General features: G+C 45.3%; 57 protein-coding genes, 2 tRNA genes and 1 pseudogene (1 of these 60 cut by a window edge). 27 read left to right on the top strand and 33 right to left on the bottom strand.

Translation table 11 applies throughout. The features are described 5' to 3' along the window. Positions 1-1250, bottom strand: the 5' portion of a protein-coding gene (locus H6F44_RS08080) for a tetratricopeptide repeat protein (RefSeq protein WP_190350447.1). Its footprint begins 124 nt before the window's first position; 1250 of the gene's 1374 nt are visible here — the first part of the coding sequence; its start codon is at positions 1248-1250; its stop codon lies off the left edge, out of view. Between the two features lie 321 nt (positions 1251-1571). Here H6F44_RS08080 and H6F44_RS08075 point away from each other — a divergent pair, with 321 nt between their 5' ends. Then, positions 1572-1712 carry a hypothetical protein gene (locus H6F44_RS08075; protein ID WP_190350446.1) on the top strand — a complete coding sequence of 47 codons (141 nt, stop codon included), beginning with the start codon at positions 1572-1574 and terminating at the stop codon, positions 1710-1712. 172 nt (positions 1713-1884) lie between these two features. On the opposite strand, the gene guaD is transcribed toward H6F44_RS08075, so the two are convergent. Then, entirely contained in the window at positions 1885-3222 is a 1338-nt protein-coding gene (guaD, locus tag H6F44_RS08070; protein WP_190350445.1) for a guanine deaminase, read from the bottom strand. 75 nt (positions 3223-3297) lie between these two features. Then, positions 3298-3921, bottom strand: coding sequence for a ribonuclease D (locus H6F44_RS08065; RefSeq protein WP_190350444.1), 624 nt, complete (start codon positions 3919-3921; stop codon positions 3298-3300). Between the two features lie 353 nt (positions 3922-4274). Here H6F44_RS08065 and H6F44_RS08060 point away from each other — a divergent pair, with 353 nt between their 5' ends. From H6F44_RS08060 to tnpB, 7 genes are all read left to right on the top strand, one after another. Then, a complete protein-coding gene (locus H6F44_RS08060; protein ID WP_190350443.1) occupies positions 4275-5747 on the top strand; it encodes a hypothetical protein in 1473 nt (490 codons plus the stop codon). Positions 5748-6345: 598 nt separating this feature from the next. After that, complete coding sequence (locus tag H6F44_RS08055; RefSeq protein ID WP_190350442.1) at positions 6346-10518, top strand: P-loop NTPase fold protein; 4173 nt, start codon at positions 6346-6348, stop codon at positions 10516-10518. 132 nt (positions 10519-10650) lie between these two features. Continuing rightward, a tRNA-Ser gene (locus H6F44_RS08050) sits at positions 10651-10737 on the top strand. 115 nt (positions 10738-10852) lie between these two features. After that, a complete protein-coding gene (locus H6F44_RS08045) occupies positions 10853-11908 on the top strand; it encodes a YheT family hydrolase (RefSeq protein ID WP_242016488.1) in 1056 nt (351 codons plus the stop codon). A gap of 128 nt (positions 11909-12036) precedes the next feature. Then, positions 12037-12732, top strand: coding sequence for a class I SAM-dependent methyltransferase (locus H6F44_RS08040; RefSeq protein ID WP_190350441.1), 696 nt, complete (start codon positions 12037-12039; stop codon positions 12730-12732). Between the two features lie 53 nt (positions 12733-12785). After that, positions 12786-13085 carry a small RNA NsiR4-regulated ssr1528 family protein gene (locus tag H6F44_RS08035; RefSeq protein ID WP_190350440.1) on the top strand — a complete coding sequence of 100 codons (300 nt, stop codon included), beginning with the start codon at positions 12786-12788 and terminating at the stop codon, positions 13083-13085. 194 nt (positions 13086-13279) lie between these two features. Continuing rightward, the gene (tnpB, locus tag H6F44_RS08030) at positions 13280-14473 is read left to right on the top strand and encodes an IS200/IS605 family element RNA-guided endonuclease TnpB (RefSeq protein ID WP_190350439.1); all 1194 of its coding nucleotides are present in this window, start codon (positions 13280-13282) and stop codon (positions 14471-14473) included. Positions 14474-14631: 158 nt separating this feature from the next. On the opposite strand, the gene tgt is transcribed toward tnpB, so the two are convergent. The 5 genes from tgt to H6F44_RS08005 form a co-directional block, all read right to left on the bottom strand. Then, the gene (gene tgt, locus H6F44_RS08025) at positions 14632-15732 is read right to left on the bottom strand and encodes a tRNA guanosine(34) transglycosylase Tgt (protein WP_190350438.1); all 1101 of its coding nucleotides are present in this window, start codon (positions 15730-15732) and stop codon (positions 14632-14634) included. Between the two features lie 191 nt (positions 15733-15923). Continuing rightward, positions 15924-16238: a hypothetical protein gene (locus H6F44_RS08020; RefSeq protein ID WP_190350437.1), complete on the bottom strand. Its 315-nt coding sequence runs from the start codon at positions 16236-16238 to the stop codon at positions 15924-15926. Continuing rightward, a complete protein-coding gene (locus H6F44_RS08015) occupies positions 16235-16621 on the bottom strand; it encodes a hypothetical protein (RefSeq protein WP_190350436.1) in 387 nt (128 codons plus the stop codon). Before H6F44_RS08015 ends, H6F44_RS08020 begins: the two co-directional genes overlap by 4 nt. Positions 16622-16878: 257 nt before the next feature. After that, on the bottom strand, positions 16879-17739 hold the full coding sequence (locus tag H6F44_RS08010; RefSeq protein ID WP_190350435.1) for a DUF72 domain-containing protein: 861 nt from the start codon (positions 17737-17739) through the stop codon (positions 16879-16881). Between the two features lie 114 nt (positions 17740-17853). Further along, positions 17854-18219: a response regulator gene (locus H6F44_RS08005; RefSeq protein ID WP_190350434.1), complete on the bottom strand. Its 366-nt coding sequence runs from the start codon at positions 18217-18219 to the stop codon at positions 17854-17856. 379 nt (positions 18220-18598) lie between these two features. Between H6F44_RS08005 and H6F44_RS08000 the strand changes: the two genes are divergently transcribed. Further along, on the top strand, positions 18599-19600 hold the full coding sequence (locus H6F44_RS08000; RefSeq protein WP_190350433.1) for an ABC transporter ATP-binding protein: 1002 nt from the start codon (positions 18599-18601) through the stop codon (positions 19598-19600). A gap of 15 nt (positions 19601-19615) precedes the next feature. Here the strand turns inward: H6F44_RS08000 and H6F44_RS07995 are convergent, their stop codons facing one another. The 3 genes from H6F44_RS07995 to H6F44_RS07985 form a co-directional block, all read right to left on the bottom strand. Next, entirely contained in the window at positions 19616-21073 is a 1458-nt protein-coding gene (locus tag H6F44_RS07995) for a hypothetical protein (RefSeq protein WP_190350432.1), read from the bottom strand. Between the two features lie 66 nt (positions 21074-21139). After that, positions 21140-21212: transfer RNA gene (locus tag H6F44_RS07990), tRNA-Ala, on the bottom strand. 128 nt (positions 21213-21340) lie between these two features. After that, complete coding sequence (locus tag H6F44_RS07985) at positions 21341-22027, bottom strand: GDSL-type esterase/lipase family protein (protein WP_190350450.1); 687 nt, start codon at positions 22025-22027, stop codon at positions 21341-21343. Positions 22028-22301: 274 nt separating this feature from the next. Between H6F44_RS07985 and H6F44_RS07980 the strand changes: the two genes are divergently transcribed. Next, positions 22302-22667, top strand: a complete 366-nt coding sequence (locus H6F44_RS07980) for a Rieske (2Fe-2S) protein (protein ID WP_190350431.1) — start codon at positions 22302-22304, stop codon at positions 22665-22667. 33 nt (positions 22668-22700) lie between these two features. Here H6F44_RS07980 and H6F44_RS07975 read toward each other — a convergent pair whose 3' ends face one another. Next, on the bottom strand, positions 22701-23954 hold the full coding sequence (locus H6F44_RS07975; protein WP_190350430.1) for a M20 metallopeptidase family protein: 1254 nt from the start codon (positions 23952-23954) through the stop codon (positions 22701-22703). Between the two features lie 364 nt (positions 23955-24318). On the opposite strand from H6F44_RS07975, the gene H6F44_RS07970 reads away from it, so the two are divergent. The 3 genes from H6F44_RS07970 (at position 24319) to H6F44_RS07960 (ending at position 28966) form a co-directional block, all read left to right on the top strand. Beyond that, a complete protein-coding gene (locus H6F44_RS07970) occupies positions 24319-24501 on the top strand; it encodes a hypothetical protein (protein WP_190350429.1) in 183 nt (60 codons plus the stop codon). Between the two features lie 21 nt (positions 24502-24522). Beyond that, positions 24523-26262 (top strand): CocE/NonD family hydrolase, encoded by a 1740-nt coding sequence (locus H6F44_RS07965; RefSeq protein WP_190350428.1) that lies wholly within the window; start codon positions 24523-24525, stop codon positions 26260-26262. 181 nt (positions 26263-26443) lie between these two features. Beyond that, positions 26444-28966 carry a VIT domain-containing protein gene (locus H6F44_RS07960; protein ID WP_242016487.1) on the top strand — a complete coding sequence of 841 codons (2523 nt, stop codon included), beginning with the start codon at positions 26444-26446 and terminating at the stop codon, positions 28964-28966. Between the two features lie 46 nt (positions 28967-29012). Here the strand turns inward: H6F44_RS07960 and H6F44_RS07955 are convergent, their stop codons facing one another. Together H6F44_RS07955 and H6F44_RS07950 are read right to left on the bottom strand one after the other, a co-directional pair. Further along, the gene (locus H6F44_RS07955; RefSeq protein ID WP_322096182.1) at positions 29013-30755 is read right to left on the bottom strand and encodes a glycosyltransferase; all 1743 of its coding nucleotides are present in this window, start codon (positions 30753-30755) and stop codon (positions 29013-29015) included. Positions 30756-31073: 318 nt separating this feature from the next. Continuing rightward, on the bottom strand, positions 31074-31268 hold the full coding sequence (locus H6F44_RS07950; protein WP_190350427.1) for a hypothetical protein: 195 nt from the start codon (positions 31266-31268) through the stop codon (positions 31074-31076). Between the two features lie 202 nt (positions 31269-31470). On the opposite strand from H6F44_RS07950, the gene H6F44_RS07945 reads away from it, so the two are divergent. Continuing rightward, on the top strand, positions 31471-34221 hold the full coding sequence (locus tag H6F44_RS07945) for a phycobilisome rod-core linker polypeptide (RefSeq protein ID WP_190350426.1): 2751 nt from the start codon (positions 31471-31473) through the stop codon (positions 34219-34221). Between the two features lie 224 nt (positions 34222-34445). Here the strand turns inward: H6F44_RS07945 and H6F44_RS07940 are convergent. Beyond that, positions 34446-35090 (bottom strand): annotated as a pseudogene (locus H6F44_RS07940) (Rpn family recombination-promoting nuclease/putative transposase); the annotation flags it as partial. Positions 35091-35283: 193 nt separating this feature from the next. On the opposite strand from H6F44_RS07940, the gene gap reads away from it, so the two are divergent. Together gap and H6F44_RS07930 are read left to right on the top strand one after the other, a co-directional pair. After that, positions 35284-36309, top strand: coding sequence for a type I glyceraldehyde-3-phosphate dehydrogenase (gap, locus tag H6F44_RS07935; protein ID WP_190350424.1), 1026 nt, complete (start codon positions 35284-35286; stop codon positions 36307-36309). A gap of 174 nt (positions 36310-36483) precedes the next feature. Next, positions 36484-37953, top strand: a complete 1470-nt coding sequence (locus tag H6F44_RS07930; RefSeq protein ID WP_190350423.1) for a phosphoglucomutase/phosphomannomutase family protein — start codon at positions 36484-36486, stop codon at positions 37951-37953. Positions 37954-38231: 278 nt separating this feature from the next. On the opposite strand, the gene clpB is transcribed toward H6F44_RS07930, so the two are convergent. Continuing rightward, positions 38232-40850 (bottom strand): ATP-dependent chaperone ClpB, encoded by a 2619-nt coding sequence (gene clpB / locus H6F44_RS07925; RefSeq protein WP_190350422.1) that lies wholly within the window; start codon positions 40848-40850, stop codon positions 38232-38234. Between the two features lie 197 nt (positions 40851-41047). On the opposite strand from clpB, the gene H6F44_RS07920 reads away from it, so the two are divergent. Beyond that, the gene (locus tag H6F44_RS07920; protein WP_190350421.1) at positions 41048-43678 is read left to right on the top strand and encodes a M1 family metallopeptidase; all 2631 of its coding nucleotides are present in this window, start codon (positions 41048-41050) and stop codon (positions 43676-43678) included. Here the strand turns inward: H6F44_RS07920 and H6F44_RS07915 are convergent. Further along, positions 43675-44568, bottom strand: coding sequence for a CoB--CoM heterodisulfide reductase iron-sulfur subunit B family protein (locus H6F44_RS07915; protein WP_190350420.1), 894 nt, complete (start codon positions 44566-44568; stop codon positions 43675-43677). The two genes, H6F44_RS07920 and H6F44_RS07915, sit on opposite strands and share 4 nt — an antisense overlap. A 340-nt stretch (positions 44569-44908) precedes the next feature. Here H6F44_RS07915 and H6F44_RS23110 point away from each other — a divergent pair, with 340 nt between their 5' ends. Further along, complete coding sequence (locus H6F44_RS23110) at positions 44909-46024, top strand: site-specific integrase (protein WP_190350419.1); 1116 nt, start codon at positions 44909-44911, stop codon at positions 46022-46024. On the opposite strand, the gene H6F44_RS07905 is transcribed toward H6F44_RS23110, so the two are convergent. The 9 genes from H6F44_RS07905 to H6F44_RS07865 form a co-directional block, all read right to left on the bottom strand. Then, positions 45960-46163, bottom strand: a complete 204-nt coding sequence (locus tag H6F44_RS07905; protein WP_190350418.1) for a DNA-binding protein — start codon at positions 46161-46163, stop codon at positions 45960-45962. The two genes, H6F44_RS23110 and H6F44_RS07905, sit on opposite strands and share 65 nt — an antisense overlap. Next, a complete protein-coding gene (locus H6F44_RS07900; RefSeq protein ID WP_190350417.1) occupies positions 46160-46402 on the bottom strand; it encodes a hypothetical protein in 243 nt (80 codons plus the stop codon). Before H6F44_RS07900 ends, H6F44_RS07905 begins: the two co-directional genes overlap by 4 nt. Then, positions 46395-47471: a helix-turn-helix domain-containing protein gene (locus H6F44_RS07895; protein WP_190350416.1), complete on the bottom strand. Its 1077-nt coding sequence runs from the start codon at positions 47469-47471 to the stop codon at positions 46395-46397. Before H6F44_RS07895 ends, H6F44_RS07900 begins: the two co-directional genes overlap by 8 nt. A 310-nt stretch (positions 47472-47781) precedes the next feature. Then, positions 47782-48153 (bottom strand): hypothetical protein, encoded by a 372-nt coding sequence (locus H6F44_RS07890; RefSeq protein WP_190350415.1) that lies wholly within the window; start codon positions 48151-48153, stop codon positions 47782-47784. 5 nt (positions 48154-48158) lie between these two features. After that, positions 48159-48515 (bottom strand): hypothetical protein, encoded by a 357-nt coding sequence (locus H6F44_RS07885; RefSeq protein ID WP_190350414.1) that lies wholly within the window; start codon positions 48513-48515, stop codon positions 48159-48161. Continuing rightward, a complete protein-coding gene (locus H6F44_RS07880; RefSeq protein ID WP_190350413.1) occupies positions 48500-48637 on the bottom strand; it encodes a hypothetical protein in 138 nt (45 codons plus the stop codon). The genes H6F44_RS07885 and H6F44_RS07880 overlap by 16 nt, the downstream gene beginning before the upstream one ends. Beyond that, positions 48624-48863: a hypothetical protein gene (locus H6F44_RS07875; protein WP_190350412.1), complete on the bottom strand. Its 240-nt coding sequence runs from the start codon at positions 48861-48863 to the stop codon at positions 48624-48626. The genes H6F44_RS07880 and H6F44_RS07875 overlap by 14 nt, the downstream gene beginning before the upstream one ends. A gap of 45 nt (positions 48864-48908) precedes the next feature. Continuing rightward, the gene (locus H6F44_RS07870; RefSeq protein ID WP_190350411.1) at positions 48909-49184 is read right to left on the bottom strand and encodes a hypothetical protein; all 276 of its coding nucleotides are present in this window, start codon (positions 49182-49184) and stop codon (positions 48909-48911) included. Between the two features lie 82 nt (positions 49185-49266). Beyond that, positions 49267-49461: a hypothetical protein gene (locus tag H6F44_RS07865; RefSeq protein ID WP_190350410.1), complete on the bottom strand. Its 195-nt coding sequence runs from the start codon at positions 49459-49461 to the stop codon at positions 49267-49269. A gap of 73 nt (positions 49462-49534) precedes the next feature. Here H6F44_RS07865 and H6F44_RS07860 point away from each other — a divergent pair, with 73 nt between their 5' ends. After that, complete coding sequence (locus H6F44_RS07860) at positions 49535-49942, top strand: helix-turn-helix transcriptional regulator (protein WP_190350409.1); 408 nt, start codon at positions 49535-49537, stop codon at positions 49940-49942. Positions 49943-49994: 52 nt separating this feature from the next. On the opposite strand, the gene H6F44_RS07855 is transcribed toward H6F44_RS07860, so the two are convergent. After that, positions 49995-50270: a hypothetical protein gene (locus H6F44_RS07855; protein ID WP_190350408.1), complete on the bottom strand. Its 276-nt coding sequence runs from the start codon at positions 50268-50270 to the stop codon at positions 49995-49997. 13 nt (positions 50271-50283) lie between these two features. On the opposite strand from H6F44_RS07855, the gene H6F44_RS07850 reads away from it, so the two are divergent. Further along, positions 50284-50595, top strand: coding sequence for a hypothetical protein (locus H6F44_RS07850; RefSeq protein ID WP_190350407.1), 312 nt, complete (start codon positions 50284-50286; stop codon positions 50593-50595). A gap of 38 nt (positions 50596-50633) precedes the next feature. On the opposite strand, the gene H6F44_RS07845 is transcribed toward H6F44_RS07850, so the two are convergent. The 3 genes from H6F44_RS07845 to H6F44_RS07835 are packed head-to-tail and all read right to left on the bottom strand — an operon-like array spanning position 50634 to position 51676. After that, positions 50634-50894, bottom strand: coding sequence for a hypothetical protein (locus tag H6F44_RS07845; protein WP_190350406.1), 261 nt, complete (start codon positions 50892-50894; stop codon positions 50634-50636). Positions 50895-50950: 56 nt separating this feature from the next. Continuing rightward, positions 50951-51169 carry a hypothetical protein gene (locus tag H6F44_RS07840; protein WP_190350405.1) on the bottom strand — a complete coding sequence of 73 codons (219 nt, stop codon included), beginning with the start codon at positions 51167-51169 and terminating at the stop codon, positions 50951-50953. Between the two features lie 57 nt (positions 51170-51226). Further along, on the bottom strand, positions 51227-51676 hold the full coding sequence (locus H6F44_RS07835; protein WP_190350404.1) for a hypothetical protein: 450 nt from the start codon (positions 51674-51676) through the stop codon (positions 51227-51229). Between the two features lie 184 nt (positions 51677-51860). Between H6F44_RS07835 and H6F44_RS07830 the strand changes: the two genes are divergently transcribed. The 7 genes from H6F44_RS07830 to H6F44_RS07805 all read left to right on the top strand — a co-directional run bounded on the left by H6F44_RS07830 (position 51861) and on the right by H6F44_RS07805 (position 55065). Continuing rightward, the gene (locus tag H6F44_RS07830; protein WP_242016489.1) at positions 51861-52079 is read left to right on the top strand and encodes a helix-turn-helix domain-containing protein; all 219 of its coding nucleotides are present in this window, start codon (positions 51861-51863) and stop codon (positions 52077-52079) included. Continuing rightward, a complete protein-coding gene (locus H6F44_RS07825; protein ID WP_190350402.1) occupies positions 52076-52576 on the top strand; it encodes a hypothetical protein in 501 nt (166 codons plus the stop codon). The genes H6F44_RS07830 and H6F44_RS07825 overlap by 4 nt, the downstream gene beginning before the upstream one ends. Positions 52577-52822: 246 nt before the next feature. Then, positions 52823-53143, top strand: a complete 321-nt coding sequence (locus H6F44_RS07820; RefSeq protein WP_190350401.1) for a hypothetical protein — start codon at positions 52823-52825, stop codon at positions 53141-53143. Then, positions 53140-53262, top strand: coding sequence for a hypothetical protein (locus H6F44_RS23520; RefSeq protein ID WP_277874114.1), 123 nt, complete (start codon positions 53140-53142; stop codon positions 53260-53262). The genes H6F44_RS07820 and H6F44_RS23520 overlap by 4 nt, the downstream gene beginning before the upstream one ends. Further along, positions 53237-53548, top strand: a complete 312-nt coding sequence (locus tag H6F44_RS07815; RefSeq protein WP_190350400.1) for a hypothetical protein — start codon at positions 53237-53239, stop codon at positions 53546-53548. The genes H6F44_RS23520 and H6F44_RS07815 overlap by 26 nt, the downstream gene beginning before the upstream one ends. Positions 53549-53578: 30 nt before the next feature. Further along, entirely contained in the window at positions 53579-54865 is a 1287-nt protein-coding gene (locus H6F44_RS07810; RefSeq protein WP_190350399.1) for a helicase HerA domain-containing protein, read from the top strand. Between the two features lie 5 nt (positions 54866-54870). Then, a complete protein-coding gene (locus H6F44_RS07805; RefSeq protein ID WP_190350398.1) occupies positions 54871-55065 on the top strand; it encodes a hypothetical protein in 195 nt (64 codons plus the stop codon). A 417-nt stretch (positions 55066-55482) separates the two neighbouring features. Here the strand turns inward: H6F44_RS07805 and H6F44_RS07800 are convergent, their stop codons facing one another. The 3 genes from H6F44_RS07800 to H6F44_RS07790 all read right to left on the bottom strand — a co-directional run. Continuing rightward, entirely contained in the window at positions 55483-55755 is a 273-nt protein-coding gene (locus H6F44_RS07800; protein WP_190350397.1) for a hypothetical protein, read from the bottom strand. Continuing rightward, positions 55752-56114, bottom strand: a complete 363-nt coding sequence (locus tag H6F44_RS07795) for a hypothetical protein (protein ID WP_190350396.1) — start codon at positions 56112-56114, stop codon at positions 55752-55754. The genes H6F44_RS07800 and H6F44_RS07795 overlap by 4 nt, the downstream gene beginning before the upstream one ends. Next, positions 56111-56479: hypothetical protein (locus H6F44_RS07790; protein ID WP_190350395.1), on the bottom strand; the 369-nt coding region annotated here is incomplete at its 5' end. The genes H6F44_RS07790 and H6F44_RS07795, both read right to left, overlap by 4 nt.

The following is a 56479-nucleotide window of genomic DNA, read 5'->3' as shown; positions in this document are numbered from 1 at the left end:
GCTTTTTCCGCTTTATCCTGAATCTCATAAAGCCTAGCTTTAAAGCAGTTAGCCATCCCTTTACCCAAGTTCCCTTTAGGAATGCGCTTATCAAATTCGATTGCTTGTACCAAATTCATCTCAGCCATAGCATAGCGCTTCTTTTCAAGGTTAACCCAACCTAAATTACGATGCAATTGATATCGAATATTAATATCGTTTGCATCTACCCTCTGCAATCCCACGTTTAAATACATTTCAGCAGCATCAAGCTCATTTTGAGAGATTTTTACACGCCCTAAATTGTTCAAAACCGCATAATTTCCCAGTTCAAGAGCATGGGTATAGCTTTTTACCGCCTCAGCATTATTACCTAATGACTCTTCTAGTAAGCCGATTCCTACATACACCTTACCGATGTCCGTAGGGTCTTGATCCTCAATTCCTAAAGCATGATTGAAATTATCTCTTGCCTCAGGAAGTTTGCCGTCTTTGTATAGTCTCTCGCCTTCACTGATATAGTGTTTAAAGTAATATTTTGGGAGATTTTCCGAAAAGAAGTATGCGCCAGTGAACAATAGAAATGCAATCACAAAAGTTACTTCACTTTGAAATTTTGGCGAAATACCTAACTTAGCCATTGCCTCCTGAAGCTTTTTCTGCCCTTGACCACCCCCCATACTTGAGAGAACCAAAGCAACCATACCGCTAGGACCCAATAGACCGACTGATTCAAAGAGGCTCATGCCACCAGAAAAGATTATTGGAATAATTTTTGACGCGAAAGATACCGTACCCGTGAGACAAAGAATTGTTAATAGGTTAAACAGCCAATCTAGTTGATCCCAGCCTTGTGGTTTGGCAATTGGTTGAACTACCTCAAAAAACCACCACCAATTAGTTTCGGGAGGATGCAAGATTTTACGCCACTGAGGTAGATGTAGTCCTGTGGCGATCGCTTCACCTAGCCGCATCAATTGTTCATCTAGAACAGAAAGTTTGGTTAGCAATTCTACCGATTTTACATCTTCACTGCTTAATGCTTTTTGAAGGTAATCTCTAGCAATGAGTACCTTCAAAATCATTTCTTGGGATGCTTGGGGAGTTGATTGTAATGCTGAAAGTGCGATCGCGAAATCTTGAAATTTTCTCTCAACTTCAAGATTGTTAGTTAAGTTATCTTGCTGGGAATCGGTTAGATCTTCTGGTGGCTCTTTTGTCACCAAATTTGATGCTGTTTCGCTATCAAGAGATACAGTAGTTTCACTCATAATGGGGCAACGCTGTCAGGGATAATTAATGCGATGTGACAATTTGCTATTAAATATAACTTGCTGTTTGAAATTTACAACAATTTGATTTCAAACTCACCATAGATTCAAATATAAAACCCATTGTGGGGCTTCGCCCTGCGATCCTTTTTGTGGCAGTTTTGATCGAGTATTGCTGTAATAGCTACCAATTATTTTCCAATGCTTTTAGCCGATTCTTTAACACTTTTAGCGATCGCTGCATCTCCCGATTTTTACTTTTAGCTAGACAACCAAAATCTCGGCTTTTATGTGGCAAAATATCTTGCCCTTCCCAAGATTATGGAATCTTACCCAGATCGGGTTAATGATCAGGTGATGGTCAACTTTGGTAGAAGCCAGAGAAGCACTCAAAACCATGATTCTATTGCAGGGGCAATTTATAAGTTGCCCCAACTTTTAGCTGTTTTGTGTAAGCCCTAATGCAGTTAGTCGTATCTTTTAGGATCTTTTTTCTCTTTCTTTTCCGAGGGATCTTTTTTGGGCTTTTTAGCCTCTTTATTGCCCTTTTGTTCTTTTGCCATTATTTACTCCTTTTAATTTCTTTGCTGCTTACTTTTATTATTCTTTTAGTATTGTAAACAATTTGCCATGACTATTGGTTGAATTTTACCAACTCACCCATGATGTAAGTGGCGGCGATCGCCCGATCATCACCCATGATCAGCGTGGCAAATAGTTGATCGGCAACTTCTGGCAGAGTGAGAGGGTGATTAGAATTAAAAAGCTGATTGCGTAATGCCATAATCGCAGTGGAGCGCGGATTTAACACCACAAAATCTGCTTCCTTGCCAGTTTCAAAATTACCGAGTTGATCTTCAAGGCATAAAGCCCTTGCACCGCCTAAAGTGGCAAGAAATAGCGCCTGAAAAGGTGACAACTTTTGCGATCGCAGTTGGGCGACCTGATAGGCAGCGCAAGCAGTACGCAATATTGAAAAACTAGTCCCTGCGCCCACATCAGTGCCTAGACCAACTTTGATCGGGGTTTCTACAGACTTCGCCTTTTCGATTTTAAATAGTCCGCTGCCCAAAAACATATTGGAAGTCGGGCAGAAAGCGATCGCTGATTTTGTCTCTGCTAGCCTTGCAAATTCTTGATCCGTCAGTTGCACCCCGTGAGCAAATATCGACCTTTCGCCCACCAATCCCGCCTGATCATAAACATCTAAATAGCCTTTACTTTCAGGGAAAGCTTCGGCAATATAGGCAACTTCCTTCACATTTTCTGATAGATGCGTATGCAGATAGACATCGGGAAACTCTTGCAGCAAGCGCCCAGCCACGCTCAACTGTTCTGATGAAGAGGTAACTGCAAAACGGGGTGTAACCGCATAGAGCAGGCGATCGCATTTGTGCCATTTCTCAATTAATTGCTTTGTCTCTGTATAGGAAGATGTCGCCGTATCCGTCAAATAATCAGGCGCATGACAATCCATCAGCACCTTACCTGCGATCATGCGTAAATTGCGGCGCTGGGCTGCCTCAAAAAAAGCATCAGTGGATTGCGGAAATACGGTCGTAAATACCAAAGCCGTAGTTGTGCCATTACGAAGCAACTCATCGAGAAATATCTCGGCAATGTCAGCAGCATATTGGCGATCGCTAAATTTGCGCTCGGTGGGAAAAGTGTAAGTACTCAGCCATTCCAACAGTTGCTCACCATAGGAGGCGATCATTTCTGTCTGTGGGAAATGAATATGGGTATCGATAAACCCTGAAACGATCAGGCGATCGCGATAGTCAGCGATGTCAACCTCAGCATATTTCGCCTGTAAATCTGCATAATTGCCAATTTCCTTAACCTTGCCATCCTCAACGATCAATAAACCATCGCCGAAATACCTGATACATTCAGATTCAGGCATATAAAACGGATCGGCGATCGCATCTAAAAAACTGGCTCGAAAACCTTGGAGAGTTGAGTTTGGCATGATATTTGTTTATGGTAACTAGCATCCCTTGATAGCGGCGCAAAGTAACCGCGCCATCAAGATTTGCCTTGGACTTTAATGGGCAAACACATCGGCATAACCCAGCAAGTCCAAATAAACCAAAGTGGGTATATTGGCAAAACAGGCTTTGGCAAGGTCATAACGATTTTCGCGAATTAGCATACCAATCAATTTGTGATAGACTGGTAACAAATACAGCACATCATTCGCCGCATATTTTAGCTGTTCATCTGAAAGCGCTCCCACATTGCCCCAATCCGAACTTTGGGAAGTCTTATCAAGCTCTATTCCCTGCAACTCTTTTACTAATTCCTTCAGCCCATGCTTATCGGTGTAGGTGCGGGCGAGCTTACTCGCGATTTTTGTACAAAAAATTGGGTGTGTGGCAATGCCAAGGTGCGCTTCTAGCATCGCCACATCAAATCTAGCAAAATGAAAAACCTTAGTAACGGCATCGGCTTCTAGTAAATATTTCAGGTTGACCGCTTCCGATATACCCTGTCCAATCTTGACAATGCTAACAATATCTTTGTGGTTACAAATTTGCACCAAACAAAGGCGATCGCGCCGAGGAATTAACCCCATTGTTTCTGTATCAATGGCGATCGCTTCAGAACCTAAATATTCTTGAAGCGTATCAAAGTCGATGTCGTTATCAAAAATTTTGAAAGATGGCATTTTTATCAATCTATGGAGTGGACTTATAGCTATCATCAGTCTTGGTTTGTTAATTTCCCAAGACTCAATTAAAGATTTATTGCCAACTAGGCGAAATAAATCCCAAATCTGGCTGCATACTAAAATACTCTAAAATACTAACAGAGCAGCCTACAGTAGAATATGTTCAACTAACTTACCGTAACTCTCGACTGAGTAGGTTGTTAATCTCACAGATGAAATAACATTAAGTGCTTTGCGCTTAATTAGAATATCCAGAAAAATTGCTGGAGGTGTCGCTCCACAACGCTTCTAATAATCTCTCCGCACTACTCAAAGCCTCAATAGGCCGCAAGTGAGCATTGAAATTAGTTATGAAAAATTTTCACAATCATAATCAATATAATCCTGATCACGGTTTTAGTCATAGCCGTGACGACTCCTCCAGTATTACCGCAGGCAACATTGATAAAGCCCAGCAATGTATTTATAACTTCTTTCTAGAAATCATTAAAACCTACAGTGATGATGAAATTTTAGACCAGTTCAACAAGTTATTTATTCGGTATGAGCCAATTGATAACTCCGCAGCATACTATGCCCTTGGAGAAATTATTTTTTATGATAAAGAAGAAGATTTTAAATATACAATCCTACGCTGTTGCTATATTTTGAATAATAATTGGATTGTCAATAGAAATATCAATGCTTGTCAGCAGTTAGTTGATTTATTTCTATCAAATTTTATTAGCACTCCCACTAAAGTTACTAAGCTTAAAACCCTGAAGCAGTGGCTACAGAAATTTGTCCAAAGTCAAGAATATAACAAACTGCGATCGCTATCAGGAAGACCTACAATTCAGCATAGCTATGATAGTTGGGCGGAACGTTTCTCTACTTACATTCTAGCATCAGAATCAAACGACACCAGTAAATCGATTGAGCAGCGAGTCTATGCAGCAAACCTATCGCGCAAGCTAAAAAAACAATTCAAGTTTGATCTAGCATTATACACAGCCAAGATCGATGCAAGAGGCAGTAATCCTCAACTCAAAAATCCAACTAGCCTAGGTGATGGGGTTTTAAATCTGATTAAAATGGTTCTTAATAAGCAGGGGAATCAAAAATTTCGCAATATCGCTCAAAATCTATATAAACAGATTCGCAATCTTAGTTTTGGCGAATTCAAAGATAAGTTAGTAGATTATTTGGGAATATCTGCAAATAGTTTAGATCCATTCAATCTTAAGGAAATAATTATTTCTAAGCCCGTAAATTTGTTGGAGCGTGACGATAATCAACAGATGCAGATTAGCCTATTAAATATTATCTGCAATCGACTTCTGAAGCATATTTTGTTAGATGAATATCGCCATCCTTCACGATTTCTGAAATTTGCACTCAATGCTCAAAATTTTTTAGGTTTAATCATCATTCTCCTCAAAATTGTTTTGCTATGTCCTGATAGTCGTAGATATTTAGAAGGCTATGTTGCTGAGTTGATCAATTTCTTTAGTGTTTATAGTGAAGAAGAATGCAACGATTTTATTAAGTTTTTGGATGTGCTGAATGTTACTCTCGCTATTTTTGATGATGATACAGATTATTCCTTGATCAAGATGCATAATGCTGAGTCTCTCCATGGGCATCATAATGATTGCGATCGCATTTATAATGAGTATCTTGATCCTCAACCTCAGCCCCATAGACAGCATAATATTCACAATCAAAATTTAGCTGATGTTAACCATGACCCTAATTTTGATAATTACCGAATTTTTTCGCAATCCAAAAATACCCGTCGATTAAATAATTCAAAGGATACTACCTTTCCAGTGAAAAATTAGACGTTGCGGCACAAAGCACCACAATGCTAATTCTTGGTTTTATATATCTGCGATCGCTAGAATTACTAATTGATCCCCCCTAGCCCCCTTACGAAAGCTACGGCGTACACAAAGATCTCTGTCTAGGTTTTAAGGTTTAGATTCTCCTCAGTCCCCCTTTTTAAGAGTCCCCCTTTTTAAGCGACCTTGTACACACAAGTCTCAAACTCCAGTCAAGTCAACTATTAATCGCCCCCTAGCCCCCACAATTCTGGGGGAACAAGAAAATAAAATTCTTTCAAAGTTCCCCATCATTGTGAGATTTAGGGGGCTTCGATATATTTAAATAAAGACGGACTGACTTGTGTATACGCGGTGCGATCGCCATGTAGGGGCATAGCATTCCCACGGAAATTTATAAGTTTCGAGATTGTTTGGAATTTGGAAATGCTTTGCCCTAAACTCGTAACGCAGGGACAATTTATCGGTGAAGGCGAAGAGGGTAAAGCATTTGCCTATCGAAATTTTGGTGATAATTTATGAACATTGCCGCGAATGCTCTACCCCTACAAGTTTTTTGTTGTAAATCATTAATCTGTCTCCAACCCAATAAAATTTCATGGATGCTGAATTTTCGTCAGAAGCGCAACCAATGCAGCAGCAGATGCAACAGGAGGTGCAGGAGTTGTCTTTTGCAGAAGAATCTCCTGTTCAATCTGAGTCAGCCGCCGAGGATAGCGCCGAACCCGTGATTTTTGCGAACCTTGGGAGCGCGGTACTCTCAACCGCATTCTCACCCGATGGACGCAAGATCGTCGCAGGGCTGAATGATGGCACTTTGCAACTATTTGATGCCATTTCTGGCACAGCCATCGGCAAACCTTTCCAAGGGCATGAGGATAGGGTCAGTTCAGTAGCCTTTAGCCCCGATGGCAAGGCGATCGTTTCGGGCAGTGATGACAAGACGCTGCGGTTGTGGGATTTGCAGGGCAACCAAATTGGGCAACCATTCCAAGGGCATAAGGGTGTGGTCAGTTCAGTAGCCTTTAGCCCCGATGGCAAGGCGATCGTTTCGGGCAGTCATGACAAGACGCTGCGGTTGTGGGATTTGCAGGGCAACCAAATCGGCGCTCCTTTTAAAGGGCATGAGGCTAGGGTCTGGTCAGTAGCCTTTAGTCCAGATGGCAAGGTGATCGTTTCGGGTAGTCGTGACAAGACGTTACGGTTATGGGATTTGCAGGGCAACCAAATTCAGAATCCTTTCCGAGGGCATGGGGATATTATCTTGTCAGTAGCCTTTAGCCCCGATGGCAAGGTGATCGTTTCAGGTAGTTGTGACAAGACGTTACGGTTGTGGGATTTGCAGGGCAACCAAATTCAGAATCCTTTCCGAGAGCATGGGGATATTGTCTTGTCAGTAGCCTTTAGCCCCAATGGAAGGGAGATCGTTTCGGGGAGTCAGGACAATACGCTGCGGTTGTGGGATTTGCAGGGTAACCAAATTCGGAATCCTTTCCAAGGGCATAGGGATCGTGTAAGGTCAGTTGCCTTTAGTCCAGATGGTAAGGCGATCATTTCGGGTAGTCAGGACAAGACAATTCGCCTGTGGACTCTAGATGGCAATCCGATCGCTAACTTGGCAGATCGCAGCAGACAGATCGAGATTCCTCAAGGTGTTGCCAACGATTCGTCGCAGGGTAAGGATTGCCTAAACGTTCAGGATGAAATCGAGGCTATGGCAACAGTGCTGATGCTACGCAGTCTCCAACCGCCGATGGCTGTGGCAATCTTGGGTAGTTGGGGCAGTGGCAAATCCTTCGGTATGAATCTAATTCAACAAAGGATCGAGGCAATTCGTAAGCAAGAACTCACAAGACTTCAAGCTTGGGGCGATCCCAACTCTTCTAACGACATCCAAATCCTGTCTCCCCACGTGGGGCATATCTATCAAATTAGTTTCAATGCCTGGACTTATGCTAAGTCTGACCTCTGGGCAAGTCTAATGCAGGAAATTTTCTATGAATTAAATCGCCAAATTACGTTAGAACGGCAGATCGGAACTTTTCTAAGTAACTCTCCAGTCCCTCAAGAGAATAAAAAAGAGCAACCAGAATCTAACTTTTCAGAAAAATCATCATCGACTCGCAATATCGAGCGCTTTATCTATAACCCCTACAAAAATCTAACGAAAACAATTCAGACGCTCATCAAACGTTTACAAACAGCCATTGTAATATTCATCCAACAAATTCTAAACCTCTGGCTCATTCAATTTTTTCTGCACCTCCTTATATTTCCTCTAGCAATTCTTACTTTTACGTTCGTTCTTTTGTTTGTTATCCCATTTGATCGTCTCACAAAAAAATTTTTCGATCTAGCATCAAAAATTAGCAATTTCCTATTTATCAAATGGATCGGCGAACAGTCAGACTACTACTTTTCCAACAACTTAGAAGCATCTTATAAATCTTGGCGTGAAGGGATTGAGTCCGTCCTAGAACATTTGCTATTTCTACTTCTTGAAGGCTTCCCAAAACGTTTAAAATATAGCAAAGAAAATTTAGAAAAAATCAAACAGAGAAAAAATCCTAAACCTGTAACAGATCCTGAAATCGATCCAAAGCAGCAGAAAGAGTTTGAGAACGCCTTGCTAAAAGGAGGCGATTTTTGGCGAGTGCTTTACCTCAACAATGACGAAGAACGCAGGGCTTTTATAGAATCTAACGAGCGCCTCAAAAAACTTAAAGATTGGAAAGACCCCAAATCAAATTCTAACTACTTGTGGAATACCCTTGATAAAAGCAAACAAGAGGAACAACAGCGTTTAAAACAGCAAGAGCAGGAACTCCAGAAAAAAGAACAAGAACTGCAACGCCAACTCAAAAGCGCCGAAGCAGAAGTAAAACAACAACTCGCTAACCGCAAAGCGACAGCACTCTGGACACCCATTATCAAAGCTATTACGCGACTCCTGTTTTCTAAAGAAGAAATTGAAAAATACAAAAATGAAATTGAGAAGTTAGCCGAAGCGGGCAAAACCACCAATGAGACGATCGCCTTAATAAAGAAAGTCGTCACCAGTTGGCAAGGCTTAATTGCCTTGTTCATAATGTCTTTATTGATCGTCCTCACCCTAGATCCCGCAACCCGCACAGCTATTTTCACTGCCACTCAAAACTTGCTGCAACAAACTGGCTTAGCAAGCCTATTTGATCGCCTAATTCCCACTGAAATCAAAAACAACTTCACCGAACTCGGCAATATAATTCGTGACTGGTTCACTAATTTCCCTCAATGGATGGAATCAATCCGCACCAAAATTCCATCAGGTTTACAAATAATCACCGCGATCGCCGCCGCAGTCACCACCCTCATCCCGGTCCTCAAAACCATCAACAATTACCTCAACTCCGTCCAAAAAGAACAAGCAAAAATTCAAAGCGATCGCGAGTTCTTGCTAAAACAAAAGCAAAGCGATTCTGAAAACCTTGTCAAAGAAGTTGCCCAACTCAAGCTCCAAGTCGCAGAACAAAAACAGCGCGTAGGACTCACCGCCAACTATGCTTCGCTCATGGACTTTGTAAGCGATCGGCTCGAAGTTGACGACTATGGCAAACGACTGGGACTCATGCAACAGGTCAAGCAAGATCTTGCCGCCCTCTCTGATCGCCTCACCGATTGGCAACATAACCGCGAAGAATTAAAAAAGTTCTTCCCAAGAGGTCCAGCGAGAGTCGTTCTCTACATTGATGACCTAGATCGTTGCCCACCCGATCGCGTTGTCGAAGTCCTCGAATCAGTCCAACTACTGCTCAACACAAAGCTATTCATAGTCGTATTAGGCATTGACGATCGCTATATTGCCCGCGCCCTAGAACAGGTCTACGAAGGTGTTCTCAAACGCGGCGGCAAACCATCTGGACTTGACTATCTCGAAAAAATCATCCAGATTCCCTACCGAATGCGCCCTATCTCATCCGCAAACATTGACGGCTACCTTCGCGCCCAAACCAAAGTAGCCAAAGCTCCATCAAAACCTGTTGAAAAAGACGACATCACCCCAAAAACAGAAATACAGGAAGAAATACAAGAAGCGATCGCACCTTTAGCCGAGCTAAATGTTCAGACACCTGATGTTATCGAGCCTGAACTATCTGAGATCGACACCCCAGAATCCTTAGAAAATTCACAATCCATCTCCACTCAAACCACACAAGCCTCAACCTCCACCGATGAGACTACATTCCTCGAAACCATCGCCCAAACCATCGAATTTGAAGAATCAGAGTTTCAACTATTAGTCAACTGCTGCAAACACGTAGACATCACCCCCCGCACCGCCAAACGCCTAATCAATATCTACAAGATCCTGCAAATCATCTGGGCAACTCGTAGCCAAAAAACATCAAAAACCCCCACAGATGACGACAAACGTATCGTCATGTCATTTCTCGCCCTCTCAGGTCGCTACCCCACCTATATGCGAAACCTCTTTGAAGAAATTGACGTACTTTTTGAAGAAACTGTACAAGAAGGCAAGCCCCTTGAAATTTATTTAGACAAACTCCTCAAACCCATCAAGCCCACAGCCACACAAAGCGATCGCTATGCCCAAAGAGAATGGCGCAAATTTACCAGCGACATCACACGAATGCTGGAACCTAAAAATGAACCTAATCCACCCAAACTCAAGATAGATCGCAATGTGTTTGACCTCATGCTCTCCTTCTGCTTTGTCGGCGACATTGGCTATGATCCCGATGATGCCGAGTCAACGCGCGAAAAGATCTAAATACCTGCATTGATTTGGTCAGTTTTCAAACCTAAATTACAAAAAAAATCTTCAGGGCTTGCATATGTACCAAGCTTTGGTATGATAAATATCCGCACGACAAATCAAGTAATTTACTTGCAACGTCAGCGAGGAGAGATGGCCGAGTGGTTGAAGGCGCAGCACTGGAAATGCTGTTTAGGGGAAACTTTAACGAGGGTTCGAATCCCTCTCTCTCCGTCAAAACTCGAAGAAGTTTTAAAAAGACGGCGAAGCCGCCCTTTCAAAACTTCTTCGCTAATACACCTAGCCTAAAGAGTGTTTAATATAAAATTGGGTTAAGCATCACAACGTGATGCTTAACCCAATTTTTATAGATGACATGACCTATACCCCGCCTTGGCATTTGCAAAATGGTTTGCTGATGACCCTTTACACGGCTTTGAGGCTGAGCCAAACATGGGAAAACTTTACCCTTGAGCCAGAGCCAAACTATCAAGAGCATATTTTTATTGGCGCAAATGGTGTGCCTATTTTTGGCAAATATGCCATTCCTAAGGTTGACAAAATCAAAGGGACAATTGTTGGTACTTACGGCATTACAGGGGATCTTGATAATCAATGGTTTTTAAAAATTCTGGGACGCAAAGCGATCGCCCTTGGTTATGCAGTGGTGCTATTTGACTGGCGAGCGCATGGCAAAACCGCAGAGCTATCACCAGCGCTGACCTCCGATGGCATCTATGAGGGAGAAGACTATATTTGTATTGCCAAAACTGCTAAAGAATTTGGTTGTCCTGCGCCCTTTTGGTTGACAGGCTATTCCCTTGGTGGACAGTTGGCACTATGGGGCATCAAGGCTGGGGAGGCGATCGCCAATAGTGACATTGCGGGGGGCGCAGTGATCTGTCCTAGCGTGGACTCCACCCGATCGCTGACCTATTTAGTCAAAGATGAATTTGGCAAATATTTAGAAAAGTCCATCGCCCGTGAACTGAAGAAATTGGCGCGTAAAATGGCAAAAAATTATCCTGAAGCCATTGATCAAGCGGCAGTAGAGCGAGCCAATAGTATTTGGGGCTTTGACCATGAACTAACGATTGGCAAATTGGGTTTTGCCTCCGTTGCCGAATATTATGACGCAAGTTGCCCTCTACACTTCATGCCCAATTTGCAGAAACCGACCCTAATTATATATGCCGCCAATGATCCCCTATTTGACCCAACTATTATTCCAGATTTGCAAAAAATTGCTGCCAATAATCCTGCCATTTCTCTATTGCTCACTGAATATGGCGGTCATGTGGGCTATGTGAGCAGCAAGCATTGTCAACATGAATATGGTGATCGCGATCGATGGTGGGCTTGGAATCGTTTTTTTGACTGGATTGAGCAGGTCAGCAACATTTAAAAGGGCAAAGCGTCTAAGGCTATTTCACAAAAGCGTGATCACGCCCTTGGGAATAACCGATAATCACCTATGGTTGTTTATTGAATATAAAAAACTAGATGATCAATTTATAAAAATATTGAGTTTCTATGAATAAAGCTTTTACTGCTCATGTGGATGAATGGACAGAGGCGATCGCGCCAGTACAGCAGCGTTATGATCGCGAATATCGCAATGAGGCGTTTGATTTGCCCTCGGAGGTAGAGTCCATGCCATTGTTTCGAGAATGGGTGAGTCATACGCTCTCTAGCAAAATTGCCTCGCCTTTTTGGGAATTGGCACAGTTTCAAAAAAATCAGCGATGCCTAGATATTGGCTGTGGGGTCAGTTTTTTGATCTATCCTTGGCGCGATTGGGAAGTGTATTTTTATGGTCAGGAAATTAGTTTTGTGGCGAAGGATGCCCTTAACTCTAGGGGTTCGCAGCTTAACTCCAAGCTGTTTAAGGGAGTGCAGCATGGGGCAGCGCACCGCTTAAATTATGAAAATGCGATATTCGATCGCGTCATTGCCACAGGGTTCAGTTGTTATTACCCTCTAGCATATTGGCAGTTGGTCTTGCAGGAGGCAAAGCGGGTCTTGAAACCCAATGGGTTATTCATTTTTGATGCGATCGCCCCTGATTTGGAACTTGCCGAAAATTGGGCGATTTTAGAAACCTACTTAGGGGCTGAAGTTTATCTCACGCCGCTTAATGAAATTATTGATCTAGTACGGTCAATGGGCGGGAAAATCACCGCCCAAAAAGATGGAGCATTGTTTTGTATGTATCGCGTTCAATGGTAATTTGTTGAGAGTGATGCAATGCAACACTCTCAATAAATATTTGGTTTTTATTTATGTCTGAAAATTCTCAAGAAAACGCTCAAACAACGGGCGCTGATGCCATTGATGTGGCGATCGCCCAAGGTATTGATTTTGACGGGACAGCCATTGATCCCAAAAAACTAGATTTATATAATAGCGTCATGGCACTAGAAGCGGGTCGCCAGCGCAGTGGTGTGACAAATACGATGCGATCGCGCATTGTCCGCATCGGCGCAAAGCATATTCCCCAAGATGAACTCAATCAAAAGCTGTTAGACGCAGGTTTTGCCCCTTTAAAAGAAAAGGACATCGCCTATTACTACAATAAATAATCCGCGCAGTTCAAAAAAGAATTAAAAAAGCGGCGCTTTTTTAACTAACGCGAACGGGAAGTCCCGCACTCTATCCGTTTACAAGGATGAGTGGCGGGATGAAAGTGCAGCCCGACAATAAATTGGGCGATTCTCGAATCAATAGAAGTTATCTATGCTATAGTTAGCTTATCAGTATTCGATATTCTTGATAAATGTATAAAGCATACAAGTACAGAATTCATCCCACAAGTGAGCAAGAAACCTTGCTTGCCAAGTCTTTTGGCTGTGCGAGATGGTTCTGGAACTATGCCTTAAACCTATGCCAAGAAACTTACAAAACTACTGGTAAAGGGCTAACTAGAGCGTATATACAAGGCTTACTTCCTGCACTCAAGAAAGAATATGAATGGCTAACTGAGCCATATTCTCAATGTTTGCAAGTAGTAGCTTTGAACTTGTCCACTGCCTATAAAAACTTCTTTGATAAACGGGCTATGTTGCCTAAGTTCAAATCAAAGCATGGTAGGCAGTCAATTAGTTACCCTCAGAACGTCAAGTTTGATGGTGACAAAATTAATCTACCTAAGATCGGCTTAGTCCACTGTCAGCGTCATCGTGACTTTGAAGGAACTATCAAAACTGTCACTGTTTCTCGCAATCCTGACGGTAAGCACTTTGTATCTGTCTTGGTTGACGATGGCAAAGCTAATCCTAAATTAGTATCAGTGGACAAAGCTATTGGTATTGATGTGGGACTAACCCATTTTGCGATTACCAGTGACGGCTCTAAGTTTGATAATCCTAAATTATTTGCCAAACATCAGCGCAACTTAAAGCGCAAACAGCAAAAGCTATCGAAGAAAAAGAAGGATAGTCAGAACCGTAAAAAGGCAAGATTGGCCGTGGCAAAAGTTCACGCCAAAATTGCCAGATGTCGCGAAGATTTTCTGCACAAACTATCCCGCAAGATAGTCAACGAAAACCAAGTTATTGCAGTGGAAAATCTCAACATCAAGGGCCTGGTTAAAAACCATAATTTAGCCAAGGCGATTAGCGATGTTGGCTGGGGTATGTTCTGTACAATGCTCAAATACAAGGCTGAAAGTGAAGGAAGGCAATATATCGAGATTGATCGATGGTTCCCTAGTTCTAAAACTTGCCATGTATGCCTAAATCGAGTTGACAACCTCAATCTTGATGTTAGGGCATGGACTTGTAAGCATTGTGGTACGCATCATGACCGTGATGTAAATGCAGCGATAAACATTAGAAATGAAGCCTTGCGGATTATCTCGTTAGGAACTAGCGAGTCGGCCTGTGGAGGAGATGTAAGTCGATCTGGTAAAACTTCGGTTTTGTTGGACGCTATCCCCGTTGAATCAGGAAGCCAGCCCTGTACCGCCTAAGCGGTCTGCGTCTGGTAGTTCACTTCTTTAATTCATGTTACGCACAATGCCGATGATAAATCTCTTGCTGCTTAGCCAATCAGGGCAACACAGGTATAGTTAGCGAAAGCAATCCTTAACGGTGCGATCGCTACATTGTTTTAGGAAACATCGATCTATCAGGACAAATAGTGAGCAAATTTTGTTGCAAAGTCACCATCAATAATTGCTTGGCGCATTTTTTGGGTGAAACGGATTAGCTCCGTAATGTTATGAATGGATAGAAGCGTATAGCCCAGAATTTCCTGCGATCGCACTAGATGACTGAGGTAGGCCCTCGAAAAATTTTGACAGGCATAGCAAGGGCATTCGGCATCAAGGGGCGTAAAATCGCGTTTGAATTTTTGATTTTTAAGATTCCAACGTTCGCCACGCACCAAAGCCACACTATGACGGGCAAGGCGGGTGGGAATCACGCAATCAAATAGATCCATGCCTGCGGCAACAGCCTGAGCCATTTCTTTATAAGTACCAACTCCCATCAAATAGCGCGGCTTTTGGGGGGGCAATAGGGGCGTAATCGCTTTGACAATTTTTTCGATCAGTTCAGGGGGTTCACCCACACTGACCCCACCGATCGCATAGCCTGGCAAATCAAACTGAATCAGTTCCCTTGCCGACTTTTGCCGCAAATCTAAATAGACACCCCCTTGGACAATGCCAAACAAAGCTTGAACATCGGCGCGATCGTGGGCTTTAATACAGCGTTCTAGCCAACGGGTGGTGCGTTCTCCAGCTAGTTTAATTTCTTCGTAGGTGGCAGGATAGGGGGCGCATTCATCAAATGCCATAATCACATCTGCACCCAATTGATTTTGAATTGCCATCGACTTTTCGGGCGTGAGGTTGATCATGTCACCATCACGGGGCGATCGGAACAGCACCCCCTCTTCACTAATGGAACGAATTTCACTGAGGCTAAATACTTGAAACCCGCCCGAATCGGTAAGGATTGGACCTTGCCAATTCATAAATTTATGCAGCCCCCCTGCGGCTGCCACAATATCTTCCCCTGGTTGCAGATGCAGGTGATAAGTATTTGCTAAGACCATTTCGGCTTGGCAGTCTTGAAGTTGAGCAGGAGTAACGGTTTTGACGTTTGCCAATGTGCCGACGGGCATAAATCTGGGTGTATGCACGACTCCATGGGGTGTCTGGAATACCCCTACCCGCGCATCAGTATGTTGGCATTCGGCTTCGACAGTAAAATTAAAGCTCAAGTTAGAAGTGGAATTAGAATTAAGAGTAAAGTTATTCAGGGCTAAGGTTCTCCGTATCAAGCATCTGAAAAGCACTCACGGCGCTGATTATGGCAAATTTTATCACATTATTCCTTTACAGCGCTTGGCACTTACTTAAAACTCAGCAATATTTTTGAAAGTCCCAAGGTAGAAAAACGCTATAAGTTTGTTTAGGCTGCTACAGGAATCAGGTGCTCATGAACATTTACTAAAACATCTAAATACCACCACCATTTTTGTGGTGAAATATTATTCTTTTTGCGATGCTCATACAAGTTAACAAAATGAGAAATTTCTTGACAAAAAACTACTGCATTGGCAATTAGTTTTCGATCTGCTTCAAATAAAATTTTTTGCTCTTCTGAACTGAATGCTGATTCTAAAGTAGCAATTTGATCTCTAATTGCTAAAACTTCTAATAATTCTGCGCCACTCACATCTGGATAATCTAAGCTAAAGTGATAATTTTTTAACGTCTTGTTCATTTTAGTAACTCCTCTAATATCCCAATGAATACAAAATTTGGATTACTTAAATAGTTATCAGGATCTTCAGGAGGAAAAGCCGTTTCTAGGATTCCGTCTATTCCAATCATTACTAACCATAGCTTCTCTTCGATTATTGATGTAATAGTTGGGTAAGCTGTTGATCCATACAAATAGATGTAAACTTTGGCTTTAGAATCTGTAATAACTTGATGAATTAGTTCTTGATATTGGATTATTGTAGAATTTTCAGGTAAATGTCCTAAACGAATTCTTTTTGCTAAATGAGGGATTGCTTTTTCAGGTTTCCACTGTATATGGTTTTGACACCTAATAATAGCTTTGATGCTTCGTTCTAAATAAGCTGCTTGCCTTTCTTTCATCAGCGTCTGTTAATCATATATTTAACTCTTGTCTTGTACGACATCAAATTCGACAAGGGCAACTATAAACATTTATTTGATGAATTTACCATAACATTTTTCAAGGCTTATCCGCGAACTTAGCTTATTTGTCCTCCAACTTAGCTAGATATAGAATCTTAAAAAAAACAGATTAAGATCCCCGATTTTTTTAATCAGGCAAAGGTGAATGACATATTTGCAAGAAATTCGTAAATCCGAGAACTTATAGGTTTATTTCAAGACCAGAGTGTAAGCTGCTGCGGTGGTGGAGTTAGACTTTGCCAAGGTAAAGGGGGAATTGCTAGATTTGCTTTTTCCAAGATTTCTTGAAAATTCTTTGCATTGTGGGGCGATCGCTCCTCAATTGGGCAATGCACAAAAAAATATACCTCCGTACCCTTAGCCAACCACTCTTGCAAATAGCCTGTCCATTCTTGCCAAAATTTAAAATTGAGATCCGCTTGAGGATGGCTGACAAAACGGACAATACTAAAGGGGGCGGTTACGACTGGCTGGAGAGGTAAATTAGGCTTGCGGCGCTGCTGTGTAATTGGCGGTGAGGCTGCATCATAGATCGGGCGCGAGTCGAGCAGGACACGACCGATGCCTAGACTGCTAAGCAAACCATTGAGCCGATCGCTGTGGATTAATTCAAACCAATCGCGATGGCGGATTTCGAGGGCAAGGCGATGGGGGGAATTACTGGCGATCGCTGTTAGAAATTGGGAGAGATCATCAAAATTCTGGGGACTATAGCTAGGTGGCAACTGCATAAAAATTACACCGAGGCGATCGCCTAAAGCTGCCATGAGTTTCAAGAAATTTTGTCCCTGCTCTAGAAAGGGAAGTAGCAATCCGTTGTGGCTAAGTTGCTTGGGATATTTTGGGCAAAATCTGAAATTATTGGGTGTGCTGGCAGCCCAACGTTCAAGGGTTTGGCGATCGGGGATCACGTAAAAGGTGGAGTTGACCTCAACAGTTAGTAGGCGATCGCTGTAGAGATTGAGATATTCCGTTGATCGACTTCCCCTAGGATAAAAGTCGCCGCTCCATCCCTGAAAAGCCCACACGGCACAGCCAAGATAAAAATTTGTCATTTTGTGTCAGATCTTTGCGCTGACTTATAAACCTAAAAGATTCTGAAAGCAATGCGAGGCAAGGCTTTTAGAATCTTTTGTCAATAAAAGCGGCGTTTGCATCGCTTTCATCGATCAATTATTTAGTAATTGCTTAATAGTTTTGATTAATTCGGGCGGGTGGTAGGGCTTGGTTAAATAGGCATCAGCTCCCTGCTTCATACCCCAATATTTATCAAATTCCTCACTTTTGGTGGTACACATAATCACAGGGACATCTTTAGTAGAGGCATTACTTTTGATCCAGCGACACAGTTCATAGCCGTTCATTTTGGGCATGACCACATCCGTAACCACAAGATCGGGCGTAAAAGACTTGAGCTTTTCCACAGCCTCAGCGCCATCGTTAGCCTCGATCGCTTCCATGCCATGTTGTTTTAGTTGTGCTGAGACCATTTCCAACACCATCGAACTATCGTCCACCACAAGGACTTTAACCATAATTGCCTTCCTGCTTTTCCAGTTTTACGCTAGTGTTTACTATCAATTGCAACTAAATTTTTAAACCTGACAGAAATTTACATTTCTCCATAGTCGAAATGCCAAAATACCATAGGCTAAGGGATATTGCGATATCAACACCAATTGCGTCAAATTATCGTTTTATTTTAGTTTAAATAGATCTTATTGATTTAACTTTAGCTCTTGGGATGGGGTTTAGATCACCCTCAATACCCAAATTTACTTATTTTATCGATAGCTGGGTCAGGGCTAAACAATTGATGCGATCGGTTGAAGACAATCTCACTAGCTGTTCATGCTGCTGACTTGTTGACAGTATATCAGAATGCTTTTTGATTAGGTTGGTAATGTAGGTGCTATGGCAATAGTTAATGTCTCAGGCTTGAGCAAGGTTTATAATATCGCGGTCAAAGAAGATGGGCTAGTGGCAACGCTTAAGCATTTTTGGCATCGTCAGTATCGCCCGATCGCCGCCGTTAAAGATATCTCCTTTGAGATTGAGTCGGGGGAAATGGTGGGTTTTTTGGGCGCAAATGGGGCAGGTAAAACCACCACCTTAAAAATGTTAACGGGGTTAGTTTACCCATCTTCAGGCAAGATCCAAGTCGCAGGATATATCCCATTTCGGCGGGATCAAGGCTTTTTGCAGAAAATTACGCTGGTGATGGGACAAAAGCAGCAATTGATCTGGGATTTACCAGCGATCGATTCTTTACGCATGAATGCGGCTGTCTATGATATTCCTGAAAACGTCTTTAAGCATCGCCTTGGGGAATTAACGGAGATGTTATCCCTTGAGGGCAAGCTCAGTCAGGCAATGCGGAAATTATCTTTAGGGGAGCGGATGAAGGCGGAGCTATTGGCGGCTCTGCTGCATCAGCCACAGGTTTTATTTTTAGATGAGCCGACCTTGGGCTTAGATGTAAATGCTCAGGCGAGTGTGCGTAAGTTTTTAAAGGAATATAACGATCGCTATGGGGCGACTATTTTGCTGACCAGTCATTACATGACGGACATTACGGCGCTATGCAAGCGGGTATTGCTGATCCATCAAGGGGGATTGATCTATGATGGCAGTCTCGATAGTTTGCATGATAGCTTTGCACCCTATCGGGAGGTCAGGGTGGAGCTAGGAGCAAATTATAATGTTGATGCAGAATTGTCAGGCTTTCTTGGTAAATATGGTCAAATTCTGCATATTGATGGTCAATCGGTTTGCTTTTTGGTGCAGCGTGAAGATTTAACCCGCACGGTGTCACAAATTTTGGCGGAGTTAGAGGTATTAGATCTAGCGGTGAGTGAGCCAGCGATCGAGGAAGTGATTGGGCGTGTGTTTAGTGCAGGGACAGTCAATAATTAAGATTGCCGCGCAACCCTAATCGATATATTTGGCTATTTCTGTAAGGGGGATCGCTTGATCCTGTGCCGTTGGATCAGGAATATCGACAACGATTAAATAGCCTTCAATTTTGCCCCTGCCAACGGTATTAAGGGCATCTAATATTTTCGGCATATCCGCCTTTAGCAAATTGCCGCGTTGATCGTAAAGCTCGATCGCCGATAGGCAGCCCAAGGTGGGGTTCCAGTCAAAATTTTGAGGATTAACAACGGCGGGTTTGCTGCCAAAAAAGTCGAGCGCTGCCCCACTGCCATGAATCCGAAACAGCGATCGCCCCATATTTCCTGCCCAATAAGCCTGTTGCAGTGGGGCATAGCTGCGCCAAGATGGGGGCAATAGCATTTGATAATCCTTGAGACTGCCTGTAAATTTGCCTTTTTGTGATGGCAAGAAACTATTTACCCCATCCTCAAAGGGCAGAAATAGATTTACTAGGGAAAACTGTCCATAGGCATGGAACACCTCATCATCGGGCTGGCGGGAGATGCCCTCCATACGATACAAGCCTTGGGGCGTGCGTCCGTTGGTAAAGTTCCAATCAAGGTTATGCAGTGACTGAAGTAATAATGGCGCTGACCATAGTTGCTTAGCTGCGTTCTTGACAAATTTGCCATTGCCATCCTTTAGGACAGTGGTACATAAAACATCGCGGTTAGGGCGACAAAATACGTATAGATGCGGCTGATTGGGGGCGACCTGCCATGTTAATAAATCTTGCAAATTGGGGGTATTGGCGGGAGGCGTACTTTGGAGATTTTGGATCGTGGTGCGGAGGTGCGGGTCTTGTGACCATTGGGGAAAGCGTTGCTTAACCTTGGCAATCAGGGTTTGGACTAGTTTTTGATTAGACTTTTGGCTAGGCTTCGGATTGACTAATGGATCGGCGGGTTGGGGATCATTGGCATTTGTTTCTAAGGGATAAATTTCTAAGGGATAACTGGCAGACTTGGAAAGCGCCAGTAAAGAAATTGCCACCCACTGGGGATCATTGCTGAGGTTGATGGTATTGACAAAATTTTGTTTGAGCTTGCCATAGACCGCAGGCTTTAGGGTATAAAGCTGAGTACTAACCTGCATAGCAGTGTCAACGATCGCTTTTTGGGGATCGCTGAGGTTGGGCGCTGTGGTTAGCCGCAGCACATTGTCTAACGCGGTAAAGACATAGGGCTGACTGGGGGTAAGTACACCGATCGCCCATAATGACTCTTGCCAATGGGTGAGGTGGCGATCGCTAATGGGATATTTTGCCAAATCGAAGCGATGGGCGGCAGCCTTTTGTTGTTGATCTAGCACCTGCAACTGACGGGCGTTTTCTGTTGCCTTGGGCTGATAGGTGCGAATTGGTGGGGCTTGTGCCTTAGTGACGGGCGGTGCAGGGGCGATCGCTAACCATACAGCGATCGCGGCTAGAGAGCCAGACATAAGTTGAGGCATGGTGTATCAAAACAAATGTATGATTTGCGGCGCTACGCGCCGCAAATCATACAAATCATATGTAAATGGAGCTAAGCGGATTCGAACCGCTGGCCCTCTCAATGCCATTGAGATGCGCTACCAACTGCGCTATAGCCCCTTTGCAAACAAATCAAACTTAACCGCTTAATTTATAGGCTTTACTATGATTGCCTATAAGTAGCAATTTGTCAAACTAAAAAAAATTTCTATACATCAAGCCCCACGAGACTGTAATTGTCAGTTCCATTACTGCAACTGCATCATCGGTTGCCATTGGCAGATATCTTCGTAAATGGAACGATAGCCATCGGAATTGGGATGTAAGCCGTCGTCGCAGAGGCGATCGCTGCACCAATCAGCACCGCGACTTTGCCAGAGATCAAATAAATCTAGGTAGGGAATATCGCGGGATTGGCAAGCAGACTTGGTGAATTCTTTATAGCGAAATTGATCATCATGGTTGAAATAGAAGCAATCGAGAAATGGCATTTTCGATTCATCCACAGGAACCATACCCACAAATATCACGGGGCAGAGACGTTGGGCTTTGTCCAATAGATTCGCCATCTCTAGGGTAAAGCGATCGAAGGTGGTCATGCTTTTGCTGTCACGCTTGCCCAACCTCGGCGAGTCATTCACGCCAACCGCCAAAATCAATAGGTCTGGCACACGATTACGTAGTTCACCGCGCCATAGAAATTCCTGCTCTAGCCTTTGATTGACCTGTGCCGTAGTATCTCCTCTCACGCCCAAGTTATAGAGAATATGTCCATTGGCAGATCCCATCCAGCGCCGCCGCAATAGCTCTGCCCAACCGCCATGCAGAGGGTCGCCATAGCCATAGACGAGGCTATCGCCAAAGGCAGTGATTTTGAGGGGATGCCCTGACTGTTTAGTAACTGGAGAAGTTTTGAGAAGATTTAAGATGGTCATTAAAAAAATAGAATAAAACTGTAATGTAAAACTGTAATGCCTCAGATTCCTGATTTTTAGTGACTGCCAGCATTTATCGGCGATCGCCAAGAAAAATTGGTAATTTTGATCCTTACCTTTTGGCATTCGGCTCAGCTTAGCTTAACCGAGTACTTTTACTTAATATGTCTTTAGCTTGATTTTGATGTCAATGATCTGCTTTAGCCGATGCAAACATTTTCGATCCTGTATTATTTGGTAGTCATTGATTATGTTTAATGAGGATTTTTGCAAAATGGCTAAGGTCAAAATTGCTGCTACAGCCGATGTGAGCGCTGATAAAGTGTTGAAAACTAGCGCTAACGGTCAATCGCTAATCGTTGCCAAGGTGGGCGATAAATATTGCGCGATCGCCAATAAATGCCCTCACTTCGGACTGCCCCTTGCTAAGGGCAAGTTTGAGAATGGCGTGATTACCTGCCCATTTCATGGTTCTAAGTTTGAAGTTTGCACTGGCAAAAGTACCGAATGGGTGGATTCCTTTGTGGGTATCCCTATGCCAGATTTCGCTAAAAAGGCGATCGCGATGGGCAAGGCTCCCACTGATGTCAAGAGCTTTACGGTCTCCCAAGAAGGCTCAGATTTGTTTGTAGAAGTATAAAGATTAAGAGCGGCTTTGCCGCTCCTAATGACTTTATGCCAAAAATTTCTCCACACAACGCACGAATATCTCCACCCCTGTGGCGAGGGCAGTCTCATCAAAATCAAAACGGGGATGGTGATGGGGATAGGCTAAGCCCTTGTCGGGATTGGCAGAACCAAGGAAAAAATAACATCCTGGCACAGCTTCTAAAAAGAAGGAGACATCTTCGCCGCCCATAGTGCGGCATTCAGGCACGATACCTGCGGGTGTTTCGATGACGGTGGCGGCAACGGAACGCACTAAATCAGCGATCGCAGGATCGTTAATCACCGCAGGATAGAGCTTAGTATATTGCAATTCATAGGTTGCCCCATGAGCCGCGCAGACACCAGCGATCGCCTCTTCCAATCGAGAGGCTAATTTTGCACCGACTTCAGGTTCAAAATAACGCACCGTACCACTGAGCCGCGCCGAATTGGCAATAATATTCGTGGCAGAACCCGCATGAAATTCACCAATACTAATTACCGCCGATTCGAGGGGGCTAATATTGCGGGAGACAATGGTATGAATGGCATTGACTACCTGCGCCGCCACTAAAATAGAATCAATGGTTTGATGGGGCAGTGCGCCATGTCCGCCCCTACCGATAATTTGGCAATGAAAAAGTTCCGTTGCTGCCATCAATGCCCCACTACGCACACCCACCGTGCCGAGGGGCATATTATTCCATAGATGTAAACCGATCAGTGCGTCAACCTGCGGGTTTTCTAGTACCCCTGCGGCGATCATCGGCTTTGCGCCCCCAGGTCCTTCTTCGGCGGGTTGAAAAATTATTTTGACAGTGCCATTAAAATCAGCGCGATGTTCCCAGAGATATTTGGCAGTGCCGAGGGCGATCGCGGTATGTCCGTCATGGCCGCAGGCGTGCATCATCCGCTCGATTTGCGATTTGTAACTAACGATATTTTCTTCTTGAATGGGCAGCGCGTCCATGTCCGCACGGATCGCCAAGACCTTACCCCTGCATCTGCCATTAACCGCGCCATTAACCGCCCCATTAATTGCTTTTGTCCCCGTAATCATCGCGACTATGCCCGTTTCGGCGATGCCTGTTTGGTGCGGGATGCCCCATGCGGTGAGTTTTTCGGCGATCGCGCTGGCGGTGCGATGTTCTTTAAAGCCGATTTCGGGAAACTGGTGAAAGCTACGCCGCCATTGCACTAGGCTAGGTTGCAGCTCACGGATATCTTCGCGAATTTGAAAATCCGTATGGGTGGGGGAAATGGTAGTGGCAAAGGTCATAGGTTTGTTTGCTTGGCAATTGCGGTAAGATGGATGCTGAGATTGGTTGAGATTAGAACTATTTCTAATATAACAATCTCCACAGGGTCGCTAGATGCCGCCCTCAGCAACCAGCCTCCTCTCTGATTAAATTGCATTGTATTCACAAGTTATTATCTATAGCACGAGTTACTAATGATCCCCCTCAATCCCCCTTGTAAAGTGGGAAGAAGAAAATTCTCCCCCCTTTACAAGGGGGGCTGGGGGGGATCGAAGCCTTGAATCGTAGACAGAATTATGTGGACAACGTAGCGTTAAGAGAGAGGGGGAATTAAAACTAATTTATTGTTCCCTTCTTTAATCCCAATTCCTCAAATTTAACCCTATGTCCACCCCTGAATCCTTAAAAACTAGATTCGTCGCGATCGCTTCTAAACGAGAACTTCTATTGCAACTATCCCTCAAAGAAAACTTAGGAAGCTTGCGGATTGATGTCATTCAAGCTTTAGAAGAACTTGATGATTTATTTATTGATTTGCGGAAGACCTTTCCCGATTGGCAAGAATAAACACAAGAATAAACAGTTTTCATGGCTCCAAAATTAACCGCCTTCCATACCCATGTGACAGTACAGCGTCAGGTCAAAATCCCGATGCGCGATGGCATTGAGCTAACCGCCGACATCTATCGCCCCAAGGGAGTTGATACTGCTCTGCCCGTATTGCTGATGCGTCTGCCCTATGGTCGGGCGATCGCCTCAAGCTGCACCTACGCCCATCCTAGTTGGTATGCCCACCAAGGTTACATCGTGGTTATTCAAGATGTGCGCGGTTGTGGCACAGCCGCAGGGGAATTCTATCCATTTGTCAATGAATATAACGATGGCTTTGATACGGTGGAATGGTGCGCGAAGGAACTAGAGGGCAGCAATGGTAAGGTGGGAATGTATGGATTTTCCTATCAGGGCGTAACCCAGTTTCAGGCAGCCGTCAAGCAACCACAGGGACTAATTACAATTTGCCCAGCGATGGCAACCGTAGATTTCTATCATGGTTGGTTCTATTTTGGTGGCGCTGTTTGCCTTGACTTTGACCTGACTTGGGCATTGCAATTGGCACAGAATCGCGCTTGGTATCTCAAACGTGAACCCCAAGCCACAGCATTATTTGCCGCGCAAAAAGATGTTGCCAAATGGCTGGAATCTGCTCCCCTCAATGCCATTGAAATTTTTAAGGGTCAAGACTTTGGCAAATTTGGGCAGTTCTTTTTTGATTGGATTGGCAACCAAACTGCCAATGCTGAATATTGGCAAAAGCTCAATCCCCTTAGTTATTTTGATCGCTACGATATCCCCGCCCTGCACATTGCTGGCTGGGCAGATCTATTCATCGAAGCCACGATCAATAGTTATCTCCATGCAAAAAGCGCCACCGCCAAGCCCCAGCACTTGATCGTTGCGCCTTGGCAACATTTACCTTGGTTGCCGCAGGTCGGCGAATTGGACTTTGGGGAAGCCGCCATTTCCCAAATTGATCGCCTGCAAATAGATTGGTTCGACTTTTGGCTAAAGGACATCGACAACGGCATCAGCGATCGCGCCCCTGTCCAGATGTTCCTCATGGGTAAAAATCAATGGCTAGAAGCATCCACATTTCCCGCACCAAACCAGCCAGACCTGCAATTCCAAAATTTTTATTTGGATTCTCACAAGCAATTAATCACTCAATTACGAATTACGAATTACGAATTACGAATTACGAATTACGAATTACGAATTACGAATTACGAATTACCAATCCCCGATACCTACGTCTACGATCCCCGCAATCCTAATCCTGCGACTGCTTATGGATTTTACGATCAGCGCAAGGTGCATCAACGTTGGGATGTATTGGTATATCAAAGCCAAGTTTTAGAAGCGGATTTGGCGATCGCGGGTATTCCTGAATTTATACTTTATGCCGCCAGTACCGCTCCCGATACAGATTGGGTAATCAAGCTTTTAGATATCTATCCCGATGGTAGACAAATGCTGGTATCGATGGGGGTATTACGGGCTAAATTTCGTAATTCATGGATCAGCCCCGCATGGCTGGAGTCCGATCAGGTCTATGAATACAACATCAAATTGCGTCCCACTTGTCAAAACTTTGCCAAAGGACATCGGTTAGGCGTGGCGATCGCTAGTGCTGCCTTTCCACTGATCGAGCGCCATAGTAATACGCAAAGGTCGCCGTCAACAGCGAGGGTGACAGATTTTGTTGAAGCCACCCAACAGATTTTTTATGGTGCAGAGTTTCCTTCCCATTTAAAGTTACCGATGATTTAGGTTGCGAGTTGTTGTTACCAAAAATGCAACTAGATGATCGCCCTTCAAGATTGATGTCAGACTGAAGGCTAGGAAATTATACCAACCCCAAGCAGTGGCGTAGCCGTTTCTTCAGTTAAAAATCTGCATTGGATTTGGTATGAGGAGTAGTTGCAAATTTGCAAATTGAGGATCGATAGCTATGAAATTCATTAAGCCCGTTTATATTGCGATTCCTATGGCGATCGCCGTTGCAGGATTAGTCGCCCACCGCACCCTTGCCCAGTCTAATCCATCAGATGTACCTAATAACTTCACAAATAGCCCTATGGTCATTTCTAGCAGCACCGTCCCCAATGGCATCATCGAACCCGTCAGCGATCGCCGCGCTTCCCCCCCCAAAGAACGCCCCACAGGTGGACTCTATGCCCAAGATCCTAAGCGCCGTGAAGCTTTTACCCTGACTAATACCGATGTTAAGGGCAAAATTTCGGGAAATATTGCAAGGGTGGAAGTGACCCAAACCTTTCAAAATCCCTATGACAAGCCCCTAGAAGCGATTTATGTATTTCCACTGCCCGATCAGGCGGCGGTGGATGATATGGAAATTCAGATCGGCGATCGCATTATCAAGGGGGACATCAAAAAGCGGGAAGAAGCTAAAGAAATCTATGAACGCGCCCGCCAGCAAGGACGCACCGCAGGCTTGCTAGAGCAGGAGCGAGACAATATTTTTACCCAGTCTCTTGCCAATATTAAGCCGGGGGAACAGATTAAAGTCACAATTCGCTACACCGAAAGCCTGAAGTTTGAGAAAGGGGATTATGAATTTGTCTTCCCGATGGTCGTGGGACCCCGCTATATTCCGGGATCGGCGATCGATCCGCAGGGAGATACCATGCAGGTTCCCGATGCTTCGCGCATTAATCCGCCTGTGGTCAAGCCATCAACGCGATCGGGCAATGATATTAAGGTAAGTTTGCAGATTGAGGCAGGTATTCCCATTCGCAATCTTTATTCCACTTCCCACCGTCTCAATGTGCGTAATCAAGGGGAGGCGATCGCCCTGCAACTCGCCGCAGGGGATAACATTCCCAATAAGGATTTAATCCTGCGCTATCAGGTCAGTGGCGATCGCACCCAACCCACAGTACTGACCACGGAAACTGATCAGGGCGCACATTTTGCTAGTTATGTAATTCCTGCGGTGACCTATCGCGCCGATGAAATTGTGCCGAAGGATGTGGTCTTTTTGATGGATACTTCGGGTTCTCAAAGTGGCGATCCCATTGTTAAATCGAAGGAACTCATGCGCCGCTTCATCAATGGACTGAATCCCAATGATACCTTCACAATCATTGACTTTGCTAGCACCACCCGTCAGTTGTCTAGCACCCCTTTAGCGAATACCGCCAGCAACCGTCAAAAGGCGCTCTCTTACATCAATAACCTTGATGCTAATGGCGGTACTGAATTGATGAATGGGATCAATGCTGTGAACAAATTTCCTGCGGCGCGGGATGGCAGACTGCGATCGGTGGTGCTGATTACCGATGGTTATATTGGCAATGACAATGAAGTGATCGCTGCCGTGCAGAAAAACCTTAAACCAGGAAATCGCCTCTATAGTTTTGGGGTTGGCAGTTCTGTCAATCGCTATATTTTAGAACGCCTCGCCGAAGTTGGGCGCGGCACGGTGCAGGTGGTGCGTCAGGATGAATCGACTACGGAAGTCGCCGAAAAATTCTTCCGTCAGATCAATAACCCTGTGCTGACGAATATTCAGGTGCAATGGCAAGGTGAAGGCGCGGCTCCTGAAATTTACCCTCAAATTATTCCTGACCTATTTGCCGAGCAGCCTTTGGTTCTCTTTGGCAGAAAAAGCGATCGCTCCAATGGCAAGCTAAAAATTACAGGTATTGCCGCAGGGGGCGAGCGCTATGAGCAGACCCTCGATGTGAATTTTGGCAAAAGTAATTCTAACCTTGGTATTGCCCAACTTTGGGGACGCGCCAAGATCAAGAGCCTGATGAATCAAATGTTTGGCGGCGAAGTCAAATCTCTGGTTGATGCTGTCACCCAAACTGCCCTCAACTATCGCCTGCTGTCGCAATATACCGCTTTCGTGGCAGTCAGCGAAGAGGTGCGCGTCAACCCTGATGGCGGCAAAATTACGGTACAAGTGCCTGTGGAACTGCCAGAGGGCGTGAGCTATGAAGGCATTTTTGGGGCTAATACCGCCGATAAAGCCGTGAGTTATGCTGCGCCGCCTACGGGAGGCATAATGCCTCTCTCTCCCGCAACATCGGGAGCCGTCACCCGTTCTGCAATTAGAACCAGAGGCTCGTCCCGCTTAGAAGAATCTGCCGATGCCAATATTGCTGCCGAGTCTGCGCCGCAGCGCCCAATATCAATGCCCAAACCCACCAATGCTCAATCTCGAATTCAAATTGTCAGCATTACAGGGCTAACTGGTGATCTAACTACCGCAGAGCAGGCGATCGCCCAGCAATTGCGATCGCTGCAACTGCCATCAGGCATCTCTGGCAAGGTGGTCTTTGAAATCACGGTGCAAAATGGCAGACTGGTCAAGGTTATTTTTGATGATGTGGATTCCACCTTGCAGGATCAAAATGCGATCGAAATGCTGAAGCGATCGCTGCAAAATGTAGTCTTGCCATCCAGCTTTAAAGGCACAATGCGCCTAACTTTGAATGTGCAGTAACACCAATTAAAAAACAAAAGTGGTAGCGCCTCGCGCTACCACTTTTTTAATCGCGAGATTGCCACGACTGCCAAAAGGTCAAGCCACCCACATAGCCATAGCTAATGGCATAGAGCGCCATAAACGGCACGGTCATATACATGCCTTTATAGAGAGCGATCGCGCAGCAAATGGCGCTATAAGCACATAGCCCAATTTCAATGACAGCATTGAGATCAAGGGGAATCTTGTAGGCTTTGTTTTGCCAGCGATCGCTTTTATTTTTGATCGCAAATTTAGGGGTGCGGCGAAAATTTGCCCCAGTATTAAATAAACCCGCAAATACAGCACGGGTATTGCTCCATGACAAACCAGGTCCGAGCATTACCAAGCAAATAATCCGTCCTAAACGACGAAACCAAGATTGGGGATAGATGCGGCGCTGGGCATTAAGGTATAAAAATGGGGGGCCAAAGGTTGCCGATAGCATCAGGGTTGACCAAAAGCCACCCAAGGAGTTTTGCCAAGTGATCGAGCTAGAGGGAGGATTTACCAAACTGTTAACAATATTGGGAGCAATACTATTGGCGATCGCCCCTGAAACTGCACTAGTTTGAGTCATGCCCATTGTCAACAACAAAGGCATTGAGGTCAAAATCAAAAGCAACATCAAGGGATAGCTAGCATAGCCCGTCATGTGAAAGGTGGCTTGGATTTTTGCGCCCAACCTGATTTTTGCACCCCAAATCTGACGCAAGAGCTTCTTGGCACATTGGATGCCCCCCTTAGCCCAACGGAACTGCTGCAACTTAAAGGCAGCGATCGCCACAGGCAACTCCGCAGGCGCGACAATATCATTGTCATAAATAATTTGCCAACCCTTGAGTTGAGCGCGATAGCTCAAATCCATATCTTCGGCAAGGGTGTCGGCGTGCCAGCCGCCTGCATCAATGATTGCCTGTCGATTCCAGATCCCCGCCGTGCCATTAAAATTAAGGAAATAGCCATTATTTGCCCTCGCTTGTTGCTCAATGGCAAAGTGACCATCTAAACCCGTTGCTTGCAACTTAGTTAATAGGGAATATTCAGAATTAATATGTCCCCAACGGGTTTGCACCACTGCCACCTTACCGTGGGGATTTTCCACATAGTGGCGCATTGCATCTTTGAGCCAATGGCTAGAGGGGATAAAATCAGCATCAAAAATCGCGATATAGTTAGCCGCCACCATCGGCATCGCTGCCTGCAAAGCACCCGCCTTAAATCCTGAGCGATTTACCCGATGGATATATTCAATCCATAGCCCTTGGGATTGATAGGTGGCGACAGTTTCCCGCAAAATTTCTTGCGTATCATCCGTGGAGTCATCTAGCACTTGGATTTGCATCCGATCGCGAGGGTAGTCTAATGCACAAACCGCATCGACTAAACGCTGCGATACATAACGCTCATTAAAAATTGGCAATTGGATCGTCACAATCGGCCAATAGTCAATATGATCAATATGATCAATATTTGGGGCGACATTTGGGGCGACATTTGGGGCGATCGCATAGTTGGCAGACTGATGCTGCGGCAAATCTAGGCGAAATTGCTCAAAATTGCCAAAGCTGTGATCATCAAAATTATTAACAGTGATCGCCCTTAAATTGCGAGATGTGGCGATCGCGGCTTGAGCAGTCTGATATTCGCGAGCAACCCGCGATTTGCGGACAAAGGCAATTTGCTTGCGCCGAGATGGTGGCCGTCCATGAACAGCCGTCAGCCAATAGGCATTTAGTCCATAAAACGTGAGACACACTGCCGCCACAGTATTAATAGCAGCGAGGATCGATATTAGTATCAGAATGACCGTTGACTCCTTCTTACCACACCAAGCACTAATCTGAAAATTAACCCATAATCAAGCACAAAATGACTTAGCCATTTGTACTTTTAAAACCCCTACTGGGTTTGAGTTTTCATCCACAAAAGTATGACAACACTTTCATGAATTGGCATTACACCCTAAGGGCGATTCCTAAAAATATAGTTTTGGATAGTTTTAGCCGCTTACATGAGGACAAATCAAAACCCAACAAGCCATTGACGACACAGATAGCCGCCAAGCGCCTTAGGTCGTTATGTCCTAACCAAAATGGCGATCGCTAACAAATATATTTTCTAATAAGCAAATATTACCATCGACAAGGGAAAAGCCCCAGAAATGAGTGAGAACAAACCCAAAAATCAAAGGAATGGGGTGCATCGCAACGCTCTTTTGCTCTTTAGTTTTTTTAATTGGAGTGGCGATCGCCACAGATACCAAAAACAGGGCTTGCACCCTTTTATTCCGAAAATATCGGATCTGGCAAATATATGATCAGATTACTTTACAAAACTTATCGTTAGTTTAAGGGGGAATTGCCTGTAAATGCGGCATTTTCTGATGAGATAGAGTTAGATTTATGAGTTGGAAAACCCTATACTGGGTAGATATTATTTCGACTTTTTTACATACCCTTTAAAGATCATAAGGCAGACCCATGAGCGTAACAGCGTCAAGTGGTGCAGTAAATGCCCGCCCTCGTCTATATCAGACCGCTATATCTTCCACAATTTCGCAGATTGAGCAGCAGGATCGTTTCGCTACCCGTAGCGAACTAGAGGATCTATCAACTTATTTTCAATCTGGTCAAAAGCGTATTGAAATCGCGGCGATCATTACCCAAAACTCTGAAAATATCGTTTCTAAAGCTGCCAGCCGTATTTTTACAGGTGGTTCGGCGATGGCTTTCTTGGAAAGACCAAAGAGCGATGAAGAGCTAGAGGTAGATCGCGCTGGTCGCATCGTAGACATCAAGCGCGGCATGGAGTTGGGTACAACTATTTATGCTGAAGCCACTGGTGAAGGTGGTTTCTTAGGCGCAATTAAAAACTTTTTTGCCAATACTGGCATTACGGGCGTAATCGATGCCCCACCGCCCAATTTCCGCCCCATCAATATTTCTCGTTATGGCGCTGACCGCATGAAGAAGTCCCTGCGTGACTTGTCATGGTTTTTGCGCTATGCCACCTATGCGATCGTGGCAGGTGATCCCAATATTTTGGCGCAGAACGTGCGCGGCTTGCGGGAAATTATTGAAGCAGCTTGCTCCACCGATGCCACGATTGTGGCTTTGCAAACCATGAAGCAGGCGGCAGTGGGCTACTTCTTGAATGATCCTGTGGCAATTGACATCATCAAGCAATATATGGATGTGGCGATCGCTGAATTCAAAGCACCCACCCCTTCGCCCAAAGTGCGTCAGCGTAATTCTGAAGATCTGCAAGGTCTAGAATTACCTCAGATTTATTTCAACACCGCCGAGCGTCGTCAGAAATTCGTAATGAAGACGGGCTTATCCACTAGCGAAAAGAATGAAGTCATCAGGGCTGCTTATCGTCAAATTTTTGAGCGCGACATTACCAAAGCCTATAGCCAGAGCGTCTCTGACCTCGACTCCAAGGTAAAAAATGGCGAAATCTCCATGCGCGAGTATGTACGCCGTTTAGGTAAATCGCCTTTGTACCGCGACCAATTCTTTCTGCCCTTCATCAACTCCCGCGCCGTTGAGTTGGCATTCAAGCATTTCTTAGGTCGCTCCCCTGAAAGCCGCGAAGAAGTTGCCAAGTACTTTGCGATCGTCTCTAAGGGTGGTTTAAATGCCCTTGTTGATGCATTGGTAAATTCCCGCGAGTACAGCGACTATTTCGGTGAAGAAACCGTGCCTTACCTGCGCGGTTTGGGACAAGAGGCGCAAACCGCTCGTAACTGGGGCGCACAGTTCGACCTGTTCAACTACTCGGCTCCTTTCCGTAAAGTTCCTCAGTTCATCACCCTGTTCGCTGCCTACAATCAGCCTCTGCCCGATCAGCACGTTTACGGCGCTGGCAACGATCCCCTCGAAATCCAGTTTGGCGCGATCTTCCCTAAAGAAACCCGCAACCCCAATGCCTCACCGGCCCCCTTTGGTAAAGACACTCGCCGCATCTTGATCCGCAATGGCGCTGGCATCACCAACCAATTGGGCAATCCTAGTGCCACAGGCTCCATCGATCCCATGGCTCCCAAGGTCTTCAAGCTCGATCAAACCCAACGCGATAGTGTCAAAATTACTAAGGGTAAATCGACTAAGGTTAAAGGTGTAAGCATTACAAACTCCGAAACCTCAACCCAAGCTGTAATCCGCGCGATTTACTTGCAGATCATTGGCTTTATTCCTTACTCTGGTCAACGTCTGTCGGCGGCAGAAACCAGACTCGAAAATGGTCAAATCTCAGTCCGCGAGTTTGTGAGAATTTTGACCAAATCGCCAATTTTCCGCGATCGCTACTGGAGCAAGCTCTATGTTTGTAAGGCGATCGAATATACCCATCGCCGCCTCTTGGGTCGCCCCACCTATGGCCGCCAAGAAATGAATGCTTACTTCGATATCGCCTCGAAGAAGGGCTTCTATGCGGTGGTGGATGCGATCATGGACACCAAGGAATACGAGCAAGCCTTTGGTGAGGATACGGTTCCCTATGAGCGTTATTTGACCCCTGCGGGTGTATCTTTGCGGAATAACCGTATGGGTACATTGACCGAAGAAAAAGGCACTAAGGTGGTGGTTGAGACTACGCCTAAGTTTGTGGAACTAGGTCAAGTTACCGAAGAGCGTTCGGCTGTATCAATTCGCGATCGCATTAACCAAGGTGTTGACAAGAAGCGCGAACAACGCAAGATCTTCAAGCTCACCAATACCGATCCTGTGGAAACCGCCGCTTTGGTACGCGCCGCCTACCGTCAAGTATTCGAGCGTGATATGGATGCCTATGTTGCCTCCGAGCAGTTTAGCCAGTATGCCTCCAAGCTGAAGAATCGCGAAATTACCGTTAAGGAATTCATTTTGGCGATCGGTACTTCCGATCTTTACATCAAGGAATTCTATGCACCATTCCCCAACACCAAGGTGATCGAACTCGGCACTAAGCATTTCCTCGGACGTGCGCCCATCGATCAAGCAGAAATCCGTAAATACAATGTGATTTTGGCTTCTAGCGGCATTAAGGCGATGGTGACAGAGATGGTGAATAGCATGGAGTTCGGTGAAGCCTTTGGTGAAGATGTGGTTCCTTACAACCGCTTTGAAACCTTCCCTGCGGCAAACTATCCCAATACTCAGGAGCTATACAACCGCCTGACTAAGCAAGATAAGTCGATTGTTGTGCCAAGCTTTGCACCCACTCAATCGAAGATGCCAACAATGGTTTAGCTTTTAGCTTTTAGCTTTTAGCCTTTAGCTTTTAGCTTTTCTAAATAAAAGAACAATGCAGTCCGCGTAGTGGGCTGCATTATCTTTTTGGAAGTATAGCTGTAGTCAGTTATGTTAGGACAAACCCAAAACCCAAAAGAGAGTTGCGGCGCTTCGCGCCGCAACTCTCTTTTGGGTTTTAACTTGCTTGGCTATGGCTATAGATGATAGTTTCTATAATCGGGGGTCATGTTGGCTTTTTTGGCAAGTTCAAATGCTTGGCTAATCTCTGGCACGGTCTGCATCACTAATGGTATTGAGTCTAACTTTTGTGCTGACTTCATGAAGTAGATCCACTTGTCGGTCAAAGTTTCCAACTCTGCTAATTCTTTCCGAAATTTTGGTAATTCGACGAATACTAGCTCAATGTCATAAATTGGATAGTCAGTAAGATAGATTTTATCTTTAAGCATGAAATGCGAGATGCTCTGCTCTAGTTCAGGAAACACTTCAAAGTCAGCGATCGTAAGGACAATCACAGGTTCTAGATCGGTATAGTCATTGTCAATAATTAACTGCCCAGGATCAGCCTTCGCCGCATTGTATAAAATGCGATTTTCAAACCCTTCCACATTCAACACCTGCATCTCAATAATCACTGAGGAAGTGCGATCGCTTGTGTCTTTGATCGTTGCTTTTACATCTACATAGCTATCCTTAATGCCGCGTATTTTGGGAGCAAGGTAGGGATCGATAATTTCTAGATCTTGAATTGTAGGTTTGCCGTCATAAAGCAGCGCATTGAGAAAGCTAATCAAGATATTATGACTTTGTTGTGAGCCAAATATCTTCTTGAAGGCATAGTCAATTTTGGGATTGATAAATTGCATACATTTTATAAAATTAATTCATGAATTGGTCTTAAGATACTGTGAGGCAAAAAATTTTGCAAATATGGTCTTTTTGCCATTGCAAATTGGTAACGCTTTTGAATTCTAATAGATAGATTAAGATAAACTGTGACTTTAAAAACTTGGGTTAGCATAATCGCGAAGCACTATAGATAAGCTAAACAAGCGAAATATGGCTAAGCTCAGAATTGGTATCAATGGATTTGGCAGAATCGGTAGATTAGTGGTGAGGGTTGCGGCGAAGCATCCTGAAATAGAGATTGTGGGCATTAACGATTTAGTCCCTGCGGATAATCTCGCCTATCTACTTAAATATGATTCCACTCATGGTATTTACCAAGGCGCGATCGCTGCTAAACCTGATGGCATCGAAATCGATGGTCTATTTGTACCTTGCTCGGCAATTCGCAACCCTGCGGAATTACCTTGGGGCAGCCTCGGAGCCGATTATATAGTGGAGTCGACGGGCTTATTCACGGACTATGCGGGGGCAATCAACCATGTCAATGCGGGGGCTAAGCGGGTGATTATTTCTGCACCCACTAAAGACCCCGATCGTGTGCCAACCCTACTAATGGGGGTCAATCACACTAAATTTAACCCTGCAACGGATTTGATCGTTTCCAATGCCAGTTGCACTACCAATTGCCTCGCACCGATCGCTAAGGTTCTCAATGACAGTTTTGGCATTGCCGAAGGGCTGATGACCACAGTTCATGCCATGACCGCCACCCAACCAACGGTTGATGGACCTAGCAAAAAGGATTGGCGTGGTGGACGTGGTGCTAGTCAAAATATTATTCCTTCTTCTACTGGTGCAGCAAAGGCAGTGGCTCTGGTTTTACCCGAACTCAAGGGCAAACTAACGGGCATGGCTTTTCGTGTGCCAACCCCCGATGTATCCGTAGTGGATTTGACCTTCAAAACCGTCAATGCCACCAGTTACCAAGAAATTTGTGCGGCGATGAAGGCGGCTTCTGAGGGTAGCCTTCAAGGTATTCTGGGCTATACCGATGAGGAGGTTGCCTCCATGGATTTTAAAGGCGATTCGCGATCGAGCATTTTTGATGCAGGTGCGGGTATTGAACTAAATTCCAACTTCTTTAAGGTCGTGTCATGGTACGACAATGAATGGGGTTATTCCTGTCGGGTGATAGACCTCATGCTATCAATGGCGAAAGCCGAAGGGATTTTGTGATTTACAGCACTTTGTGGTTGGGTCACAATCAATAGAAGACCTTGAAGTTGCTGCGCTGCGGCATCTTTAGGGTCTTTTAGAGTCTTTTCGTGCCGCCCACTAATTTTTGAATGGGAAGGGAGTAGGCAAGGAAAGCACTGTAAACTTGATACCGTTAGATATTTTCAAGGGCTTATGCAAGGCAAGTATATTTTACAAAATCCGATTCGCTTTGGTACTGACGGTTGGCGCGGCATCATCGCCGATGACTTTACCTATGATCGCTTAGCGGCAGTCGCTCCGATCGCTGCCCATATATTGCAAGAGACCTTCGGTAATGGCAGCAATCAGATCATCGTAGGTTATGATCGCCGATTTATGTCTGCGGATTTTGCCAAACGGGTGGCTGAGTCAGTGACAGCGATCGGGTTTGATGTGCTGCTTGCCGATGGCTTTGCCCCCACTCCCGCCTTTAGTTGGGCTGCTTACGATCGCCAAGCCCTTGGTGCATTAGTTATCACTGCGAGCCACAACCCTGCCAACTATTCAGGGCTGAAGATTAAGGGTGCATTTGGTGGCTCTGTTGCTCCTGAACTCACCGCCAAAGTAGAAGCAATTTTAGAAAGCGGTGATTTTAATTATGAAGCTCCCCAAAAAGGTACGATTACCCTCTTTGACCCTTGGCAGAGCTATTGTCAAGTTTTGCGGGGCAAGGTTGATATTGACATCATTAAGGAAGCGATCGCCACGGGAGAATTGACGGTATTTGTAGATGTGATGCATGGAGCCGCCGCCACAGGACTCGCCAAAATCCTCGAAATTACGGATCTCACTAACCTTCATGAAATTAATAGCGAGAGCGATCCACTATTTGGGGGCGGCGCACCCGAACCATTACCGCGCTATATTTCCGAGTTATTGGATCAGGTCAAAGCCCACCATCATCAATATCCAGACAAGACTGCCGTGGGCTTTGTATTTGATGGCGATGCCGATCGCATTGCGGCTGTTGACAGCACAGGCAATTTCCTAAGTTCCCAAATCCTCATTCCCATTCTCTTAGAACACCTCGCCAAATATCGCAACTTTAAAGGCGAATTAATTAAAACCATTAGCGGCTCTGACCTAATGCCCAAAGTCGCGCAACTATTCGACTTACCCGTTTACGAGACCCCTGTGGGCTACAAATATATTGCTGAGCGAATGCTGTCGGGCGTGCCATGTCTCTTGGGCGGTGAAGAATCTGGTGGCATTGGCTATGGTAATCATATTCCTGAACGAGATGCGTTATTGTCAGCGCTCTATGTATTGGAGGCGATCGCCAAATCGGGACAGGATCTTAGTCAAATTTATCGCCATCTTCAACAGCAAACTAACTTCTTTTCTCATTACGATCGCATCGATAAGAAACTGTCAGGTATGGCGGCGAGAGAAAAACTGATTGCGACTTTGCAACAATTTTCCTTGACCGAAATTGCTGGTCGCAAAGTCATCGAATCCACGGCTCCCGATGGCTTTAAGTTCCGCTTGGCAGATGGTAGTTGGTTGCTAGTGAGGTTTAGTGGCACTGAGCCACTATTGCGACTGTATTGTGAGGCGAGTACGCCCGAACTTGTACATAAAACCCTTAACTGGATATCTGACTGGGCAGAGCAGTTCAACTAGAGTCTTATGGCGCTTTGCGCTGTAAGAGCCTGTTTGAGAAGTCTAGACATTCGCTAAAAATGTCGATTGATCCCCCCTTTCCCCCTTACAAAGCTACGGTGTACACACAAGTCTCTCTGACTACGTTTTCAGGTTTTGATCCCCCCCCAGCCCCCCTTGAAAAAAGGGGGGAGAATTTTCTTCTTCCCCCTTTGCAAGGGGGATTGAGGGGGGTTAGAGCTTTTCAAACAGCCTCTAAGATTAAATGCTCATTTGAAAAAATTGTTAACGCAATATAGTTAAATCGTAATTAAATCTGACGATAAGCGCTTGAAGGCTAAGCGTTCATTCTCGATATCCACAAAAATAGTATCGCCCTCAGCAAAGTCGCCGCGCAGAATGCTCTTAGCAATTTGGGTTTCCAATTGACGTTGAATGATCCGCTTTAGGGGTCTTGCACCATATACAGGGTCATAGCCAACTTCAGCAATGAAGTCCAAAGCCGCGTCAGCCAGTTTCAGGCTCATACGGCGTTCATCAAGGCGTTTTTCGAGACGTTGCACTTGTAATTTAACGATGCGGCGCAATTCCTCACGGCGCAGGGCATGGAAGATCACGATTTCATCAATGCGGTTTAGGAACTCAGGACGGAAGCTAGAGCGCATCGATTCCATGACGCGATCGCGCATTTCTTCGTATTTAGAATCATCCCCTGCAATATCGAGAATGAACTGCGAGCCAACGTTACTGGTCATGATGATGATCGAGTTCTTGAAGTCAACGGTACGCCCTTGGGAATCGGTCACGCGCCCATCATCAAGGATTTGCAACATGATGTTAAACACATCGGGATGTGCTTTCTCGATTTCATCAAAGAGAATCACCGCGTAGGGACGGCGGCGCACGGCTTCGGTAAGTTGTCCACCTTCCTCATAGCCGACATACCCTGGGGGCGCACCAACTAGGCGCGAGACGCTATGCTTCTCCATGTACTCAGACATATCGATCCGCACCATTGACTCCTCGGTATCAAAGAGATAAGCGGCGAGGGCCTTGGCGAGTTCGGTTTTGCCAACGCCCGTGGGTCCTAGGAAAATGAAACTAGCGATGGGGCGATTGGGATCGGCAAGCCCTGCACGGGATCTTTGGATGGCATCGGCGATCGCCGTGACCGCTTCTTCTTGACCAACCACGCGATCGTGTAGCACATCTTCGAGTTGCAGGAGCTTCTCTTTTTCTGATTCCACTAGCTTACTGACAGGAATGCCCGACCATTTGGAAATGATTTCGGCAATGTCCTCTTCGGTGACTTCTTGACGCAGCAGCGATCGCCCAGAGGTTTTTGCCTCTTCCAGATTCACCTCGGCAATTTCCAACTTACGCTGCAAATCAGTGAGCTTGCCGTACTTCAATTCCGCCGCCTTGCTCAGATCATAGTCCCGTTCTGCCTGTTGAATTTCCACATTCACATGGGCGATATCATCCTTGATTTTGCCAAGGTTATCGATTACTTGCTTCTCAGCTTCCCACCTTGCTTTGAGGGTGGTTTGTTCTTCCTTCAGATCGCCTAGTTCCTTATTCAACTTCTCTAGACGCTCAATGGATTCGCGATCGTTTTCTTTCTTCAAAGATAGACATTCCATTTCCATCTGAATGATCTTGCGATTAATTTCATCAAGTTCTTCTGGCTGGGAAGTGATTTCCATCTTCAACTTAGCTGCCGCCTCGTCAACCAAGTCGATCGCCTTATCGGGTAAAAAGCGATCGCTGATGTAGCGATTGGATAGGGTTGCCGCCGCCACCAGTGCTGTATCGGAGATGGTGACATTGTGGTGCGATTCGTAGCGATCGCGCAAACCTCTAAGAATGGAAATTGTATCTTCCACATTAGGTTGATCGATGTAAACCTGTTGGAAGCGGCGCTCTAGGGCGGCATCTTTCTCAATATATTTGCGGTATTCATCCAGAGTGGTCGCACCGATACAGCGCAGCTCGCCCCGCGCCAGCATAGGCTTGAGCAAGTTACCCGCATCCATTGCCCCTTGGGTAGCCCCCGCACCCACGACTGTATGAATTTCATCAATAAACAGAATAATGTTGCCATTGGATTCCGTTACTTCCTTGAGAACTGCTTTTAAGCGCTCTTCAAATTCACCGCGATATTTTGCCCCTGCGATCAAGGCTCCCATATCAATGGCAATTAGCTTGCGGTCTTTCAAGGATTCAGGCACATCACCGCTAATGATCCGTTGGGCTAATCCTTCGGCGATCGCCGTTTTACCCACCCCTGGTTCACCAATGAGAACGGGATTATTTTTAGTACGGCGGGATAAAATTTGGATCGTGCGGCGAATCTCGTCATCGCGTCCAATTACAGGGTCAAGCTTGCCAGCATGGGCGAGTTCCGTGAGATCGCGACCATATTTGGTAAGCGCTTCATATTTATTTTCAGGATTTTGGTCGGTCACTTTTTGATTGCCTCGCACTTGTTGAATAATATTACGTAGTTTCCCTTCATCGAGTCCCATTTCTTGATAGAGCGGCTTGCCAAAGCGATCATCTTTGCAATAGGGCAGTAGCATATGCTCAATGGAAATAAATTCGTCGCCAAAATTTTTCTTTTCCTTTTCGGCGCGATCAAATAGCACCTCTAGGTTGCGCCCCAGATAAACTGATGTATTGGAGCTAGAGACCTTGGGCTGACGGTTGATAAATTCGTCAATGCGATCGCGCAATTTTTGAATATTAATCCCCGCCTTGCTAAAAATGCTACTTGCTAAACCCTCTTCTTCTAGCAATGCCTTAAGTAAATGTTCAGGTTCGATCTGTTGTTGCTGCGCCGCTTTGACCACATCAGGGGTCTTGGCGATCGCCGCCCATGCTTTTTCGGTAAATTGATTGGGGTTGGTTGGTTGCATCGCCGCCTCCTGTGGTCTAAAGTATCTGTGAATATCTTAGACTGTCTCCCTTATAAACGGGATCGGTTCTACAGGGCTAAAGGGTGCGTGTTTCCGTACTAACAGGATTTCCAACAATTTTGTCAGTCAATCAGGCACAACAGTCAAAAACAGAAATATCATAAAATTAATCAAAAAGTAAACTCAGAGTAGGTTCTATGACGCGCAAATCTTGGGAAAGCACCTTGGAATTAGGATTTTGGGATGGAGAAAGCGACAAGGCGAAAAAGCATAAATCCTTTCAGTTGCCAGGGGCTAAGCCTCACTACAATCCTGATCGCCCTGGTCAAGTAGAGCATATTGCCCTTGATTTGGTATTAGATATTCCTAACACCTCAATTACAGGCACTTGCAAAATTCGGTTGCGTCCTGTGCGAAACGGGGTGATGGACTTGACCTTAGATGCGGTAAATTTGCGGATTGACTCAGTATCGGTTAGCGATCGCATTGAAGCAAAGCCCAATCCTAACAATCAATGTAAATTTGACTATGATGGCGAATTTTTAAAAATTTATCTTAATGAAGCCACAAAGGCGAATGTCCCCATTGAGATTGCGATCGCCTATGCTGCGGAACAGCCCCAACGCGGCATTTATTTTGTCAAGCCCACTGAGCATCAGCCACAGAAACCAACTCAAGTCTGGACACAGGGCGAAGATGAGGATTCTCGCTATTGGTTCCCCTGCTTTGATTATCCTGGGCAACTTGCCACTTCCGAAATTGCGATTCGTGTGCCGAAGGAATTGATGGTAATTTCCAATGGTGAATTGGTTGAAGTTAAAGAACATCGCAAGGAGCAAGAAAAGACCTATCACTGGTATCAACGGGAAATTCATCCTAGCTATTTGATGACCTTGGCGATCGGTGACTTTATCGAAGTTAAGGATGAATGGCAGGGTAAACCTGTTACATACTATGTTGACAAGGCGCGTAGTGCCGAAGAAGCGATCCTGACGATGGGCAAGACCCCGAAAATGATTGAGTTCTTTAGCCAAAAATATGGCTATGACTATGCCTTTCCTAAGTATGCACAGGTCTGTGTGGCTGACTTCATTTTTGGTGGCATGGAAAATACTTCCACCACATTACTCACCGATCGCTGTGTCTTAGATGCCCGTGCCGCCCTTGATAACCGCTCTAGTGAGAGCCTTGTTGCCCATGAATTGGCACATCAATGGTTTGGCGACTTGGTGGTGATCAAACATTGGTCACACGCTTGGGTAAAGGAAGGAGCCGCCACCTATGCCGAAGTTCTCTGGACAGATCATGAGTATGGAGCAGAAGAAGCCGCCTATTATCTATTAGGTGAGGCAAGGCGCTATATTTCTGAAGACCGCGATCGCTATCGCCGTCCCATGGTTACTCATGTCTACCGTGAGGCGATCGAACTATACGATCGCCATATCTATGAGAAGGGCGGCTGTGTATATCATATGATTCGCACCGAGCTAGGCGATGAACTATTTTGGAAAGCAATCCATCATTTTGTGAATACCAATGCCCACAAGACCGTGGAAACTATCGATTTACTGAGGGCGATCGAAGAGGTCACTGGCAAAAACTGCATGGCGCTTTTCGATCAATATGTCTTCCGTGGTGGACATCCAGAATATAAGGTGGGCTACAGTTGGGATGGCGATAATAACTTGGCAAAGGTCACAGTTTCCCAAACTCAGGATGAATTATTTGATCTCAAGATTCCCATTGGCTTTGGTTTTGAGGATGCTGCCGATACCCAGACTTTCACAGTGCGGCTATTTGAGAAGGAACAAGCATTTTACTTCCCTCTCAAAAATAAGCCCAAATACATCAGTTTCGACAAAGGCAATAACTATCTCAAGCAAGTCACCCTTGAATATGGAGTTGCGGAACTAAAGGCAGGCTTGCAGTGCGATCCTGATCCCATCGCCCGTATTTACTGCGCGGAAGCACTCGCCAAGAAAGGCGGTTTGGAAGCCGCAAGGATTTTGGGTGAGGCTTTGCTCAATGAAAAGTTCTGGGCGGTGCGAGTCGAGATTGCCGAAAACTTAGCGGCGATTAAGCTGGATCAATCCTTTGAGGCTCTAGCACTGGCAATTAACGATCCTGATGCAAGGGTGAGAGCGGCAGTAATTTCCAGTTTGGCGCAAAATAAAGTCCAAAAGAGTCTCGATCTGATCAAGCCCATCCTGAAAAAAGGCGATCCTAGCTATACCGTTGAAGCAACGGCGGCAAGGCTGACAGGTGAACTGGCATCGGTGCTAAGCTCTGAGAAGGAACCATCGAAGGTGATCAAGCTGCTGCAAACGGTTCTCAAAGAAAGATCGGGCTGGAACGAGGTGGTGCGATCGGGCGCGATCGCGGGGCTTGCCAAAATCAAGGATGCCGATGAAGCTTTAGAAACCGTGATTAAATACACGGAGCCAGATGTGCCACAACCCTTGCGCCTTGCCGCGATCCGTGCCTTGGGTGCGATGGGTAAATCCCAATCTCAGCCCAAAACTGAACAGATTCTCAATCGCCTCAGTGTAATTGCCCAAGAGACTTTCTTTTTGACCCAAATGTCTGTAGTGGCAGCTTTGGGGCAGATCGACAGCGCAGGAGCAATGGGTGTATTGCGATCGCTGTCTGACTCAACTCCCGATGGGCGTGTCCGCCGTGCTGCCGATGAAGCAATTCAACGGGTACAGAAAGCGATTGGCAAGGATGCAGGACTAAAACAATTGCGCGAAGAACTCGATCAATTGCGAAAGGATAACCAAACCCTCAAGAGCCGATTGGAGGCGATCGAAGCCAAGTCCAAGTTTTAAATAATTTTTTGTAAAACCGAGCTGGTGGCAACGATGTGACGATCTAAACCCAGCGCATCAGGGGATAGCCCGATCGCCAAGCCAATTAACTGTGGCAAATGGAGGATCGGGATTCCTAATTTTTGACCAATTACCTGCTCAACTTCAGGCTGGCGAGAGTCGAGATTGAGATGGCACAGTGGGCAAGGGGTGACAATACAATCTGCTCCTGCGGCGATCGCGGCGGTCAGATGTCGCCCTGCCATAGTAAAAGATTCTTTAGTCGCATAACTAGAGATCGGCCAGCCGCAACATTGCGCCCTGCCTGCATAATAAATTGGGGTTGCGCCAAGGGTACGAAATATATTTTCTAAAGATTCAGGCTTGAAAGGATCATCAAAACGGTTAACGGTTTGCGATCGCAGTAGATAGCATCCATAAAAAGCTGCACAGTTAAGATTTGCCAGCGATCGCTTTACCCTAGCCGCCAAATTTGCCAATCCATAGTCCCGAATCAAAATCCAGAGTAAATGTAGGACTTCGGTAGAACCCTGAAAGCTATGTCCTTGTTGCTGGAGCAGTTGGTTAACTTCGTGCTTGCGAGCTGGATCTTCCCCCTTGAGTTTATCGTTTACCCGTCCGATCACCCCTTGACAAGTACTACACTGGGTCATCATCGGCAAATTTAAGGCTTCAGCAAGGGCAATATTTCGTGCATTTACCACATCCTCCATCAACTCATCGGTTTCCTTGAAAGTGCCTGAGCCACAACAGGTTGCCTGAAGCATTTCCACTAGCTCAATCCCCAAGGATCGGGCGATCGCTGTTGTCGAAATATGTAGTTCTTTGCAAGCTCCCTTAGCCACGCAGCCAGAGTAGTAAGCATATTTCAAGTTTTTTGTTTCTGTCATCGGTTTTACAAGGAACTTACACTCAGTATTGATCTAAAGAATACAGCGCAAAGCAGGCTATATTCTAGTGGTAAAGCCCTGCCCTTGCGGCAAAACCAGTTTGCCCTTTTATAGCTTGCCCTTGACTTCTACTGATTCTTGATTTTATTGATCCTTATTTTATTGATCCTTATTTTTACGGATCTTAAGCTATGGGCAAAGAGAGAATCGAACTCTCATGACATCGCTGTCGTCAGATTTTGAGTCTGTTAGTCAAAAACCTATAATTAATACATAGCAAGGCTTTCAAATTTGCTTTTTTATTCTTGACTAAAATTTAGACTAAAAACAGGGCTAGGTTATGACTATTGACACCAGAATTTCTCAAGCGAATGGACGCTTAAAATCAGCAAAGGTGGGGGTAAAGATTGAAGCAATTGGTGATCGCTTGTACCTTCGAGCGACTTTACCGCCTAAGCCAAATTCTTTGAAGCATGAAGCTTATCAGCAACGCATAGCGCTTGGGGTCAGGGCTAACCCTGTGGGTATCAAAGAAGCGGAGGCAGAGGCAAGGAAGATCGGGGCTTTGCTTGATTGTCGTGAGTTTGAGTGGTCGGGTTATCTCAATGAAACCAGTGAAGCGATGACGGCGGGGGATTGGGTGAGCAGGTTTGAGGCTGATTACTTTACTCGCAGGGAAAGAAACTCTAAATCACAGTCCACATGGCGGAAAAATTACTGGGAGGCTTTGCAACGTTTACCGATGGATGCACCTTTGACCGATGAGGTTTTGTACAAAACTGTGACTAGTACCACGCCTGACACTAGGACTAGACAGGTTTACTGCATGGCTTTGGGTGCTTTGGCTAGGTTTGCAGGTTTAGAAATCAATTTGCGTAAGTATTCTGGGACATATTCACCCAAGAAGGTTACGCCGCGTGATTTGCCAAGTGATCAAGAGATTGTGGATGGATTTTTTAAGATTACAAACAGGCAATGGCGCTATGTTTACGGATTGATGGCGGTCTATGGGTTGCGAAATCATGAGGTTTTCCATTTGGATTTTTCGACTTTGCCAATCTTGCAAGTGCTTGAAGAAACCAAAACGGGAAGGCGTAGGGTTTGGGCTTGCTTCCCTGAATGGGTTGGGCTTTTTGATTTGGCTAATGTGGAATTGCCAAACATCACGGGCAAAACTAACAGCGATCTGGGTAGCAAGGTGAGTCGCTATTTCAAGAGCGCAGGTGTATTTACGCCTTACACTTTGCGCCATTGTTGGGCGGTGCGTACTCTGGAGTTTGGCTTGCCTGTTGAGTTGGCGGCGATGCAAATGGGGCATAGCGTACAGGTGCATACGGATATTTATCACCACTGGATTAGCGATCGCCACCATCAACGCGCATACGATGCGATCATGTCGCGGACTGATCGCCCTCAAGCACCAATGCGATCGCCCGAATGTTCCACAGGTATTTAGGCTTTGCGGCTGTGGGATTCTTAAAGCGGTAATGCTGCCCTTTTTTGAGAATCCCTTCGGCGCGAAGTTTCCTGAGTTGCCTTTCGGCAATGCCTAGCTCAATGGCGGCGGGTTTGGTGTCATACCAAAATTTGTTCATAGGGCTTCTAGTTTTTCGACAAGGTTTTTGAGTTGTTTTTCGGTGAGGTAATGGCGGCTTTTTGCGCCGCAACGCTCTAGATAGGCAAGCATTCGGGGATGCTGCCAATCAAAGCCGCGCAGGGTCATCAGCACATCGCGTTTGGTAATCAGGTGGGATAGGTCTGTGCCTGTGGTTTCGATTTTGGACGGCGCGATCGCCTGATTTTTCAAAATCGGGCGTTGGACTGTGCTAACCACGATTGCGCCTCATCCATTCAGGTAGCAGCTTTTTAGCCTCCTCAACTGCACGGCGGCGGACATCAGGATCGGGGGATATTTCGACTTTGGGCGGGGTGTAGGTTGTGGTTTGAGCGCGGGATTTTTCCCATGCGTCCCATTTTTCTTGCCAGTCAGCGCGATTGCGGCGGATGACGGTATCTGCCCAAATCTCTGGGGCATTGATTTTGGGATCTTGTTTGGCTTCATAAATCACAAAATCTCGCAATTTTTTAAAAAAAGTTTCGGGCGGCGCGGCGGAAAAATGATCCTCACCATTGTTTGCGCTTTCTGGTTTGACCTCCCTCTCTGAATCTGCTTGGTTAGATCCCTTTTGATTGAGGCTCTCTTGAACAATTTTTAAAGTTGCCTGCACGCTCTCCACGATTTCTACCTCTTGATCAAAATTCTTCTCTTCTCCGTTTCCTGAAAAATCAATAAACTCCTCCTCTCTCTCATTTCGGGTTTCGTTAAAATTTTGTTCGCCCTTGTTAGTTAGAGAGTTATTAATAGTTATTAAAGAGTTATTAGAGGGGGTGAAACTCGCTTCAGGAGCCACTTTTGAGCCTTGATTTTGACAATCCTGTCCAAAATTTGACAACTCCGTACATTTTTGGGATCGTTCTGTCAAATTTTGGACAGCGCTGTCACGATTTGGATCGTTCTGTCCAAAATTGGATCGTTCTGTCAAATTTTGGACAGCGCTGTCACAACACCCAGAAACAACCGAGGTTTCAATCTGAAATTTTTTGGCTAGTTTGTCTCTAGCCTGATCGGATTTGGAGCCGTAATGATTGATGCCTTGCCATTCTTGGATTTTGAATGTAAATAGCCCTAATTCTTCGAGGGTGTCACAGGCTCTCGTAACCGTTCGCTTGTGTAGGTTTAGGGCTTCACCAATTTTTTCTGGTGATGGAAAAACGCGCATTTTGTCGCCAAATGCGTCAACTTTCCAAAGGTATAGCCAGACTCGAAATTCAGATTTATTGAGGTGAGCTTCGGCGATGTCGATCGCTTCGGCTGGTATTTTGGCGTAAATGTTGGCGGTCATAAATAAAATGGGTGAGGTGAACTTATGTCGCGTTGATACATGGGATAAACTGCAATCGCTTCTAGGACTTCAGCCGGTACTAATTCGGTGTGGAATTTGTGGCGATTGTTTGGCTGTAGTTCAATTAGATGGATAAAATAGGCGGTATGCCCACAATTGGGCATCACGTCTATAACCCAGCACAAAGGCACTTTAAGCAAAGTGCAAGCTTTAGCTCTTAGTAATTTGTTGTGTCTCATCGTTTTTCGGTTGTTTTTTGGACAAAAAAAGCGCAACTACTCGAAAATTTCGATTAGTTGCGCTTTTTTAATTAGTCTTCAAATGGCTCTAGACTGTCGGATATTTCTCGCAGAATTGCTTTTATCCTTTTGCGATCGCTTACAGGTAAAGAAACAAGAATCAAACCTTCGACCGTTAGCTCTGGGCAAGCTTGAGCCACTAGGTCACAAAATTTGATGGCATTGTCTAAAGAGTGCATGAATGAGTGAGGTACTGTGTAGCCACTGGGGTGGACTGTTGAGTAACTAGCTTGTACATTTCTGGGATCGATCACTACTTTTAACCCCTTGTTTGCATGGAAACAGGGGAAAATCTCTAGGCATTGCGCTCTGTGTGGTTTGGGCTGACAAACTAGTCGTTCAGTCAAAACTAGGGCTGTTTGTTTTGCAAGTGTCAGTGTCATAGTGGTTAAAAATCATCATCAAAAGGACATGGGAAAGGATCGGCTTTGGCTATGCGCTTCTGCACACTTTGAAGAACAGCGATCGCATTGCGTAGGTTCTCTTTTTTCTGCCAGTGGGCTGTGTCTGCTTGGGTGATGACTGTGAGGATTAGGCTTGCGGCTTCAATCCCATTGATGGCAATGGTTTGAAGCTTTTCAAATCTTGATTTCTGCTCAGCTTCATTGCTGTTGATGATGCCTTCCAGATTTTTGATCTTGTCTTGCGATTGATCGCGCTCTCGTTCGGCATCGTTGAGCTTTGCCACAAGATCAAGTATCTTGGCGCGATATTCGTGAGTTGAATACTCTATTGCTTCTGACATGGCGGGTTACTAGGAAATTGGGTACGAGGATCGGCGCAACTACGAGGGTCTTGGCTGTAGGCAAAGGCGGGTAATGCTAATGCGAGGGTAAGCAAAGCGGGGATAAGTTTAGTTGTCTTCATAAATCGCTAGAAGCATGGCTGATAGATGGTTGATGGTGTGGATTGCCTGTTTGGTGGTGAGGGCGGTTAGCCACTGCATGGTGGTGGCTGAGATTTGATCGGCAAATTCGGGCAGCTTTTCGCTGACTTCATCGGCTAGTTGCCATATCACCATTGCTTTTGTGGCAGGGGTGAAGGCTGTGATTTCGTCTATGACTTCTCTGGGGAATATTTCTTGGAGTTGCATGGTGTTTTGGCTTTGAAAAAATCAAAAAAGGCTGTTTCGATTGGGTTAGGCGGCTTTTGCACTGATTTTTTGTTGGAGTCGGATTTTTTCTTGGAGTAGTTCGGTTGTCCATCGGAGTAGTTGGATTTGAGCGGATTCGCTCAAATCGTTGAGGGCTTGCAATTCCTCTGGTGTGAAGCATTCCTCTTCCTCCATGAAAGGAAAATCAAATTCGGACGAACAATCGGTTGCTAGTTTGTAAAGCTGCATTTTCGAGAACTGCTCGATCTTTAGGCTGATGGATGTGGGTAGTTCTAGGTAGTAGCCTGATGGGTTTGGCATGGGTTCTTATTCAAATTGGTGGGTTTGGCGAAGTCTGCCGCCTAGAGAGGCGGGGTCGATGTTGTAGAGATGCGCGGCAGGTTTAGGCGGCTTGTTTGGCTTGGGCTTTGGCGGCGTGGCACTCGGCAACGAGTCGCTTCAATAGCTCGTCATCTGTGAGGCAGTGCAAAATCATGTTTTCGGCTAATTCGCTAGTACTTAGCCCCTCAAAGGCGGCTTGCGCCCTGAGGGTTCGCGCCGTAGTGTGGGTTGTTTTAATCTGAACGTTAGCTTTCATAAAATCCTGTATTAATAAATGTGTTCGTTCATTCATCATGAATTAATGCACACATTCATATGGATAGTCAAGTATGAACGGATACATTCACAAAAGAATGCTAATATTCATTCATGTTTGTGTGCTTGCATTTATGAATGACAAAGAAAGGTTTGCAAGATTAATCAAAGAAGCCAGAGGATCGCGCACCAAAGTTGAGTTTGCTCGTTTGGTGGGCGTTAGTCACACGACTATAGGTAGTTGGGAAGCTGGCGAGAGACTACCTGATCGCGAAAATCTTGTTATGCTTGCCCCTGTGTTGGGGTACTCGCTTGAAGAGCTTCAAACTATGATTACTGGCAAACCTTTGAGTCAAAAAAAAGTTTCACCATTGCGTTTGGACAAGGTAAAAAAAGAAATTGATTCCTTGCCAACTAATGACCAGTTAGAGGTTTTTAAGTTTTTGAGCGATCGCGTAGTTCAGATGGTAGGGAGTAAATAATGATCCGTTTAGCTGGGTTAGGACTGTTCTTTTTTGGATTCTGGTTTCTAGGTCAGAACATAATCTTTAGCTCACAAATATCATTGTTCACATTTAGAGGACTTGCCGCAGGGGGCAGCCTTGTTTTACTGATTGGTGGCATATGTACTTTTTTGTTTGGCAGTCCGCAATCTCGTAATGCAGGTTTCATCATGCTTTTGCTGTCCGTGGTTTTGATATTTATGGGTGGGATAGTTACCATCACGCCGACATCATTGGCTGAGGTTTTTATCGGGATAGCGGCAATGATTTTTGGGGGACGGATGGTTACAAGCGGTAGATATGACATTTAAACTATTGGCATGAGTACATCAACTAGACTTTTGTTATTAGTGATATTGGGGATAGCGATCGCTGTATTGGCTAGTCACTTTCTAGAGATATTTTTGGGCTTTGCATTGATATTTTTGTTTTACGCAGTGCCACTTTTGACAGTTTTGGCTTTGCTGGTCGTGGCGTGGCGATTGGTGATGAGTGAGGGCAAAAAGGATGAGCCATTGCCACAGGCTAAGCCCACAAAGGTGGCTAAGCCTGATGATCACTTAGAGATTGAGCGCGAATTGAATAGACTGAAGCATCAGATCGGGCAGATGAACAGGAGAAATAAGCCATAAAAAAGGGGCGATCGCTAAGTTAGCGATCGCCCCTTTTTTTAGATGCTGATTTCGACTTCATAGCGGAGGACAGTGAAGCTTTTAGGGCCCTCATCGCTGAACTCGTATTTTTCGATAAAGCTGCACTCTCCCAGCAAAGCCGCCATATGCTCATAGGTGTCACGGCGCGATAGCCTCATGGGAGCCAAGTACTCAACGAAAATATCAATCACAACTTCTTCGTTCAGCCCCTCAGGTAGTACCAAAAAATCTGAAACATAGTCGGAATTGGCGGGGGTTTTAATGTATTGCTCAAGCATAGATTTTGTTTGTTTCTGGATAAAGTAAAAGCCCCCCAACAGGGGGGCGGTAGGATTTATAGTGCTTGCTCGATTGGTAATAGCTCTACCTCTGCCCAGTTGGGGAGGTAAAAGTCTAGGTTTAGCGATCCGTACTGGCTTTGCAAAGAGCCGTGAGCGATAATTCCGTCATCGGTGTGTTCTTTGACCTGATAGACCGTGTTGATGGTCGTACCCTTGTGGTCGCAGTTAGGCAAGAAAAATAAATCAAAGCGGTTCAAATCTTGAGCTTGCATGGTGTTTAATTTGGGTAAGAGTTTTAGAGGGCTTGGGGTTTCCCCCAAGCTTGTTTTTTATTTGCCAGTTAGCAGTCTGGTGGTAGCAGTAGGGAGTTGAGCTAGGGGCATCGTCTCAGGGTACTTAGCCAGCTCTCGCAGTACAGCCTCACGCTGTGGTGAGGGTGAGTGACCTAGCAGGATTTTCTCTAGCTCTGCCACTGTGTTTGCACCGCGATAGGGGTTAACTTGCGGTGGTTGCTGTTTCGCTTCCACCTGCGCCCTCCCCATTAGCTCTAGCTCCTTAGCCCTTAGCTCATAAGCGTGTTGCTTCTCTAGCTCGGCGATCCTTTGTGCTTGGATTTTTTCTTGGTAGTTACGCTCATTTTCTTGAGCGAGCATACCTAGCCCAAACATCATGATGCCGTTGAGAATGCTATAAGCCCCAGCGTCAGCAATGCCTCTGTCTGGTACTTGAATGTGTCCAAACTGACCACCAAACGGGTCTTTCCTGTTGTTGGATTCCATGTGTCTCCTATTCGGTTTTCAAGGTTCTAAGCGGTTTTGTTACCCGCTTGAATAACAATGTATCAGCTACCTACTACATTGTCAAGTCTATAGACAAAAGTATGTTATATTGCTACTGTAATGAAGTAGCTAAGCCTTGTATTGCATTGTTTTAGCTAACAAGTACAATTAGTGTGTGAAAAAAATGTATTGCCGCTTAGCCGTTTTGATGAAAGAAAGAGACACGCGATTAAGCCAGCGTGAACTTTCTCGCCTGACTGGATTAAGCACAGCAACCGTTAATAAGCTGCATAACAATGAGTTTGATCGCATTGATGCAGCCACGATCAACACGCTGTGCAACCACTTCAACTGTGAAGTGGGTGATTTATTTGTAATGAAAGAGGTTGAGGAAACTACATGAGCGATCGCCGCTTAACTTTGATTAGCTTGTTACTTACAGGTTGTGGGTATTTACCCCAAATCAACCCAGTCCCCACAGTGACCGTCACTGCGACAGTCACTGCCACACCAGAAGCCAAAGCGCCCGCCGCCGTCGCGCCAATTGCCAGCCCTAACCCAAGCCCAAAAGCCTTGCCACAGGCTAAAGACACTTACGAAATTCGTTATGAAGGCAAGGCAGGGGTTTCGGTAACTGGGATGTATTCAATCCATAAACGAGATGATTTTGGTGCAGGACAGATTGAGGAAGTAAAGGGCGTTTTACCCTTTAGCGTCAAGCTTGAATTGCCCAATAATGCGAGTGTCGGTGCATCCCTACATACCTTTGAAGACAATGTAAAGCCCAAAGTTTTTATTCGTAAAAACGGTAAAGAGTGCGGAAAAGTCTTGTTTTCAGGCAGTGCAATCCCTGACCCTGAATCGTCAAAAGCCTGTTTGCCTGACGATGCCACGCCCTAATCTATTTGGCGATGACTACTCTTTAGGCGATTTGGTTTACCACAAAAACGAACCGTATTTAGGAGACGGATTCATAGATCACCTAACACCTTACGCCGTTTATGTTTTGTGGCAATACAGCCCAGAGCATATCAACTGGAAAGAGCTAGGGCCCAAAGGATACGGTCGCCAGTTTTGTACAAAATACATCATTAAAAAAACGGCATGAGCCGCAGCCCACACCGTCAAAATTATTCAATCAACATCATGACACGCAAATTAAACAAACTCCTAGCAGTCGATGCCAACCCCGATCAAAATCTTGACATCAGCATCGATGACAACCCCGATCAAAATCTTGACATCAGCATCGATGACAACCCTGAAGAAACCCTGACCCTTGAGCAGATCGTAGCCGATGAGCTACTTGATAACATCGACTGGAAAGCGGTAAAGAAAGCCGTTCTTGTAGGGATTCAGCGCAAATTTATCCGTTGGTTTGTCAGTGGCAATGCCTCCTTTGTTGCCACCAACGAAATCGAAGCGCAATCAGTGGCACTCATCGAACCAGAGGATCAAGCAGCATGAGTGACCCCAAAAAATGGACATTCTGGGATGCCCTAACCAACGCTAACCCAGACTGGTGGGATTCCGATGATGACGAAGAGGAGGATGAACCAGATGAACCAGATGATGACGAAGATTAAATTTTGGGCGGCGATCATCTTCCTGACCTTCACTAGTGGATCGCTATTTGGCTACTTCCTTGAGGGATTGACCCGCCCTATTGCCAAAGAGCAGCCCAAACAAGAAGAAGCGATCGCACAACCATCACCACCACCGCAACGCCTGCACCCAAAAACCAAACTTGCTGACCGCAAAGCCCTAGAGCAAGAACTGCAAAAGCTAAACTGCGATATTGGCAATATCAGCACCCAAAACATGACCGAACAGCAGTTAAAGCAAGCCCTAGAAGCTTGCCAAAAGTCCTAAAAATCAAAGCGCCATGAGCGCTTTTTTTGTATGAATATGCACCCATCTCAACTACTACTTAGCGATCGCGTAACTCGCCACAGTCGGCATTGCTCCATAGCCGCCTATGGACTAGCAATTTGTTCCTGCATATTTGTGATGCTTCCCCGTCAGGGCATAGCCCCAAAGCTATTTATGTTTGGCAACAGCGCGATTCTGTTCGCAGTCTCTAAACGTCTAGACGATCTGCAAGCCTACACACTGAATTACCGCCACATCAGCGAAATTCAATCTCAAAATTCATATCAAAGGTATATCGATCATGAAATGCGCCCCCAAAGCGCAATGCCTGAACCAGAGCCACAACCCGCGCCGCTAATGTTTTCCGACATCCGCAAAGCATTATCTAAGCCGCACATTCTCGTATTAGGCGAAACAGGATCGGGCAAAAGCACCTTGGTTAAGTATCTGGTCAGCCATGCTTCAGCACCAAGCATCGTACTAGACAGCCACGCCGCGCCCGATGACTGGCAAGGTATGAATGTTATCGGCATGGGTAGAAATTACAAAGCGATCGCCAAAGAAGTTGATCGCTTAGTCGAACTCATGGATAGCCGCTATGACGCAAGGGGCAAAGGACAAAAGCAATTTGAACCATTGCTAGTGCTGATTGATGAGTTCCCTGCTGCTGCTGCCACCCTTGGCAAAAAGTTTACAGAACAGATCATGTTGATTGTGAGAGAAGCCCGCAAAGTCCAAATCAGGCTAATCATTTTGTCCCAAGGTTCCGAAGTCAAGAGTTTAGGCATTGAAGGTCAAGGATCAATCCGTGAATGCTTTGCGATCGTCAGCCTTGGCAAATTTGCGGCGGATAGAGCCAAATCCCTCAAAGATGATCAGGTTAAAACCTTCATCGCCGCCGCCCAATTTCCCGCCATGTTGGACGATCTTCCCTGCGAATTACCAAAGATTGATCGCGTTGCTTTGCCACAGTTGCCGATGCCAAAAGACTATGTGACCATCCCCGTTGACAGCGTTGACGTTGACAGTGTTGACACCGATTTAGACCTTTTTGACACGCCAAAAAGGCTGTCAACGCCTGTCAACTCGTCAACCGTTGACAATTTGTCAACAGGTTTGTCAACACCATTGGAGGCGATCGTCAACTATGCCAAAAAGCAAAACACCTACATCACGGCTAGGCAGGTCAAACAAAATATCAGGATATTTCGCGACACAGACACCAAAGAAATCAGGCAATATTTTCAATGGTTAGCCGATAAAAATCACGGTGTCGTTCGTGGTGAATCAGACAATTTAGAATTTTCGGCAGGTTAACAACTATGCAATTAAAATCAGCTAAGCCAAGGTCAGTTTTTACTTATCTGCGATCGCTATTTCTAATTCCAGCGATCGCTTCACTGCTATTTTTCCTTTGGTGTGTATGGAGCATCTTGCCTTACTTTCTGGCAATGATGTTATGTGGTCTCGCATTTCAGCTATCTGTCATGGGTTTATTACCCTTGCTAAAACGTTAGCTCAACCCTGCAAAGTTTGGAGCAAGCGATTCGTGAGGCTGTGATCAATACAACAAAATCCATCAGGCGCACCAGCACAATCCACACGACAAGAATCAGGAGTGCATTGGCAATTACCCCTAAATTCTTCAATTTTAGTTATGGTTAAAACCTGCTTGTCCGAAAAAAGCCCTAAATACGAAATATCTGAAGGGGGGGGTGGGGAAGGATTGTTAGGAGTAATGAATCTAAATTCTTCAGCAGTCATTTTTATGGAATCGTTATTCCAAATTGTTACGCTGTAATCGCCTTTGATATCCCATATTCTCGGCTGTCTGTAGAAAGGGGGGATAGGTGGATTCTCAAATCTATAGATAGTCCCATTTGGGAGTGTAATGATTGCCGAAACAATGATTTTTCGGTCACAAATCTTACCCATTACCCACGCATCCTCCCAATCGTCTCTTCACGCTCAAGCATCGCGCAGCGCTCATCTAGCCTTGCGAAATTATTGGCAAGCCCAGAGATTTTGCGATCTAGCTCACGGGTATCGCTATCGCATCTTTGAAAGTTTGTTGATACCTTCACCCCTAAATCATTCAAATCGCGCTCCACTTTCTCTAAACGGTTCGCCATTGCCCCAAAGCCATAGGCGATCACCAAAAGGGAGATCAAAAAAGTAGCGATCGCCAGAATGTCACCAATACTCATAGCTTTGTCACCAATATTTGATTGTTTATGCTTTCAGCGATCGCGCCATTCAAAAATAGCACCGCCGTTGGCACAGTTTTAACCACCCGCTCATCCATCTGCAAGGTTTGGATCGTCAAGCCTTCATCAAAAAATATCTCATCAGCCGCGTAATACATATCAGCCGAGCGACAATACACCCCCCAACGCCGCAATCCCTTAGGTTTTGCTTGCCAATGCACAAGGCAAAAGCTACCCACATCAGTTAGCCCAAAATGGTCAATCAGCACATCAAAATTTAGCTTCAAAGTGCTATCAGGTATATTTTGCCATTGGCTGCGAAAAGTGGCATTAGCAAGCCTTTCAATTACTTGAGTCATAATTTCACCTCATCGGGAAAATTTAATTCAGCGATCGCCTGATTCCACAGATTTTTATTTTCTGGCGACATCTCATACCCCGAAGCCAAGAGCATATCTAAGCCAGCGCGAAGCGCCCCTAAGCGATCGCTAATCTTTGAGTTGCTAATCGCACCATAAAGATCATTTCGCGCCACCAGCAAAATCGGATTTGAAAAAGCTGCGTTGGTAATTGATTGAAAAAGAGGATACAGATCGCCTGTAAGCAAGCGATTGAGTAGCTTATCCCAATCAGAAGGCAGTGAGGGATGGGGCAGATCTGGGATTTCCGTGTACTCGCCCCGATCATATTTTTCTCTGAGAATTGCAGGTAATCCTTCAAAATT

It is taken from the genome of Pseudanabaena cinerea FACHB-1277, from assembly GCF_014696345.1.
Classification (GTDB): domain Bacteria; phylum Cyanobacteriota; class Cyanobacteriia; order Pseudanabaenales; family Pseudanabaenaceae; genus Pseudanabaena; species Pseudanabaena cinerea.
This window is presented reverse-complemented; position numbering and strand designations above follow the sequence as displayed.

What these genes read in the sequence shown, in the direction of transcription:
- H6F44_RS08075 (WP_190350446.1), top strand. Translation starts at nt 1,572, where the DNA reads ATGGAATCTTACCCAGATCGGGTTAATGATCAGGTGATGGTCAACTTT.
- guaD (WP_190350445.1), bottom strand. Translation starts at nt 3,222, where the DNA reads ATGCCAAACTCAACTCTCCAAGGTTTTCGAGCCAGTTTTTTAGATGCG.
- H6F44_RS08065 (WP_190350444.1), bottom strand. Translation starts at nt 3,921, where the DNA reads ATGCCATCTTTCAAAATTTTTGATAACGACATCGACTTTGATACGCTT.
- H6F44_RS08060 (WP_190350443.1), top strand. Translation starts at nt 4,275, where the DNA reads ATGAAAAATTTTCACAATCATAATCAATATAATCCTGATCACGGTTTT.
- H6F44_RS08055 (WP_190350442.1), top strand. Translation starts at nt 6,346, where the DNA reads ATGGATGCTGAATTTTCGTCAGAAGCGCAACCAATGCAGCAGCAGATG.
- H6F44_RS08045 (WP_242016488.1), top strand. Translation starts at nt 10,853, where the DNA reads ATGCTTAACCCAATTTTTATAGATGACATGACCTATACCCCGCCTTGG.
- H6F44_RS08040 (WP_190350441.1), top strand. Translation starts at nt 12,037, where the DNA reads ATGAATAAAGCTTTTACTGCTCATGTGGATGAATGGACAGAGGCGATC.
- H6F44_RS08035 (WP_190350440.1), top strand. Translation starts at nt 12,786, where the DNA reads ATGTCTGAAAATTCTCAAGAAAACGCTCAAACAACGGGCGCTGATGCC.
- tnpB (WP_190350439.1), top strand. Translation starts at nt 13,280, where the DNA reads ATGTATAAAGCATACAAGTACAGAATTCATCCCACAAGTGAGCAAGAA.
- H6F44_RS08020 (WP_190350437.1), bottom strand. Translation starts at nt 16,238, where the DNA reads ATGAACAAGACGTTAAAAAATTATCACTTTAGCTTAGATTATCCAGAT.
- H6F44_RS08015 (WP_190350436.1), bottom strand. Translation starts at nt 16,621, where the DNA reads ATGAAAGAAAGGCAAGCAGCTTATTTAGAACGAAGCATCAAAGCTATT.
- H6F44_RS08010 (WP_190350435.1), bottom strand. Translation starts at nt 17,739, where the DNA reads ATGACAAATTTTTATCTTGGCTGTGCCGTGTGGGCTTTTCAGGGATGG.
- H6F44_RS08005 (WP_190350434.1), bottom strand. Translation starts at nt 18,219, where the DNA reads ATGGTTAAAGTCCTTGTGGTGGACGATAGTTCGATGGTGTTGGAAATG.
- H6F44_RS08000 (WP_190350433.1), top strand. Translation starts at nt 18,599, where the DNA reads ATGGCAATAGTTAATGTCTCAGGCTTGAGCAAGGTTTATAATATCGCG.
- H6F44_RS07995 (WP_190350432.1), bottom strand. Translation starts at nt 21,073, where the DNA reads ATGCCTCAACTTATGTCTGGCTCTCTAGCCGCGATCGCTGTATGGTTA.
- H6F44_RS07985 (WP_190350450.1), bottom strand. Translation starts at nt 22,027, where the DNA reads ATGACCATCTTAAATCTTCTCAAAACTTCTCCAGTTACTAAACAGTCA.
- H6F44_RS07980 (WP_190350431.1), top strand. Translation starts at nt 22,302, where the DNA reads ATGGCTAAGGTCAAAATTGCTGCTACAGCCGATGTGAGCGCTGATAAA.
- H6F44_RS07975 (WP_190350430.1), bottom strand. Translation starts at nt 23,954, where the DNA reads ATGACCTTTGCCACTACCATTTCCCCCACCCATACGGATTTTCAAATT.
- H6F44_RS07970 (WP_190350429.1), top strand. Translation starts at nt 24,319, where the DNA reads ATGTCCACCCCTGAATCCTTAAAAACTAGATTCGTCGCGATCGCTTCT.
- H6F44_RS07965 (WP_190350428.1), top strand. Translation starts at nt 24,523, where the DNA reads ATGGCTCCAAAATTAACCGCCTTCCATACCCATGTGACAGTACAGCGT.
- H6F44_RS07960 (WP_242016487.1), top strand. Translation starts at nt 26,444, where the DNA reads ATGAAATTCATTAAGCCCGTTTATATTGCGATTCCTATGGCGATCGCC.
- H6F44_RS07945 (WP_190350426.1), top strand. Translation starts at nt 31,471, where the DNA reads ATGAGCGTAACAGCGTCAAGTGGTGCAGTAAATGCCCGCCCTCGTCTA.
- gap (WP_190350424.1), top strand. Translation starts at nt 35,284, where the DNA reads ATGGCTAAGCTCAGAATTGGTATCAATGGATTTGGCAGAATCGGTAGA.
- H6F44_RS07930 (WP_190350423.1), top strand. Translation starts at nt 36,484, where the DNA reads ATGCAAGGCAAGTATATTTTACAAAATCCGATTCGCTTTGGTACTGAC.
- clpB (WP_190350422.1), bottom strand. Translation starts at nt 40,850, where the DNA reads ATGCAACCAACCAACCCCAATCAATTTACCGAAAAAGCATGGGCGGCG.
- H6F44_RS07920 (WP_190350421.1), top strand. Translation starts at nt 41,048, where the DNA reads ATGACGCGCAAATCTTGGGAAAGCACCTTGGAATTAGGATTTTGGGAT.
- H6F44_RS07915 (WP_190350420.1), bottom strand. Translation starts at nt 44,568, where the DNA reads ATGACAGAAACAAAAAACTTGAAATATGCTTACTACTCTGGCTGCGTG.
- H6F44_RS23110 (WP_190350419.1), top strand. Translation starts at nt 44,909, where the DNA reads ATGACTATTGACACCAGAATTTCTCAAGCGAATGGACGCTTAAAATCA.
- H6F44_RS07905 (WP_190350418.1), bottom strand. Translation starts at nt 46,163, where the DNA reads ATGAACAAATTTTGGTATGACACCAAACCCGCCGCCATTGAGCTAGGC.
- H6F44_RS07895 (WP_190350416.1), bottom strand. Translation starts at nt 47,471, where the DNA reads ATGACCGCCAACATTTACGCCAAAATACCAGCCGAAGCGATCGACATC.
- H6F44_RS07890 (WP_190350415.1), bottom strand. Translation starts at nt 48,153, where the DNA reads ATGACACTGACACTTGCAAAACAAACAGCCCTAGTTTTGACTGAACGA.
- H6F44_RS07885 (WP_190350414.1), bottom strand. Translation starts at nt 48,515, where the DNA reads ATGTCAGAAGCAATAGAGTATTCAACTCACGAATATCGCGCCAAGATA.
- H6F44_RS07880 (WP_190350413.1), bottom strand. Translation starts at nt 48,637, where the DNA reads ATGAAGACAACTAAACTTATCCCCGCTTTGCTTACCCTCGCATTAGCA.
- H6F44_RS07875 (WP_190350412.1), bottom strand. Translation starts at nt 48,863, where the DNA reads ATGCAACTCCAAGAAATATTCCCCAGAGAAGTCATAGACGAAATCACA.
- H6F44_RS07870 (WP_190350411.1), bottom strand. Translation starts at nt 49,184, where the DNA reads ATGCCAAACCCATCAGGCTACTACCTAGAACTACCCACATCCATCAGC.
- H6F44_RS07865 (WP_190350410.1), bottom strand. Translation starts at nt 49,461, where the DNA reads ATGAAAGCTAACGTTCAGATTAAAACAACCCACACTACGGCGCGAACC.
- H6F44_RS07860 (WP_190350409.1), top strand. Translation starts at nt 49,535, where the DNA reads ATGAACGGATACATTCACAAAAGAATGCTAATATTCATTCATGTTTGT.
- H6F44_RS07855 (WP_190350408.1), bottom strand. Translation starts at nt 50,270, where the DNA reads ATGTCATATCTACCGCTTGTAACCATCCGTCCCCCAAAAATCATTGCC.
- H6F44_RS07850 (WP_190350407.1), top strand. Translation starts at nt 50,284, where the DNA reads ATGAGTACATCAACTAGACTTTTGTTATTAGTGATATTGGGGATAGCG.
- H6F44_RS07845 (WP_190350406.1), bottom strand. Translation starts at nt 50,894, where the DNA reads ATGCTTGAGCAATACATTAAAACCCCCGCCAATTCCGACTATGTTTCA.
- H6F44_RS07840 (WP_190350405.1), bottom strand. Translation starts at nt 51,169, where the DNA reads ATGCAAGCTCAAGATTTGAACCGCTTTGATTTATTTTTCTTGCCTAAC.
- H6F44_RS07835 (WP_190350404.1), bottom strand. Translation starts at nt 51,676, where the DNA reads ATGGAATCCAACAACAGGAAAGACCCGTTTGGTGGTCAGTTTGGACAC.
- H6F44_RS07830 (WP_242016489.1), top strand. Translation starts at nt 51,861, where the DNA reads ATGTATTGCCGCTTAGCCGTTTTGATGAAAGAAAGAGACACGCGATTA.
- H6F44_RS07825 (WP_190350402.1), top strand. Translation starts at nt 52,076, where the DNA reads ATGAGCGATCGCCGCTTAACTTTGATTAGCTTGTTACTTACAGGTTGT.
- H6F44_RS07820 (WP_190350401.1), top strand. Translation starts at nt 52,823, where the DNA reads ATGACACGCAAATTAAACAAACTCCTAGCAGTCGATGCCAACCCCGAT.
- H6F44_RS23520 (WP_277874114.1), top strand. Translation starts at nt 53,140, where the DNA reads ATGAGTGACCCCAAAAAATGGACATTCTGGGATGCCCTAACCAACGCT.
- H6F44_RS07815 (WP_190350400.1), top strand. Translation starts at nt 53,237, where the DNA reads ATGAACCAGATGATGACGAAGATTAAATTTTGGGCGGCGATCATCTTC.
- H6F44_RS07810 (WP_190350399.1), top strand. Translation starts at nt 53,579, where the DNA reads ATGAATATGCACCCATCTCAACTACTACTTAGCGATCGCGTAACTCGC.
- H6F44_RS07805 (WP_190350398.1), top strand. Translation starts at nt 54,871, where the DNA reads ATGCAATTAAAATCAGCTAAGCCAAGGTCAGTTTTTACTTATCTGCGA.
- H6F44_RS07800 (WP_190350397.1), bottom strand. Translation starts at nt 55,755, where the DNA reads ATGAGTATTGGTGACATTCTGGCGATCGCTACTTTTTTGATCTCCCTT.
- H6F44_RS07795 (WP_190350396.1), bottom strand. Translation starts at nt 56,114, where the DNA reads ATGACTCAAGTAATTGAAAGGCTTGCTAATGCCACTTTTCGCAGCCAA.